This window comes from Paenibacillus pinihumi DSM 23905 = JCM 16419, assembly GCF_000422505.1.
In the GTDB taxonomy this organism is placed as follows: Bacteria; Bacillota; Bacilli; order Paenibacillales; family Paenibacillaceae; genus Paenibacillus_D; species Paenibacillus_D pinihumi.
The window spans coordinates 57,672-115,342 of sequence record NZ_AULX01000012.1 but is presented as its reverse complement, the minus strand read 5'-3'; the positions used below and the strand labels follow the sequence as shown (position 1 = coordinate 115,342).

46 protein-coding genes (2 of these 46 cut by a window edge) are annotated in these 57,671 nt (G+C 49.1%); 13 read left to right on the top strand and 33 right to left on the bottom strand.

Going from position 1 to position 57,671, the window contains the following annotated elements; all coding sequences use genetic code 11:
- The 15 genes from H583_RS31720 to H583_RS0102945 form a co-directional block, all read right to left on the bottom strand.
- Positions 1-3,211, bottom strand: the 5' portion of a protein-coding gene (locus H583_RS31720; protein ID WP_051235910.1) for an MMPL family transporter. The gene continues 2 nt to the left of window position 1, outside the view; only the first 3,211 of its 3,213 coding nucleotides appear in the window; the start codon lies at positions 3,209-3,211; only part of the stop codon is in view: it crosses the left edge, with 1 base visible at position 1.
- Positions 3,208-3,672, bottom strand: a complete 465-nt coding sequence (locus H583_RS0103010) for a MarR family winged helix-turn-helix transcriptional regulator (RefSeq protein ID WP_028559169.1) — start codon at positions 3,670-3,672, stop codon at positions 3,208-3,210. The genes H583_RS31720 and H583_RS0103010 overlap by 4 nt, the downstream gene beginning before the upstream one ends.
- Positions 3,673-4,106: 434 nt before the next feature.
- Entirely contained in the window at positions 4,107-10,754 is a 6,648-nt protein-coding gene (locus H583_RS31715; protein WP_036708284.1) for a WIAG-tail domain, read from the bottom strand.
- Positions 10,755-10,822: 68 nt separating this feature from the next.
- Positions 10,823-11,101 carry a hypothetical protein gene (locus H583_RS0103000; RefSeq protein WP_028559168.1) on the bottom strand — a complete coding sequence of 93 codons (279 nt, stop codon included), beginning with the start codon at positions 11,099-11,101 and terminating at the stop codon, positions 10,823-10,825.
- 187 nt (positions 11,102-11,288) lie between these two features.
- Complete coding sequence (locus H583_RS0102995; protein WP_028559167.1) at positions 11,289-11,990, bottom strand: queuosine precursor transporter; 702 nt, start codon at positions 11,988-11,990, stop codon at positions 11,289-11,291.
- Between the two features lie 227 nt (positions 11,991-12,217).
- On the bottom strand, positions 12,218-12,940 hold the full coding sequence (locus H583_RS0102990) for an ABC transporter permease (RefSeq protein ID WP_028559166.1): 723 nt from the start codon (positions 12,938-12,940) through the stop codon (positions 12,218-12,220).
- A 2-nt stretch (positions 12,941-12,942) separates the two neighbouring features.
- A complete protein-coding gene (locus tag H583_RS0102985; protein ID WP_028559165.1) occupies positions 12,943-13,659 on the bottom strand; it encodes an ABC transporter permease in 717 nt (238 codons plus the stop codon).
- A complete protein-coding gene (locus tag H583_RS0102980; protein WP_028559164.1) occupies positions 13,659-14,576 on the bottom strand; it encodes an ABC transporter ATP-binding protein in 918 nt (305 codons plus the stop codon). Before H583_RS0102980 ends, H583_RS0102985 begins: the two co-directional genes overlap by 1 nt.
- Positions 14,577-14,647: 71 nt before the next feature.
- Positions 14,648-16,012: a HAMP domain-containing sensor histidine kinase gene (locus H583_RS0102975; protein ID WP_028559163.1), complete on the bottom strand. Its 1,365-nt coding sequence runs from the start codon at positions 16,010-16,012 to the stop codon at positions 14,648-14,650.
- Positions 16,009-16,674 (bottom strand): response regulator transcription factor, encoded by a 666-nt coding sequence (locus H583_RS0102970; RefSeq protein ID WP_028559162.1) that lies wholly within the window; start codon positions 16,672-16,674, stop codon positions 16,009-16,011. The genes H583_RS0102975 and H583_RS0102970 overlap by 4 nt, the downstream gene beginning before the upstream one ends.
- Positions 16,675-16,837: 163 nt before the next feature.
- Entirely contained in the window at positions 16,838-17,368 is a 531-nt protein-coding gene (locus tag H583_RS0102965) for a DJ-1/PfpI/YhbO family deglycase/protease (RefSeq protein ID WP_028559161.1), read from the bottom strand.
- Between the two features lie 74 nt (positions 17,369-17,442).
- Complete coding sequence (locus tag H583_RS0102960; RefSeq protein ID WP_028559160.1) at positions 17,443-17,811, bottom strand: hypothetical protein; 369 nt, start codon at positions 17,809-17,811, stop codon at positions 17,443-17,445.
- Positions 17,812-17,993: 182 nt separating this feature from the next.
- Positions 17,994-18,767 (bottom strand): delta-lactam-biosynthetic de-N-acetylase, encoded by a 774-nt coding sequence (gene pdaA, locus H583_RS0102955; RefSeq protein ID WP_036708354.1) that lies wholly within the window; start codon positions 18,765-18,767, stop codon positions 17,994-17,996.
- Between the two features lie 117 nt (positions 18,768-18,884).
- Positions 18,885-19,583, bottom strand: a complete 699-nt coding sequence (locus tag H583_RS0102950; protein ID WP_028559158.1) for a Na-translocating system protein MpsC family protein — start codon at positions 19,581-19,583, stop codon at positions 18,885-18,887.
- A gap of 83 nt (positions 19,584-19,666) precedes the next feature.
- A complete protein-coding gene (locus H583_RS0102945) occupies positions 19,667-20,590 on the bottom strand; it encodes an ATP-binding protein (protein ID WP_028559157.1) in 924 nt (307 codons plus the stop codon).
- A gap of 391 nt (positions 20,591-20,981) precedes the next feature.
- Here H583_RS0102945 and add point away from each other — a divergent pair, with 391 nt between their 5' ends.
- Positions 20,982-22,028, top strand: coding sequence for an adenosine deaminase (gene add, locus H583_RS0102940; protein ID WP_245585830.1), 1,047 nt, complete (start codon positions 20,982-20,984; stop codon positions 22,026-22,028).
- A gap of 172 nt (positions 22,029-22,200) precedes the next feature.
- On the opposite strand, the gene H583_RS0102935 is transcribed toward add, so the two are convergent.
- Positions 22,201-22,380 carry a hypothetical protein gene (locus H583_RS0102935; RefSeq protein WP_028559155.1) on the bottom strand — a complete coding sequence of 60 codons (180 nt, stop codon included), beginning with the start codon at positions 22,378-22,380 and terminating at the stop codon, positions 22,201-22,203.
- A 151-nt stretch (positions 22,381-22,531) separates the two neighbouring features.
- Between H583_RS0102935 and H583_RS35890 the strand changes: the two genes are divergently transcribed.
- A complete protein-coding gene (locus tag H583_RS35890) occupies positions 22,532-22,687 on the top strand; it encodes a DUF1540 domain-containing protein (protein WP_081666957.1) in 156 nt (51 codons plus the stop codon).
- Between the two features lie 226 nt (positions 22,688-22,913).
- Here H583_RS35890 and H583_RS0102925 read toward each other — a convergent pair whose 3' ends face one another.
- From H583_RS0102925 to H583_RS0102900, 6 genes are all read right to left on the bottom strand, one after another.
- Positions 22,914-23,996, bottom strand: a complete 1,083-nt coding sequence (locus H583_RS0102925) for a nitric oxide synthase oxygenase (protein WP_028559154.1) — start codon at positions 23,994-23,996, stop codon at positions 22,914-22,916.
- A 67-nt stretch (positions 23,997-24,063) separates the two neighbouring features.
- Positions 24,064-26,181, bottom strand: a complete 2,118-nt coding sequence (locus H583_RS31710; RefSeq protein WP_051235907.1) for a PAS domain-containing protein — start codon at positions 26,179-26,181, stop codon at positions 24,064-24,066.
- A 404-nt stretch (positions 26,182-26,585) separates the two neighbouring features.
- Entirely contained in the window at positions 26,586-27,785 is a 1,200-nt protein-coding gene (locus H583_RS0102915; RefSeq protein WP_028559153.1) for a M14 family metallopeptidase, read from the bottom strand.
- Between the two features lie 109 nt (positions 27,786-27,894).
- Positions 27,895-28,731 (bottom strand): MBL fold metallo-hydrolase, encoded by an 837-nt coding sequence (locus H583_RS0102910; RefSeq protein WP_028559152.1) that lies wholly within the window; start codon positions 28,729-28,731, stop codon positions 27,895-27,897.
- 41 nt (positions 28,732-28,772) lie between these two features.
- A complete protein-coding gene (locus H583_RS35080) occupies positions 28,773-30,944 on the bottom strand; it encodes a PAS domain-containing protein (RefSeq protein WP_051235904.1) in 2,172 nt (723 codons plus the stop codon).
- A 99-nt stretch (positions 30,945-31,043) separates the two neighbouring features.
- Complete coding sequence (locus H583_RS0102900; RefSeq protein WP_028559151.1) at positions 31,044-32,168, bottom strand: response regulator; 1,125 nt, start codon at positions 32,166-32,168, stop codon at positions 31,044-31,046.
- 595 nt (positions 32,169-32,763) lie between these two features.
- On the opposite strand from H583_RS0102900, the gene H583_RS0102895 reads away from it, so the two are divergent.
- From H583_RS0102895 to H583_RS31700, 4 genes are all read left to right on the top strand, one after another.
- Positions 32,764-34,530, top strand: coding sequence for a stalk domain-containing protein (locus H583_RS0102895; protein ID WP_028559150.1), 1,767 nt, complete (start codon positions 32,764-32,766; stop codon positions 34,528-34,530).
- Between the two features lie 29 nt (positions 34,531-34,559).
- Positions 34,560-35,252, top strand: coding sequence for a response regulator transcription factor (locus H583_RS0102890; protein ID WP_028559149.1), 693 nt, complete (start codon positions 34,560-34,562; stop codon positions 35,250-35,252).
- Positions 35,253-35,268: 16 nt separating this feature from the next.
- The gene (locus tag H583_RS0102885) at positions 35,269-36,750 is read left to right on the top strand and encodes a sensor histidine kinase (RefSeq protein WP_245585829.1); all 1,482 of its coding nucleotides are present in this window, start codon (positions 35,269-35,271) and stop codon (positions 36,748-36,750) included.
- Positions 36,751-36,859: 109 nt separating this feature from the next.
- Positions 36,860-38,014, top strand: coding sequence for a polysaccharide deacetylase family protein (locus H583_RS31700; protein ID WP_051235900.1), 1,155 nt, complete (start codon positions 36,860-36,862; stop codon positions 38,012-38,014).
- Between the two features lie 116 nt (positions 38,015-38,130).
- Here H583_RS31700 and H583_RS0102875 read toward each other — a convergent pair whose 3' ends face one another.
- Complete coding sequence (locus H583_RS0102875) at positions 38,131-39,717, bottom strand: hypothetical protein (RefSeq protein WP_028559147.1); 1,587 nt, start codon at positions 39,715-39,717, stop codon at positions 38,131-38,133.
- 486 nt (positions 39,718-40,203) lie between these two features.
- On the opposite strand from H583_RS0102875, the gene H583_RS0102870 reads away from it, so the two are divergent.
- From H583_RS0102870 to H583_RS0102850, 4 genes are all read left to right on the top strand, one after another.
- Entirely contained in the window at positions 40,204-40,638 is a 435-nt protein-coding gene (locus tag H583_RS0102870; protein ID WP_028559146.1) for a DUF1641 domain-containing protein, read from the top strand.
- A 34-nt stretch (positions 40,639-40,672) separates the two neighbouring features.
- On the top strand, positions 40,673-41,851 hold the full coding sequence (locus H583_RS0102865; RefSeq protein ID WP_028559145.1) for an NAD(P)/FAD-dependent oxidoreductase: 1,179 nt from the start codon (positions 40,673-40,675) through the stop codon (positions 41,849-41,851).
- Between the two features lie 150 nt (positions 41,852-42,001).
- Positions 42,002-43,564, top strand: a complete 1,563-nt coding sequence (locus H583_RS0102860) for a hypothetical protein (RefSeq protein ID WP_028559144.1) — start codon at positions 42,002-42,004, stop codon at positions 43,562-43,564.
- 270 nt (positions 43,565-43,834) lie between these two features.
- Entirely contained in the window at positions 43,835-44,824 is a 990-nt protein-coding gene (locus tag H583_RS0102850) for an alpha/beta hydrolase (RefSeq protein ID WP_028559143.1), read from the top strand.
- Positions 44,825-44,905: 81 nt separating this feature from the next.
- Here H583_RS0102850 and H583_RS31695 read toward each other — a convergent pair whose 3' ends face one another.
- Together H583_RS31695 and H583_RS0102840 are read right to left on the bottom strand one after the other, a co-directional pair.
- On the bottom strand, positions 44,906-45,550 hold the full coding sequence (locus H583_RS31695) for a YczE/YyaS/YitT family protein (RefSeq protein ID WP_051235898.1): 645 nt from the start codon (positions 45,548-45,550) through the stop codon (positions 44,906-44,908).
- A complete protein-coding gene (locus H583_RS0102840) occupies positions 45,541-45,972 on the bottom strand; it encodes a GNAT family N-acetyltransferase (RefSeq protein WP_028559142.1) in 432 nt (143 codons plus the stop codon). The genes H583_RS31695 and H583_RS0102840 overlap by 10 nt, the downstream gene beginning before the upstream one ends.
- 167 nt (positions 45,973-46,139) lie before the next feature.
- On the opposite strand from H583_RS0102840, the gene H583_RS31690 reads away from it, so the two are divergent.
- Positions 46,140-46,631 carry a MarR family winged helix-turn-helix transcriptional regulator gene (locus H583_RS31690; RefSeq protein WP_051235896.1) on the top strand — a complete coding sequence of 164 codons (492 nt, stop codon included), beginning with the start codon at positions 46,140-46,142 and terminating at the stop codon, positions 46,629-46,631.
- 456 nt (positions 46,632-47,087) lie between these two features.
- Complete coding sequence (locus tag H583_RS0102830) at positions 47,088-47,645, top strand: hypothetical protein (RefSeq protein WP_028559141.1); 558 nt, start codon at positions 47,088-47,090, stop codon at positions 47,643-47,645.
- Between the two features lie 118 nt (positions 47,646-47,763).
- On the opposite strand, the gene H583_RS0102825 is transcribed toward H583_RS0102830, so the two are convergent.
- The 6 genes from H583_RS0102825 to H583_RS0102800 all read right to left on the bottom strand — a co-directional run bounded on the left by H583_RS0102825 (position 47,764) and on the right by H583_RS0102800 (position 54,021).
- Positions 47,764-48,402 (bottom strand): hypothetical protein, encoded by a 639-nt coding sequence (locus H583_RS0102825; RefSeq protein ID WP_028559140.1) that lies wholly within the window; start codon positions 48,400-48,402, stop codon positions 47,764-47,766.
- 94 nt (positions 48,403-48,496) lie between these two features.
- A complete protein-coding gene (locus H583_RS0102820; RefSeq protein WP_028559139.1) occupies positions 48,497-49,231 on the bottom strand; it encodes a TraX family protein in 735 nt (244 codons plus the stop codon).
- Positions 49,232-49,262: 31 nt separating this feature from the next.
- The gene (locus H583_RS0102815) at positions 49,263-51,275 is read right to left on the bottom strand and encodes an FtsX-like permease family protein (protein ID WP_028559138.1); all 2,013 of its coding nucleotides are present in this window, start codon (positions 51,273-51,275) and stop codon (positions 49,263-49,265) included.
- Positions 51,265-52,032, bottom strand: coding sequence for an ABC transporter ATP-binding protein (locus tag H583_RS0102810; protein WP_028559137.1), 768 nt, complete (start codon positions 52,030-52,032; stop codon positions 51,265-51,267). The genes H583_RS0102815 and H583_RS0102810 overlap by 11 nt, the downstream gene beginning before the upstream one ends.
- Positions 52,033-52,339: 307 nt before the next feature.
- Complete coding sequence (locus tag H583_RS0102805; protein ID WP_028559136.1) at positions 52,340-53,353, bottom strand: sensor histidine kinase; 1,014 nt, start codon at positions 53,351-53,353, stop codon at positions 52,340-52,342.
- Positions 53,350-54,021: a response regulator transcription factor gene (locus H583_RS0102800; RefSeq protein WP_028559135.1), complete on the bottom strand. Its 672-nt coding sequence runs from the start codon at positions 54,019-54,021 to the stop codon at positions 53,350-53,352. Before H583_RS0102800 ends, H583_RS0102805 begins: the two co-directional genes overlap by 4 nt.
- 269 nt (positions 54,022-54,290) lie before the next feature.
- Between H583_RS0102800 and H583_RS0102795 the strand changes: the two genes are divergently transcribed.
- Positions 54,291-54,974, top strand: coding sequence for a class I SAM-dependent methyltransferase (locus H583_RS0102795; RefSeq protein WP_028559134.1), 684 nt, complete (start codon positions 54,291-54,293; stop codon positions 54,972-54,974).
- A gap of 122 nt (positions 54,975-55,096) precedes the next feature.
- On the opposite strand, the gene H583_RS0102790 is transcribed toward H583_RS0102795, so the two are convergent.
- Both H583_RS0102790 and H583_RS35075 read right to left on the bottom strand, forming a co-directional pair.
- The gene (locus H583_RS0102790; protein ID WP_028559133.1) at positions 55,097-56,245 is read right to left on the bottom strand and encodes a response regulator; all 1,149 of its coding nucleotides are present in this window, start codon (positions 56,243-56,245) and stop codon (positions 55,097-55,099) included.
- Positions 56,246-56,536: 291 nt separating this feature from the next.
- A protein-coding gene (locus tag H583_RS35075; RefSeq protein ID WP_051235894.1) for an S-layer homology domain-containing protein crosses the window boundary here: on the bottom strand, positions 56,537-57,671 show its 3' end. It continues 3,302 nt past the right edge of the window; only the last 1,135 of its 4,437 coding nucleotides appear in the window; its start codon lies off the right edge, out of view — the gene reads right to left on this strand; the stop codon is at positions 56,537-56,539.

The following is a 57,671-nucleotide window of genomic DNA, read 5'->3' as shown; positions in this document are numbered from 1 at the left end:
AGGAATGAGAGCTGTCCTTCGATGTTGAACTGATATGGGCAACTGCAGGAGAGCCGCTGCCAAAGCCGTATTCTTCTTCTTCCTTGCGCTTCATGAACGGCCACCAGTTGGCCTCGCCAAACATCCGCACCATTACCGGTACGAACAGCGGCAGCATGACGAGCGCGTACAGGAACAATCCGCACAATACAATTGTCGCGATTTGCAGCAGTGACAGGACGCCCGAAGGCAGCATGGCTGCAAACGTTCCGCCCAGTATCAATGCAGCGGACATAATGACAGTACCCATATTTTTCATCGACAGCAAAATTGCTTCCGTCGGCTTCAAATTGCGGTATTCCTTGAAGCGGTCCATCAGGAAGATGCTGTAGTCGATTCCGAGCGCCACGAGCAGGACGAAGCCGAAGAACGGAACCGCCCAGCTTACGCCGGAGTATCCGAGCATCCGGACGAATATCAGCTCGGTAATCGCCATGGATGTGTAGTACGTAAGCAGCAGTGAAGCAACCAGATAGATTGGCAGAATGAATGATCTGAACATCAGAATCAGAATGAGCATGATACCAATCATCATGAAGATCACCGTACGGGAATAATCCGATGCGGAGATCGTGCGCAAATCCTCATTCATACTCGTTACGCCGCCTACAGCAAGTTCTGCCTTGTCAAAGGCCGTACCTTTGAGCCCTCTGGCTGCTGCATCCTGCAACAATGGAATCTTATCCATTGTAGCCCTGTCATACGGGTTGCCTTCAAATACAACATCAAACTTGGCAATCTTCCGGTCTTTGGACATGTAGACATCCAGAGCTGTCTGGAATTCTTCCTTGTCAATGACGTCTCCCGGCAGGAACCAGCCTGTCATCTGGCGGTTCGGCGAGTCGGAGAGTTCCGTCAGGTAACCCCGGGCAGAGTTCAGTCCGCCGGATACCTTGCTCAGACCGTCGACGCTCTGATCCAGTCCGTCTGTCAACTTGACCAGTTGGCCGTTCAGATCGGCAAAGCCGCTCTGCAGCTGTTTTTGACCGTCTGTAAGCTGGTCAAAGCCGCCGCTGATAGCCGGAAGTCCTTTAACAATTTGACCTTGGCCGTTCGCCGCCTGATCAATACCTGCTTGCAGACTGCCGATGCCTGCGGCCAACTGCTCCAGCCCTTTGGCAAGCGCGGCCTGCCCTTCGATAGCCTGGCCCAGCCCGTTATTGGCCTGATTCAATCCGCCGCCGAGTCCGGCAAGCTGTGTATTGAGCTGCTCCAGTCCTTGCGTAATGCCGCCGGCAGTTGCTTGCAGCACGCCGACAGATTTTTGCAACTCGCCATAGGCCGCGTCATCTTTCAGCTCCGGGTGCTTCTCAGCCAGAGCACCCAGGCCTTCGCCCAGTCCCCCGATTTGCGAAGCAAGCTGCTTCTGCATGGCTGTTACATCCGTATAGCCTTTGGAGATTTGGCCGATGCCGCCGCCCATCTCCTTGTAGCCCTTGAGCAGATCGCGCGACGCTTGTGTTAACTGGTCTGCGCTTGTCTTCGCCTGCTCGAGCCCTGCCTTCAGCTCGCCTGCGCCAGCCGAGCCGTCACGCAGTCCTTTTTCAATCCGCTTCAGGCCGTCGCCCAGTTGGGTTACCCCATCCTTGAGTTTGTTGGTGCCTGTAATGAGCTGTGCTGCCCCATCAACGGCTTCATTCAGCTTCGGCGCATTGTCGCCTAGCGCTTTGCTCGCCTCGGCGAGGCCGTCGCCAATTTTGCCCAGACCGTCCTTGCCTTCATTCAGGCCGTCACCCAATGTCTGAACCTGCTTGCCGACCTCAAAATCATCCAGCGCATCACCGGCAGGACGAGTGGCACTGCGTACCAGCTTCACACCGTCAATCTTCGCCAGCTCGCGGCTGACCTGTTCAACTGCGGACAGACCTTCGGTTGAATCCAGCGGCTTATCGGTCTTCACCACTACTGTAGATGCGAGGGAATCACCAGGGCCGAAGCTGTCGGAGATGACCTGGAACGCCTTGACCGAATCATATTTGTCCCCGATCTCATCGAGGGAGTTGAAGGATACAGAACCTTTGTAAGCAGCCAGGAACGGCACGACCAGCACCGCCAGAATGACCAGTGCCCACATCGGGCGCTTCAGCGAGAAATTACCGACAGCGCCCCATAGCGCGCTTGGCTTGTGCTCAAGCGACCCTTTGACCGGCCAGAAGATTGCTTTGCCCATAACCGCCATGAAGAATGGCACAATCGTCACCAGTGCGATCAGCAATACTGCGACTCCCACGGCTACAGCTACAGCCGAGCGGTACAAAATAAAATCCGAGAAGCCGATTGAAGCAAATCCGACCAAAACCGCAAGCCCGGAGTAAAACACCGTTTTGCCCGCTGTCTTGTAAGTCGCCAGCACCGCCTCTGTCTTGCTGCCGCTATGCGTCAGCTCTTCCTTGAAGCGGCTGATCAGCAGAATACAGTAGTCCGTTCCGATTCCGAACAGTACGGCCACCATAAAAATCTGCGTAAAGTTGGATAACGGGAAATTGGCGTAGTGCACCAGATAGGCGACTACAGATTGTGATACGACATAACTCAAGCCGACCGTAATAAGCGGAATGATTGGCGCTACGGCCGAGCGGAATACGATGAACAGGATAGCCAGAATGAATACGAGTGTGATCAGCTCGGTCTTCTTCAGTCCGGCCTGCGAGCTCTCGACAACATCCTCGTTAATGAGCCAGTCACCCGTATAATAATGCGTCACATCAACGCCTTGGACCGCTGCATACAGCGCATCTCTCATTTCTGCCGGCGTTCTGTTATTTGCCGCCACGTCCACGAGCGCCATTACGGTTGCGCCGTCTTCGGATACAAGCTGCTTTTTCAGCTCAGGAGTGTCAAAATGCGTAATAACGGAGGTGATGCCGTACGTATCCTCCGATTTTTTCAGCCCTTCGACTCCTTGCTTGATTTTCCCCAGTTCGCTGTCATCCAGTCCCTTTTCGTTATGGAAGACCAGCACCGCGGAATTCGTCTTCGGCGCATTCGGGTCATGTCCTTGCAGCTCCTTGATCAGGTTGTTGGCTACCGATGATGAATAGCCCTCCGGCACGCTGATCTGTCCCTTGTCTCTGACCAGCTCCTCCATATTGGGAGCCCCAAGGAACAGTCCGGCCCCTGCAATTAGCCATAAGACCATGATCACCCATTTAAGCTTCAAAATAATCTTCATTCCTGATTTCCGCCCCCATCAGCCGGTTCTCCAAGTACCTTTGCCAGCTTCTCGAATGTATAAATAAATTGCATGGCTTCCTCGCTGTCAAAATGGACCAGATAGGTAGTAAACAATTGTTTTATTTTGGCTTCCATTTCATCCGTCAGCCTTACTCCCTCATCCGAGAGCTCCAAATAAGTGACTCTGCGGTCCTTCTCATCCGGACGCCGTACAATCAGATCTTTGGCCGTGAGCCGGGTAATAATTGCAGTAATCGAGCTTCTGCCTACACAAAAAATATCTGCCAGCTCCGACGAAGTTGCTCTGCCCTTAGAGCGGATATAACGAAGCGTGGAGAACTGATCAGCGGTCAGCTCCTCCGGCATAATGCTGCGAATCAAGGCATTTAATTTGCGGTTGACCGAAAACATTGCGGTTTCGTACCGGACAATAATTTCCGGAAGCATTTTTTCATCCATTGTTATGCTTCTCTCTCCTTCCCTCCCATTGATGCTCAGGATACGGCTTGTTTCAAATAGTTTGTCTGTCAAACAATTTGACTATAGAATAGTTTGATAGTAGAACTATATCAGCGAGGCAAGTTTTCCGTCAATCAATGAAAGCGCTATATATTTTGACCTTTTTGTGAATTATTACTTTTTTCCGGCTTCCGGATTCAGCCATTGATTATGTACGCTTTTTTCAAGCTAACCATTTTGCATCATGCTTGGCGAAAGATGCGTGTTGAATGCATCCGGTTCAGCCTCCATCATACAAATCCGGAAACAAAGAGCGCAGCCCCCATTGCCCTAAACTTGCTGCTTAGGGCAATGGGAAGCTGCTCTCATGCCGGATTTACCTGGTATCTATTCCTGTGCACATGGTCATCTGTGATTGCGGTCTGCCCGCTTGGCTAGCGCGGCCCCAGCGCAATCCAATTCAGCGTGCCTTGCGGCTCCGGGCTGAACCGGCTGCGCACTACAGCAATAATGGCCCCCTCCGCCGTCTTCGACTGAACATAGGCGTAGCAGGATGGATGATCTGTTGTTGCAGTCAGTGCATACTGGTCATTGCTGAAAGGCCGGTCAAACCAGATAACAATGTCCGTCTGCTCCTCCTGACCGCCGAAAGCAAATGGCGCAAGGCCAAAGCATTGCCCCAGAACTCCAGAGCTGGACATTCCGATGACAGGAGTGAACGCCAGCTTTGACACAGTTACCGACTGATTTTTGAGATGGGCGCCTGTTATCGTGTCCAGCCCCAGCTCTGTGGAGATTTTGTATCCGGTTAATATATCCGGTGCCAGCTTGCTGGCTGTAATTGTGCCGTCAGCCAACTCCTCCCCGGTAATCGTTCCCTTGGCCAGATGCTCCCGGTTAATCGCGCCTGAGGCAATATGCTGCTCAGCAACTGAGCCATCGGCCAGTTTGGCGCTGCTCACCGCGCCGTCCGCCAGGGCGGCTTCATCCACCGCTCCGGGCGCCAGATGGTTGCGCCCTATCGTGCCATTCTGAAGCTTGGCGCCGGTAATCGAGCCATCTTGTAACTCAGGGTCGAGCACAATATCCGAAGCCAAATGCTCACGGGTTACCGCTCCGGGCGCGATATGCCACTCTTGAACAGATTCACTGGCCAGCTTAGCGCTGTTCACAGCCCCGTCTGTTAAAGCCGCTTCATCTACCGATCCTGGTAACAGATGATGAGAGTGTACCGATTCGGGTGAAATATGCGCGGATACGATGGATTGTATGGCAATCTTATCTCTGGTTACAACCCCGGCCTGAATTTGCTCTGTACCCACAGACTCCGGTGCCAGTTGCTCCCGGCCCACCGCTCCCGGTACCAGATGATTGCGGCCTATCGTGCCATTCTGAAGCTTCTCTCCAGTGATCGAACCATCCTGCAATTCAGGGTCGAGCACAATATTCGAAGCCAAATGCTCACGGGTAACCGCTCCTGGCGCGATATGCCACTCTTGAACAGCTTCACTGGCCAGTTTGGCGCTATTTACAGCTCCGTCTGCCAAAGCCGCTTCATCTACCGATCCTGGTGTCAGATGATGGGAGTTCACGGACTCTGATGCCAGATGCACGGATACGATAGATTGCATAGCGATCTTGTCTCTGGTGACAGCCCCGGCCTGCAGTTGTCCTGCACCGACTGATTCTGATGCCAGCTGCTCACGGCCCACTGCTCCCGGCAACAGATGATTTCGCCCTATCGTGCCATCTTGAAGCTTTGCCCCGGTAATTGAGCCATCCTGCAACTCAGGGTCGATTACGATATCTGATGCCAGATGCTCACGGGTAACCGCCCCCGGCGCGATATGCCTCTCTTGGACAGCTCCACTGGCCAGTTTGGCGCTGTTCACCGATTCATCGGCCAAAGCAGCTTCGTCTACCGCCCCTGATGCCAGATGATAGGAATGGACCGAATCTGATGCCAGATGCTGCTGGCCCACCGCTCCCGGTACCAAATGGTGAGCACTTACGGACTCTTCTGCAATGTGTGAAGAGGTGACAGCCTGGATCGCGATTTTGTCTCCGGTTACGGCTCCTGTATGCAAATGCTCGGTTCCGACTGTCTCTGGCGCTAACTGATCCCGGCCTACTGAGCCCGGAGCCAATTGCTTGCGGCTTATCGAGCCATCCTGGAGCTTCGAGCCGGTAATCGAGCCATCCTGCAATTCAGGGTCAATCACAATATCTGGAGCAAAATGCTCACGGGTAACCGCTCCAGGCGCGATATGCCACTCTTGAACAGCTTCACCGGCCAGCTTGGCGCTGCTTACTGATCCGTCTGCCAGTGCGGCTTCATCTACCGCACCCGAAACCAGATGCTGGGGATGTACCGATTCTATAGCGATATGGGATGCTGCAATAGCCTGAAACGCTATTTTTTCTCCTGTTATAGCCCCGGTATACACATGCTCTGTGCCAATAGATTCCGGCACGATCTGTTCCCGTCCCACTGAGCCCGGGGCCAGATGGCTGCGGCTCACCGCTCCATCCTGAAGCATATCTCCGATGATTGAGCCGGCTTGAATTTCCTGTTCCGCAATGGCTCCCGGAGCCAAATGCTCCCGCGTGACAGAGCCGGGCGCAAGATGCCATTCCTGAACGGAGCATTCTGCCAGCTTGGCGCTGCTCACCGATCCGTCTGCCAGTGCGGCTTCATCTACCGCACTCGGAGCCAGATGCTGGGTGCTTACCGATTCCACTGCGATATGAGATGCCGTGATCGCTTGAAACGCTATTTTTCCTCCCGTTACAGCGCCCGTATTCAACTGCTCTGTACCAACGGATTCAGATGCCAACTGCTCCCTGCCTACTGCTCCAGGGGCCAGATGACTGCGGCTAACCGCCCCTTCCTGAAGCTTGTTGCCCGTGACCGAGCCATCCTGCAATTCCGGGTCGATGATGATATCTGGAGCGAAATGTTCCCGGGTCACCGCGCCTGGTGCAAGATGCCACTCCTGAATGGAGCCGGCCTCCAGCTTCTGACTGTTCACGGAGCCGTCCGCCAGATGATCAGCCGTAACTGCGGCTGCCTGAATGTGGCTGCCTTGTATGCTCTGATCTTCCAAATGCTGAGCGGTTATCGAGTCTTCAGCGATATGCACACCGAGAACCGCTTCGGCGGCCAGCTTGCCGGATGTAATAAGACCGTCTGCAAGATGGTCTTCCTCAATACATCCTGCCTGCAAATGCTCAGAACCGATCGTCTCCTTCCGGATCTTGACACCTGGAATTGCGCCATCCTGCCAATGATCAGCCGACAGGACGTCTGCCGCCAAATGGACGGGGCTGATAGCACCTGCTTGAATATGGCGGCTCTGAATCGACTCTGCCGACAGATGCTTGCTTGTTAAGGTGCCTCTGGCAATATGGTCGCTCTGCACCGCGCCGGGGAACAGCTTGCTGGCTGTCACTGAGCCATCTTGAATGGCATCTGACCCGACGGCAGAGGCGGCAACATGAACAAAGCTGATGGAGCCCGGACCGATATGACGGGCAGTTACGGAAAGTGGGGCAATATGCTCGGATTTAACCGCATCGGAGGCGATTTTGTCAGCGCTGACCGCCCCTCTCTGAATAGCATCTCCGAATACGGCATCTTCTGTTAATTGCTTCTCCCCTACCGCTTGGGCGGCTATATGCTCTGCCCGGATACTGTCCGGGGCAATATGCTGGCCATCGACGGCACCGTCTGTAAGCTTCGCAGCCGTCACGCTGCCATCCGCCAGCTTGGATTCCGTAACCGCCCCGTCCGTCAGCACTTCTTCCGTGACAGCCTCAGGCGTCAAATGTTCGGCAAATACCGATTCCGGTGTCAGATGTCTGCCCGTTACAGATGCATCTGCCAGCTTCCCTGCTGTAACTGCCCCCTCTGCCAGTGCTTCCCTGGTCACAGCTCCCTGCGTCAGATGCACCGCAGATACCGATTCCGGCGTCAGATGCCTGCCGGATACGGAGGCATCCGCCAGCTTCTCGGATGTGACCGCCCCCTCTGCCAGTGCCAATTCATCTACAGCACCTTCGGCAAGATGGTCTGTGCGTATCGATTCGGCTACAATATGCGAGGAAATGACCGATTGGAGCGCAATTTTGCTCATGGTCACCGAGCCGGTAGACAAATGGGCCGCATGGATGGATTCCTGAGCCAGCTGTTCTCCCCCAATAGAACCTGGCGCAAGCTGCTCACTGCCAATTGTCCCTGCTTGAAGCTTGGTACCCGGAATCGAGCCGTCCTGCCACCGGTCTACCGAGAATACATCCGGAGACAGATGGGAAGGCGTGATGCTTCCCAATGTGACATGGTAGCCCTGAATCGTATCCGGCTTCAGGTGCTTGCCGGACAGCGTCTCCGGCTCAATATGCTGTCCCTGCACAGACTCCCCGGCAAGCTTGCTTGCCGTGACTGCACCATCCTCCAGCTTCTCTGTGCCGACCGCATAGTCTGCCAGTTGCCCGCTGTCTACTGCGTCCGGGGCAAGGTGACGGGTGGTCACGGATTGCGAAGCGAGTTGCCCCGAAGTCACCGCTTCGGCGGCTAACTTGCCTGTACTGACAGAGCCTTCCATCAGATGCTCATTGCCTACTGAAAACAGGGCAATGTGACGCGATGTGACGGATTCCGAAGCGAGCTGTGCGGAGGTAACGGCATCATCCGCGAGCTTGCCGGTGCTCACCGCACCTTCCGTGAGATGCTCATTGCCGATGGCGGCGGCGGTAATATGATGGGCGCTTACCGACTGGGGAGCGAGCTGCCCGGAGGTAACCGCCTGATCCGCCAGCTTGTCGGTGCTGACGGCCCGCTTCTGGATAGCTGCTGTAGATACAGCATCTCCTGCAAGATGCAGTTCCCCAACTGCCTGAACTGCAAGCTGCTCCGGTCCGACGCTGCCCACCCCAATATGCCGTTCGGTTACCGAGCCGGGGGCCAGCTTGCTCGAAATGACGCTGCCCTCGGCCAGCTTGCCGGATGTAATGGCGAAATCCGTCAGTTTGTCAGTCGATACTGATTCCGGGGACAGCTTTACCGAGTTCACGACGTAGTCGGCCAGATGATGCGGAAATACACTGCCCGCAGCAAGCTGCCGCTCTGTAATGGAACTTGGAGCCAGCTTCTGTGTCGTAATGGCTTCCTGCTGGATCGCACTGCTGCCGATTGCTCCCTCGGCAATATGGCCGGCATCGATCGCCCCTTTTTGAATCTGGCGCCGGCCTACAGCATCCTCGGCGATAGCCTCCTGGCCGACGGCACCCTTCATCAAATGATGGGACCTGACCGCGGACGGGGCGATTTTATCGAAGGATACCGCATCATCCACAATATGGCGGGGCATGATTACTTTGTCGGCAAGCACTGGCGAGGTGACGCTGCCCGGGCTGAACTTGCCGCGGACGATAGACCCGTCAGCAAGCTGCAATTGGCCGACAGCCCCGATCCCGATATGCTCCTCTTTGACGGATAACGGTGCAATCGCTGCAGATTCAACTGCATTGGGCTGCAGATGCCTGCTGCCGACAGAGCCGGCTTTCAAATGCGTGTCCGCGACTGATTCCGACCGCAGATGCCCATCCGTCACACTGCCAGCCGCCAGCTTTTCCGCCGTCACACTGCCTCTCGTTAAACTGCGCTCTTGTACCGCATCATCAGACAGCTTGCTGGCGACGACACTGTAATCAGACAGCTTAGAAGAAGTCACGGCATGATCGGCCAGCTTGATAGTCGTCACCGATTGCTCAGCCATCTTGCTCGAAGTAACCGAAGCATCCACAATGTGGCCCGCTTCAATCTGGCCCGCGCCAATATGTGTTCCGTTCAGCGCACCCGGCTGTATATGCCCGGCACCCACTGAGCCGGGAGCCATAATTTTGGAAGTAACCGCACTCTCCTTCAGCTCGCGGCTGCCCACCAGGCCTGCAGACAGATGTCCGGGGCCAATACTCTCAGGGGCAAGATGATTCGCATGTATAGTAGCATCCGCAATATGCCCCGAATGGAGTGTTCCGCCTTGCAAATGGGCAGAAGTGATCGACCCCGGACTAATTTTATCCCCGGTAACCGACTCATTTGCCAGCTTTCCTGTCGTGACCGCTGCATCCGCCAGCTTAGAGCTGTCGATACTCTCATTTGCCAGATTCTCGGTCCGGATAGCGCCGCTGCCAATCTGCGCGTATCCGATTGTTCCCTCCTCCAGCAGTTCCCCCGAAATGCTGGATAGACTCAAGTGCCGGTTCTCTATGGAGCGTTCGGCAATTTTATCCCCGCTAATGCTGCGGTCTTCCAGCTTTTGAGGGCCAATGCTGTTGTCCTGGAGCTTTTCGCCCCCGACAGACAGATCCCGGATATGGCCGCCGGCTACTGCTTGCGGTGCAATATGCTCATCATTCACAGCTTGTGGAGCCAGCTTGGAGGCTGTTACCGATTGCTTCGCCAGATTGATGCTATCGATTGCAAAATCTGCAATCGCAGCCCCGTCGACACTGTTTCTTTGCAGGTGATCCGTGCCAACAGCTCCCCGTGACAGTTTTTCAGCTGTAACTGAACCTGGAGCCAAATCATCCGTATGGACAATCGGCATGACTTTTTTTCTCTCTTCTCCGGCTGCCTTTCGTTGATTCAGCAGCTGTGCCCGTTCGAATTCATTTTGCTCCGCGCTATCTGCTTCTGCGGTTTGAATCGCTTCGGCGGCTTCAGCAGCTGCTAAGGCCTCCTGTTCCGCCGCGGGTGGAGAAATTTCGGATACATCCTCCAGGACGGAGGCCGTATCCGTTGCAGCTGCGTTCACCCTGGCCAAGGCCTCCCGCAGTATTTTTTCCCGGAGCTCAGACTGCAGCTGCTGTTCCTCTTCCTGCTCGCTGCCAACTTCCGTATCCGGCTCCACAACCATTGCAGCCGCTGAATGTATAAGAAGCTGATCATCGGGCTGCTCGATCTCCGGCTTTTTCTTTTTGACTTCGTCCAGCCATTGGAGCTCAGAGGTTCTTGGATTATCTACATAAAAAAGCGGCCTGCGCCCTTTTCTGCTCTTGCCTCGCTTATTGGTAGCCATCGCCTTCTCCTTTTCCGCCTAAGTTTACTGTTAACATATGCATGCGATGCTGGGCAGGTCACTATAAATTACCAGTCGCTATGGCTCCTGAAGCGGACTTTACATCGTGATGAGAAGGGGCGCTGCCGTGCTTTTTTAAGGTACAATGAAAAAAGACAACAAAAAATCCCGCGGGTGATGACCAGCCCCATTCCGATCGGCTCGGACACATCCATCATGGCGATAAAGACGTTCATGTCTACGACCTTCACCTTGCCTGCCTGCGGAATTTCCATGCCGTCGGTGATTGCTTTTGCCCTGCGCAAGGGATAGCAACAACTGTCAATGTTCTGCCATGCATTGACCACTTTGCCTCCCTTCAACAGGCATCAGCTTCGTTGCGCATAGAAATAGAGGCCCTCACCCCACTGTCGGCAGTGGTGATGAAGACCTCTCGACTATAACAAATTTATGAATAACTCTAAGCGCTGAACTGCGCCCCCGTCATACAGGTTCCAGGCTGACAGCCCGGCGAGACCTCCTGCAGCTGAAGGCTTAAGCAGCGCTCTTGTCTTCCTCATCCTCCGGATGATGGAAGCGTCGGGCAATATACAGCACCGGAGTAGCTGCAACGGAAATAACGAATTTGAATAAATACGTCGTAATAAATATTTGAAGCCACACATCCCAGGTGTAAACCGTAGCGAACGCGATCGTACAGAAGACCAGTGAATCGATTAGCTGGCTGAGTGTTGCACTCCCGTTCATGCGGATCCACAGCTGGTTGCGTGCAGGATATTTCTTTTTCAAATAGCTGAACAATCTCACATCAAGCAGCTGACTGACGAAGTAAGCGGCCAGACTTGCTAACGCAAGCTGCGGCAGCATGCCAAAAATCGTCTGCAGCGACTCCTGCGTCTGATCCCCCGGCTGCGGCTGAAAGACCAGTGCCATCTGCATCATAATGGTGGATGTGATCAGCGTAAAAAAACCGAACCATACCGCTTTCCGCGCTTCCTTGGCCCCGTGCTTCTCATTAAGCAGGTCCGTTGCCATATAAATGGAGGCGTATATGGTATTGCCAAGCGTTGTGATGATTCCAACGACCTCAATCGTTTTGACCACCTGGATATTGGCGATGACCGTAGCGAAAGCTACCCATGCATACAGCCCTTTCTTCCCGAACAGCTTGTAGCTCAAGATAAACAAGCTGAAATTGACAAGCACAAACAGCATGCCCCATAGCAAATTAAACATCTCTTTCTCCCCTTAGTTTTGATAACGCGGGATGGTCCCGAACCGCGAACACAACAGAGACGTCCCCGCTTCTGACTGCGCAGAAGGGGGACGTCCGTTATGATAATGAAATTACTTTACTATACTTTATTCTTGCACGCAAGAGCTGAAAAGCAATAACCAAGGCTTGAAATCGGCAGAACGACCGTGAACCTAAAGCCCGATCTACAAACTCCCTGGCCGGAAGATTAAATGGCTCTGCGTGTAAAATAAGCCAACCCTCCCGCCAGAAAAATAGCGAAGCTGACCAGCACCACTGTAAAGAGGGTCTGCGGCGGAACCATAAAGGCGCCAATCTCCAAATGCCCGGGCATCATGGCCAGCAGCGGCTGGACCCATGGATAAAAGGGTCCATAATCCCGGGAGTGGGCAACCAGTAGATTCGGCAGGGTGAAAATGACATTCACCGCAAGCGGTGCTGCGAAGCTGGACCAGGCCGTGGATACGGCGAGCTGCAATGCCGCCAGCGGCAGGCACGCTGCCCACCCCGCAGCAATATTGATCAAAACACTACTCCAAGGAAAGGATTCTTCCACACCCTGAATGAGTCCGGCAGCGTATAGGCTGGCAGCAGTCAATAGCTGCACGGCAGCAAGCAGCCACATCACCACGATCAGCTTGACGAGGTAGACACTTGACCGGGATACAGGAAGGGCAAGGAGCTGCTTCCAGCCCCCGTGAATATGCTCATAACGGCAGATGAAGGCTGAGAATACTCCGGTCAGCAACGGCAGAAGCAGCAGCGCATGGGTGTAAAACACCGTGGTTTGCAAATAGAGCCATGGAGGCAGATCAGCCGGCATGCTTATCATGGAGCCTGACAGTCCTGCAATGAGCGGGCTGACGAACAGCAGCAGCCACATCTTGCTGCGGCGCAGCTTTAACCATTCCGAGCGAAGAATGGATGTCATGCTTATCCCACATCCTTTCTTGCAAAATGGAGCGATCCCAGCAGGTAAAGTACGGCACTCGCTGCCAGGCCCGCTGCTACCGGAAACACCGGCTCCAACAGTGCCAGATACGGCCATTTCCACGGCAGCCAGTTCTTGCTCGAAGAGCCGTTGATCATAAGCATAGACAATACGAGCCCCGAGATGCCAACGGTTAGCGGGATGGCCTGATTGTTGAGCGTAACCGCCAGCCAAATCTGCACGGCTAAATAGGGCAATGCTCCGATGAAGGCACCATAAAGTGCGATGAGCAAGGTGTCCCAAGGCAATGCTTGGAGCTCAAAGCCGAATATGAGGCCCAGGGCAACCGTTCCGGCCAGCACCAGGACAGTAGAAACGAGCAACAACATTGTTGTCACTGCGAATTTGCCCAAATACAGTTTGGTCCGGCTCACCGGAAGCGCAATGGTCTGCTTCCAGGCATTCGTATGATGCTCCAGCGTGGCGATCATTGATGAAATGATGGTCATCCCCATCAGCAATGCCGGAATGAGCAGCATACTCACATTTTTGATAAGGTATCCCCATGGATCCCCGGCATAATTTTTCATCAGATAATCAAATCGCAGGCCATAATTAACAGCCTGTAAAGCAATAACTCCGGCAGGCCCGAGCACAATCAGGAACCAGATCATTTTACGGCGCAGCTTTAAAAACTCCGAGGCCAACAAACGACGCATTACAAGCCCCCCTCGCCGCCCGTCATATGAAGGAAGACACTCTCCAAAGTATCGCCTTCTTCCTCTACCCGGGATATCTCGATTCCCTGTTGGACCAGCATTCGGACAACCGACGCAATCCGCTGGTCATCCGCTTTCGGCACATACAAGCGTCCATCTGTCAGCTCCGCCTTGAAGCCATGAGCATGCAAAAGATTAAAGGCCCGCTGCTGATCATTTAAGCGGATGTGAATCTGCTGCCTGGAGCGGCCTTTCAGAACCTCCAGCCGATCCTGGAAAACCAGCTTCCCCTTGGAAACAATCCCGACCTCCGTTGCCATCTGGCCGACCTCGGTGAGCAGATGGCTGGAGACCAGCACCGTCATCCCGTATTGACCAGGCATGCTGCGAATCAGCTCCCGGATTTCGATAATGCCCGACGGGTCCAGACCATTGGTCGGCTCATCCAGAATCAGCAGCTCCGGCTCACCGAGAAGCGCTGCGGCAATACCCAAGCGCTGCTTCATCCCGAGTGAGTACCCTTTGACCTGCCGCTGTGCATCCTTGGTCAAGCGGACAATCGATAATACTTCGTCAATTCTGGACCTCCTCACACCCGGCAGCAGCAGGCGAATGGTCTCCAAGTTCTCTTTGGCATTCAGATGGCCGTAGTAGGAAGGGTACTCGACCAGGGAGCCTACCTTGCGCAGCAGTGCAACCCGCTCCTTGCGAATGCTTCTGCCGAACAGCCGCACCTGGCCGCTGCTCGGCCGGGCCAGACCGAGCAGCATCTTGATGGTTGTTGTTTTCCCCGCTCCGTTCGGACCCAGAAAGCCGTAGATATCACCTCTTTTTATTCGCAGGTCGAGCTTGTCGACAACATTTCGTCCGCCGAGTGTTTTCGTCAGCCCTTTTGTTTCAATTACCAGATCCGTCATTTTTGATCACCTCGATTTACAGGTTACCTGACCGAGGTTAAAGCAACAGGCGGATAAAGTTTAAATTTCGTTTAATAACGCTCCGATATGATAATTTCCGTTCCCTCAGAAGTGCTGTTCATCTCCCATTCCAGCTTCATTTCCTTCAGCATGAGCGCCACAATGGATAGTCCGATTCCTGCTCCCTTGCCGGAAGACTCGCCATCCACCCCCGGTCCGCGGTCTGACAGGCTCAGTTCAAAGCTCTCTGCTGATGCTCTCAAGCTGACCCCGATATATTTGCCTGAAGAAGCATGGTTCAGCACATTCTGAAACAGATTGTCCAGCACACGCTCCATCCATTGCGGATCAATCTGCGCATATACCGCTTCCTCTGTCAGATCCAACTTGATCTCAAAGCCCTCCTGTTCGAATACCGGATACCAGTTGGCTACAGCGCTCCGGATAAGACGGGCAATATCATGCCTCCCCGGCCGAAACGGATACTTGCCTGAGGACAGCAGCGTATAGGAGAATAAATTCTCAATCAGCCTTCCTAAATAACCAACCTTGCTGTCAATCAGCTTCAGGGAGGCTTCCCCCTGCTTGCTAAGCTGCTCCTTGCTCAAACGATACGCATGGCCCTGAATCGTCGTCAGTGGCGTCCTGAGATCATGAGAAAGAGAAGCGATGAGCTGTCTTCTTAAGGCTTCCTCTTCCTGTTCCCGCTTGCGGGATGACTGAAGCTTGGCAATCATCTCGTTAAAAGCATTTTCCAGGCTGCCAATCTCATCTTCATTGGTCACTTCAATCGGGGCGGGAATACCGCTGTCACCATGGCGGTTCATGGCTTTCTGAAGGCGAAGCAGCCGCTTGCGGATACGGTAAAAGAAGATAAAGGACACGATGAGAAACCCGGCCACGAGTATCAGTGTGCTTATAAAACTTATATAGCTGTAGTTGTCCCAGTAAGGCGCCTTGACCTGATTCAGAATTCCCCGCGGCACCTGGAGCACCATAAAGCCCTGCTCCGGGTCCTGTCCGATAAAGGCCACAGTTGTGAAAGGGTCCGCGTCATACGTACTCTTCATAAATTGAATGGCCTCGGCAGCCGTCCACTTATCCGGGTAATTGCCGTTCATATTCATCTGCAACTGCTTCTGGCCGTGTGCATCCACCCACATGACGCCCGCACCTTTGTAGCCTTGCTGAAGCTCCTTCAGCCGGCTTTCGATTGCTGCAGGAGATGCCCCGCCAAGCTTGCGTGCCTCCCCATGCCATTGATTCTCCAGATCTATCCCGCTTGTATAACTCTTCTCCGGCTGCTGTGATTTATAAAATAAGTTCGGTATATTCAGAAAGAATAATGTCGAAATCGCAAATCCTACCGGCAGCCAGATAACACCCAGCAGAATAATGACGACATATTTTTTCAGCAGGGAATTTTTGATTTTCATTGCCGTACCCGGTAGCCGATCCCGCGGATCGTCTCAATAATGGCAGGGGCACTCGGGTCCAGCTCAATTTTTTCGCGCAAATATCGAATATGTACCATGAGTGTCTTGTCTCCGTCCAAGTAAGGGTCCCCCCATACCGCTTCAAAGATTTGCTCCTTCGTTAGAATCCGGTTCGGGTTTTTAAGAAAGTAGAGCATGATCTGGTACTGCTTGCCTGTCAGAATAATTTCTTCACCGCTCCGGTTGTCTGTAATCCGATAGTCCGACATGTGAATACTGAGGTGTCCCAGCGTGATTTGCTTGGCAAGTCCTTGACGGCGGAGCAGCACCTCAATCCGCGCTGCCAATTCATCCGGGTGAAACGGCTTGGTCAAATAATCATCCGCAAATTGCAAACCCTGCAGCTTGTCATCAACTGCCGTCCGTGCCGATAGCATCAGAATGGGCGTCTGCGGAGCTTCCTTCTTCAACCGCTGTCCAACAGTGAAGCCGTCCAGCCCTGGCAGCATCACATCCAGAATAACGAGATCGGCAGCACTCACCTGCTGCAGAGCGCCTTCTCCGGACTGCAGCCAGTTCACCTCGAAGCCTCTGCTCTCCAAATCCTCCTTCACCCAGCTGCCGTTGTCCAAATCATCCTCAATATATAAAATGCGTCTCACATATGCACCTTCCTCATTCTAAAATCCATGATATGGATGTATTATAATGGATTTTAGATTATGGTTTCCTCTTTTTTTCGAATATGACCAGGAATGCACACCAAAGACGCAGCCGCCTGCATAGTTTTCCCATGCAAACAACTGCGCCTCTGTAACGAATTCCCTAGTAAGCAGCTACGCCAAGTCTTTTCATCGTCTGTTCAATAAAAGCAGGCTCGTCCTCCGGTGTACGGGAGGTGATCAGATTATTATCAACGGCAACTTCCTGATCAACGAAGGAAGCCCCTGCTTGCCGCAGTTCTTCAGCAATGCCGGGATAACCGGTTATCGTACGTCCTTTCAGCAAGCCTGCCGCGGCAAGCACCTGTGGCCCGTGGCATATCGCCGAAATCGTAATGCCTTGTTCGTTGGCCTGCTGCACAAACGACAGGACAGCCTGATCCTTAATTAAATGTTCAGGAGACTTGCCGCCCGGAATAATGACTGCCTCATAATCCTCTGCACGGGCTTCTGCCGCAGATAAGTGCGCCGTATAGACGGTGCCCTGCTTCCCTTTTAATTCCACGCCGTCTTCGGTACTGATTATGACAGCCTCGTGCCCGTTCTTGGTCATCTCTTCAAAGGGGTTTACCATTTCGGAATCTTCGAAATCATTGGCAAGCAAAAATGCAACCTTCTTTTTCATCTGTTCCATTGGTCATCACACTCCTTTGTCCCTATATTACCCATTGGGCACTGCTTTGAATACACAGCTGCGGGACATACTTGCTAACGGCGGGCGTTTGCTTTGCCCGTATGCCTCCTGGCGAGCATATACGCACGAATATCCGGAGAGAACAGCAGGAGCATGCCTGCAGCCGCATAGACAACAATAATGCTGAGCGTTGCCGCGGGGTAAGGAAGATTCATGGACAGGACGCCGGTCAGGCCAAGCAGCCCAATGACAACCGTAAGCAGCATAAGCCCTGCAAGGATGAATTTGACCCAGCCATATCCCAAATAAAGCAGGAACAGCAGTGCACTATAGACGACAAATGATACAATCTGGCCTGACAGGAACAGCGCGGCGAATTGATATATCATCAGTATTGCAATTACACCTGTCAGCAACAGTTTCCCTTTGCGTATGGACGGCATGCTGTCCTTCCTCTCTTTCAAGATTTACCTTCGATTATACCTAACTTTGAAATCATTTCCAATTCAGAAACTGAAACACCAAGTGTAATCAAAAAAACAACAGGCCGCCAGTGTCTGCTTCGGAAAGCATAGAGACCGGCGGCTTGCTATTTTCGTTTGCAGCATCATGTTGCTGCTATTGTTTAAGGACTCCCTAATGGCTGTAGAGGCTTCAGGTCATCCAGGCTTCTAAAATCATAGCCCTGCTGTCTTGCAGCATCAATGATGGAGCCGAGCGCTTCTGTGTTATCCCGTGATACGGAATGAAGAAGCAGGACTGCGCCCGGATGAAGCTGCTTCATGACTTGATTATAAGCGTATTGCCTTCCTTTTTGCTGCTTGGTATCCCAGTCCTTATAAGCAATTGACCAGAATACATTTGTATAGCCCATCTCATGGCTCACTCTCAGCGTATGTTCGCTGAATATTCCTCTTGGCGGCCGCAAATAACTCATTCCGGGCTTGCCCGTTACCTTTTCTACTGCTTGCTTCACCTTATCCAGTTCCTGATGAATTCGCTCCGTGGATATCTGGGTCATATCCGGATGGCTCCAGGAATGATTGCCGATTATATGTCCCTCTGCCGCCATCCTTTTCAACAACTCAGGCTGGTCGTTAATGTAGTGTCCGGTAACGAAAAAAGCCGCCGGTACTTTCTTTTGCTTCAACACATCCAGAATTTGACCGGTAAAGCCATTCTCGTAGCCGTTGTCAAAGGTCATATACAATGATTTTTCCGTACTGTTCCCCAGAAAGATCCCGCCGTGGCGCTCAAGAATTTCCTTAAAGCCCTCCTCATTAATCGAGGCCGGGTTGCCGTTTACGCTCCTTTTGAAGCCAAAATGAAACGGCCTGGATGCCCCCTCTGCCTCCGCAGGCAGAAGATAAAGCGCCAGCAGTATGAACACCAGCAGCATTGCCCGGCTGCGTTGATTTACCAATGAAGTTACCCCCTTAGCTTTCGATAAGGGGTAGTATGCCGCAACCTAGGGTTTTCCATCCAAGAAATCGATTTTATCAAGCACTGTAAAGCGTTATTTATTTCCGGTTATGAGCAGCGTAACACTTTTATCCAGGGTGAAATTCCAGTCTACAAAGGAATCCTGAACACTCTTGTTCAGGATACTGTCAAGGCTGCTGTTATTATGCAGGAAGCTCTTCTCCAAATTCCGCTTGGCCCGCTTGAGCAGTTCCCCCTGTCCCAGCCGGATCAGTTCCTTTTCCAGGTGGACCAGAATGCCCTTGCGGATAATAATCAACATTCTCGGATTCATCTCGAAGGATACAATCTCATCCGGGGAACGCTGTGCCTGTTGGCTTAATGTATCGATTTCACGCTCCAACTGCTGCTTGCCCGTGTAATTGATTTCGACCGGGGAACCACCCTGCACCGATGCCTCACAGATGCCCAGCAGCATCATCGTCTTGTTCTGCAAGTTCCAGTCATAATAAAATTCCTGAAGCTTTATGTCTGTGAGTGCTTCCACATAGCTTGAGATCTCCGGAATAATCATCTGCATCAGCTTTTCACGTACCTGGTGAATGATCATTTCATGATTTTGCTCCAAAAGCACTCTTTCTGAAGGGGTTATAAAATTGCGCAAATATATCGATATCACATTACATCCAATGGATACAAACACAGATTCCGGACCCTTGCCAAAGTGGTCTCGAAGCATTTTCCCCGTATAACTGGCTATTAATTGCTGATGTTGGTTTAATTGTTGACTCATAGGATTTGACTCGTCCATAACTTTCTCCTGTCTATGTCTGAATGCTACTACCGGTTTGCGCTATGACAAGTCCTTTTATCCCCCTATCTAAGAAATATCGGCAATTGTACGATCACTGTAGTACCGCCTCTTCCGTTATTTTGAAAATGCAGCCTGCCTTTATGTTCAGAAACAATACGATGGCAAATCATAATGCCAAGGCCTGTTCCCTGCTCTTTGGTCGTGAAGAAGGGCTCACCCAGCCTGTCCAGCATTTCCGGTCCGATTCCTCCGCCCTGATCTGTGATCTGGACTTTTGCCCACTGATTGGACGAGGTAAGATTAATATCAATTTCACCTCCGTTGTCCATCGACTCTATTGCATTCTTAATCAAATTGATAAATACCTGTTTAAGCTTATTTTCCTCACCCTGCACCACAAATAAATCTTCTTCTGTTATCTGTTCGATCTTCAATTCAACATTATATAAGTTGGCCTGGGCATGCAGCAGCAGCACTACATTATGCAGCAGAGAATCCAGCCGGACCCTCTCTAATGCAGCCGGTTTGGGAACCGCCAGTTCAAGCAGCTCGCTAACAATGCCGTTAATGCGGTCAATCTCGGTCAGCATAAGATCCGTATACTGCGGATTTTTCCCTCTCCCAAGCTGAATAAAGCCCTTTAAGCTGGTAAGCGGATTCCTAATTTCATGTGCAATACCAGCCGCGAGCGTACCCGCCAGCGTCAGTTTCTCGGTCTCTTCCAACCTGCCCTGCAGCCTTTTATGACTTTCATGAATTGCATATTGCTCTTCCTTGGATAGCTCTGATTGCGTGAACAGCTTATTGCATTTGACATGGTATACAATCCCCATCGTAACAAGCCCCGTAGTTATGCAAAATCCCCAGAGTCCAATCTTCCATGTACTGTCCAGTATGTATAATATAATTTGATTGGCCAGCACAATCCCAACTCCCAGAGAGACGGCTAATGATATGGGGAGTTGAAAAATCTGCTTGAAAGACATTCCCTTTTGCCCCCAACTTTTCAAAAAAATGTAATAAATAAAAAAGCCTAACCGCTCTTGTAAGAGTAGTTAGGCCATGCAGTGACTTGGATTCCAGAAGAATCTTTCACTCATTTACCTGTAATACAATCGTAAAGGTTCAATCTAGCTAAATATTATGTATCCATGGTGTGTAATTAGATGAACCAGCAGCAAGACGGTATTGCACTACAATATATCAATTGGCATATATCCGCTCCCAGTCGACCCCATTATATCACATGGTCATTCACAAAAAAAGCTATATTGCTGCTCTGCTGCAAAAGATTAGTTTACTGGATTTGACATTTCTTCTGCGCGTCCGTTATGTTGAGTATAAACCCATCTCATCAGAAGAGGAGCGCGAACGCATTTGAGCAACTTTAACATAGCTAATAAACTGCTGAAAATGCCAAAGACGGAGCTTCATCTCCATCTGGACGGTTCTGTGAGACCATCTACCCTGCTTCAGCTCGCTTCAAGCAGCAGGCTGCCTCTCCCCGTCCAAACCATAGAGGAACTGGAGCCATATATGCAAGTGGAGGAGGATTGCCGAAGCTTGAAGGAATACCTGGACAAATTCGATTTTGTCCTTCCATTCCTGCAAACGGCCGAAGCTTTGGAGCAGGTTGCGTACGAGGCCGTGGCTCAAAGTGCAGAGCAGGGGTGTCTCTATGTCGAGGTCCGGTTTGCACCCCAGCTTCATACGCTCCAAGGGTTGTCCGTCCATGATGTCATTGCGCATGTGCTCAGGGGCTTGGAAGCTGCAGCCAAGCAGCTGTCTATTCAAGCCCAAGGCATTGCCATCTGCATGCGCCACCATAGTTCTTCACTGAATATGGAGACTGTAGAGGCTGCTGCTGCCTTTTTGGGTACAGGGCTGGCTGCAGTTGATTTAGCAGGTGATGAAGCCTCTTTCCCTCCAGGCGCGTTCCACGCTGTGTTTGCCCGTGCCCGGGAGCTCGGGCTTCCGGTTACCATTCACGCTGGAGAAGCCGCCGGAGCGGAGAACATCCGTGAAGCCGTCTATGGCCTTGGTGCCATCCGCATCGGGCATGGTATCCGGCTCCAGGAATCGGCGGAGCTTGCCCGTGCCATACGAGAGCTTGGCCTGCCGCTGGAGATGTGCCCTACAAGCAATATTCAGACCAAAGCAGTACCTGATTGGGAGTCTTACCCGATCCGGGACTACTTCTTGCAGGGGCTCAAGATTACGGTGAACACGGATAATCCGACCGTATCCAATACCACATTGACGCGCGAGTATGAGCTGCTTCACAGACATTTTGGCTTTACATGGGCGGAACTCAAGCAAATTGCCCTCAATGGGGCAGAGGCTGCCTTTTTACCGGATGACGGGAAGCAGATTCTAAGAGAAAAGATGCTTCAGCGGTTTCTTGAGCTCGATGCTGAACTGTAAGGCAGCTCGTAATCCGTTATTTTCGGGATATAAGATAATGGCGGCTCAGATTCTGGTCATATGGAGGAATTGAATTCCTACTACATCACAAAGAGGGCTGATAATGAACTCGTTCAGCCCTCTTTTGTGTTTGCCGGTTTAACGCGATTGCGATGGGCAGCACGGAACCTGCCTAGTTCTCCTTGTTGCTCACAAATTCATTCGGAATATCGCCCTCTTGCTCGGGATTATTATTTTTGAATTGGGCTTTACGGCCTTTTCTGAACTCGCCGCCATGCACATCTGATGTGCTCTGTCCGTTATTGTCGCTGCCATGATGACGATTGCGGTTGTAATTATCGTTATGAGACACAGCTATCCCTCCCTTCCGGTTTTTTTTATTGTCTGAAGGAAGCGGAGGAATTATTCGGCGTGCAAGGAAGTTTCATTATGGAAAATCTTTTTCCCCACGTATAATAAACCATTGTCCTTACCCATCCTATAAACATAGGGAGGTGAGTACGATGGCTCAAGATGTACTATGTGAAGTGAACTCTTGCAAGCACTGGGGTGCGGGCAACAAATGCAATGCTTCCTCAATTTACGTGGTCAGCAACCGCGGTCAGCAAGCCCGGAATTCCGAAGAAACAGATTGCAAAACATTCGAACCAAAACTGTAGCTTCATTCGCCATATGTCACCATGTGAGCGGTCCTGCAGGGCCGCTTTTTTTATTTCTGTGCAATACTGCTGCTTCCCTTTTCCTTGCCCCGCATCCCCTTGCAGTTCAGCTTACACCTATAGTATACGCAAGAATGATAATTATTATCATCCATTTCAAAATAAATAATCCGCATTCGAATGGAGCAGATTTACCCATCCGGTTCCTGGTTACCTTATATACCTGTCAGTAAGGCTTGTCCTGGCTAAAAAAGTTCGGGCTGGCTATGCGGTCCTGGTAAGAGGAGTGAAAAATATGGGTTGTCGCCGGAGATACCGGAGGAATCAGCCAGGACCAGCGTCCGGTCACCTCGCGCCCCCGCGCTGCTTCCTTCTCTTCAAACTTCAAAAATTGAGACGCAGCTGTATGATGGTCTACAATGGCTACACCGTGCTTCCGGTACGAGTCCAATACAGCCACATTCAGCTCAAGCAACGCCCGGTCCTTCCACAGCGAGGAATGATGGCTGGTATTCAGCCCCATAGCTTCCGCTACCTTAGGCAGCATATTGTAACGCCCGGTATCCGCCAAATTACGGGCTCCAATCTCGGTTCCCATATACCACCCGTTAAAAGGCGCTGCCGCGTACACAATACCGCCAATCTCAAGTTTCATATCAGAGACGATCGGCACCCCGTACCACCGCATTTCCAATTCGTCCAATGCGGGGAGCTCCGGGTGGCGGATCGGAACCTCCATAATCAACTCCTGCGGAAGTGAAAACCATTGCGGCCCTGCATCCCCGGCCTGGATGACCAGCGGCAGCAAATCATAGGCGGTTCCCGCTCCTTCCCAGCCGAGCCTTTGGCATACTTTCGTAAACGCAATAGAGGCCGGGTCACCGATAATGCCCTCTTCGGATTCATACCCGGCATACCGGATTAGCTGATGATTCCATATGCGGACGGCATGCTTCTCGGCAGATGGTTGAAATATCGTAATGGCCGGGCGGATACGACCGCCATTTGTGGCCCAGCCGATATGGCGGAATAGCGCCTGTGCTACAGCCTCAGCATGGTTCAATGCCCGCTCATCAAATATATGAAGTGACTCCCAAAACAACCGGCCTATGCATCGGTTGCTGTTGCGCCAGGCCATTCGCGCACCATGCTCCAGTTCCTCTGGAGTATGCTCATACAAGCCTGTCGCAGCAATTGCAGTCTCTATCTCCCGCAACCGGCTCCAGGCTTGTTGTTCAGATTTCCCCAGCTCCTGATAGCAAGCTCGTATAAATTCCTCTGCCTGATTATAAAGTGCCTGTCTGTCCATACTGCTCCCCTTGTTTGTTCATATGTAATTTCATTATATATGAGCCTTGAGGGGAAGCCAAATTCACTTACATAGAAGGCAGAATGATAGAAATTGTGGTCCCTTTATTTTCCTCGCTGGTAATAAACATCTTGCCCTTATGCCCTTCTATGATATTAAAGCTGACCATCATCCCAAGGCCTGTCCCCTTCTCCTTCGTCGTGAAGAATGGTTCCCCCAGACGCTGGAGCTTGTCCATCGGAATTCCGCAGCCCTCATCCCGGATTTGGATACTGATGGATTGGTCGTCAAGACGCTTCATCGTGACATAGATGCTGCCCCCTCCAGGCATGGACTCAATGGCGTTCTTCAGCAAATTAATGAACACTTGCTTGAGCTGGTTCTCTACGCAGTTGACGAGCGGCAGCGTTTCTTCCAGCTCTGTCACAATATGCACCTGGTTCATTATGGCTTGCGTATCAATCAGCAGCAGCACGTCATTCAGAATGAGCAGCAGATTCTGCGGCTGGAAATTAATAATTTTAGGCTTGGAGAGCAGCAGCAGTTCGTTAATGATATGCTCGATGCGCGTAAACTCCGAGAGCATGATCGAGATATATTTTTCATTGCCTCCCTGCGCCTTCATAAGCTGGACAAAGCCCTTGAGCGCCGTAAGCGGGTTGCGGATTTCGTGGGCAATGCCGGCGGCCAGCTCACCAACTGCCGAGAGCATTTCCGATTTTCGGAGCAGTTCCTCCGTTTTCTTATGGTCGGTAATATCCTCAGACATTTTCAGATAGTGAATGATCTCCCCATCCCTGTTCTTGATCGGCAAAATGGAGCAGCTCTCCCAATACCATTCTCCTTCGTGCTTGTGGCGGTTCTTCATATCGCCTGACCACTCTTTGCCGCTTTGAAGCGCGTTAAGAATTTCATTCACCTGGCTCAGTGATGCCGTATTCTCGGTCAAATAATCTTTCACATTCCGGAAGAGCACATCCTGGATTTCGTGACCTGTCTTCTTTGTGAAGGCCGGATTGACATACTCAATATTGCCGTGAATGTCCATGATCGTAATCATGCTCGGACTTTGTTCAATCGCATAAGAGAGCTTCTCCAACTCCTTGCCCGCCTGCTTCAGCTCGGTAATATCTACAAAGGTCAGAACGGCGCCCCGGATATAGTTCTCCATCGTGCGGTAAGGCAGAATGCGCATGCTGTACCAGCGGTTGCCTGTGCTTTGGATTTCCCGTTCAATCGTTCTGGAGGTTGACAGCACCTTCTTGATATCCTCATGCAAGGCCTGATATTTGAGCTGATTCGTAATGTGATGAATAGGCCGGCCAATATCTACATTCATCAAATGGAACAGCTTGGTCGCAGAAGGCGTAAAACGCCGGATACGCATATCGGTATCAAGAAACAACGTGCCAATCTTGGTACTGAACAGAAAATTGTCCATATCATTATTCAGCTCGGTCAGCTCCTGGTTTTTGCGCTGGAGCTCGATGTTGACATTGAGAAGTTCTTCATTCACCGTATGAAGCTGCTCGTAGCTGCTTTGCAGCTCTTTGTTCTCATGCAGAAGTTCCTCGTTGGCAGAAAGCAGCGAATGATTGGCAGTCTCTAATTCTTCAATCATCGCCTGTGACTTCGTCTGAAACAATTGCAGTTCCTTCTCCAAATCCCTGATCTGATAGCCGGCTCTATGGTTCACGCCCCTGTCCATGCCCCCTGGATCTGTTGTCACGCCCTCTTCCATAAAAATCGCCATCAGCCCCGACTCATTCGTCATCGAAAACGGCTGTATTGTAATATGCAGAAGCGGTCCCTTCCCGCCATCTTCCGGATTAAAATTGTGAAAGACAACTTTGGCATTCTCCTTCCTGGCCCGCTGCAATGCTGTATTCATGACCAGTGACAGCTGGGGAGGAAGCATTTTAAACAAATTAAAGCTGATTTTGCCCTTGGGCATACTCAAGTAATTATTAGCAGGACCGGAAGTGTGTATAATGTCATTTTGCATATTCACGAGAATACAAGGCGGCAAATACTCATCAATTAGCGAGCTGTACAATGAATCATCCTTTTTTAACATTTCCGACGGCTTTAAATGCATGCTGTCGAGCAACGGGGCAGAAGAACTGTTGTCCATGGCACTCCCCTGTGCGGAAGGGTCAGAAAATTTGATTGGATCTGCGGACATATGGTTGTACCTCCTTGTATATGCTCTACTCCATTTCCGGATTTACAGCTTATTCATCAGCGCATCAGCCCTTGCACACGGCCACGCAAACACGTGACTGGAGCCCCCTTTTTACGACAACTTCCATCCATTATGCTGCTTATACAATTTTACCCATCGGTGCTTCTTCTCCTTGTCAAAAGCAAATTCCTGCCCCGTGTCAAAGGTTCTACTTTTTCGACATTTTTCCACGTTTTTCATTCCCGTTTCAAGCATGAAAAAAGAAGTCGCATCTTGCACAGATGCAACACTGTTTCACATAGAAGGAGAAAGATGTTGTACTCATATCCGCTCAATTTCGAAAGAATGCTGCGTTCATTAGAAAAAGACGCAAGGACAGACAATCTGCCCTTGCGTCTTTTTTGCTATTCAGTCCAGCTGTACAAAGCTGCCAAAAAAATACCCAGACTGTCTTCTGTAATTTCATCCAATTGCGCAACCGGCAACGGATTAACGCCTTGCCCAAGCTCAATCGTAAAGCCGGGCCGGCGCCAGTCCTGAATGAACCAGTCCTTGTACCCCGCATAGCTGTCCACCGTCTCAACAGGCGTATAGCCGCTAACTCGGGCAAACTCATTCGCCAGCACCTCAGATTCCGGGGGCTGCAGGTCCTGAAATCCCCAATAGATGACCTTCCCTTGGGTATGGAAAGAAAGCACGCGGGCGAAATCCCGCTCCCTGGTCAGCCCGGCCAACGCCTGAGCCTCCGGCTCAGTCAACGGGGCTGTACCCGGATAATCCCGCGGGGCCGGCTGCTGCTGCTGGCGCTCAGCCTCCAGCTCCCATAGCGCCGGAAACTGGTCATTGAGATCGACGCCGCGAATATTGGCCTTCCAGCCGGAAAAATCGGTGCTTCCCTCGTTGATGCCAAGCACCTCGCTGCGGAGCGGCTCCTCTTCCGGGGGCCCGTTCAAAACAAGATTAACCCCGTCCGGATTGACCATGGGAACAACTGATAATGTGGTCATCTCATAGTAAGGCCCCATATGGAGCCCTCTAATGGATGTTCCGTTCGTCAATGCCAGCACATAAGCGTTCACATGCAGCATCAGGACAGGAGTCGTAATCCACTCATTGGCATGTACGGAACCATTCATATGTACACGCCGGTCGCCTTCCCCGATCCGAAGCTCGGGAATACCGGTTCCCTGCACAGACGAGCCAATCGTGCTATAACGAATAAAGGGATAGATGTCGACCAGCTTGCCAATATCCCCGGACATGGCCGCATAATCATAAGGCCTCAGGGTATTAACCACCATTCCAGTCACCCTCACAGGCAATTGGATAGACTGTCCGGCCTGCAAATTGGATGGCAACAGTCCCGGATTGATTGCATATATTGTCTCCAGCAAAATTCCCCTGGAGGCCGCAATCGCCCATAAGGTGTCGCCCGGCTGAAACAGGTAGTCCTCGGTCCTGTAGCCCGGTATCGCCACCTGCTGGCCGGTTTGCAAAGCATTTGCGTCGATTCCCGGATTTGAGCTGAAGATCAGCTCAACCGGAACCTGAAACCAGCGGCTGTAATTCCATAGCGTGTCTCCTTGACGCACGGTCACTTTCATTCTGCACTCCCCCAATCTGTACCGATACTCTACCTTATGGATGAAGAGATTCATTCATGACTTTGTGTAGAGAGGCGGCAAAGTGAGGGCTGGAGCCGGACCATTGTCATCAGGTGGCAGGGCGGGCAATATTCAACTCCCGCTCGATAAGGAGCCTGTTATTGTAATGAAATTTTCGCATATTACGGGGAAATGGACAGTCTTTAATCAGGCCGGCTATCGTTTCTTCGTCCCCGCTGGCCGCTGCCGAGCGCAGGTCCAGAATATATTGCAGGTCTTTGACCTGTCTGCCGAGGATTTCCTCCATATCTTCCGTACATTGCCCATGGCCCGGAACAAGAACAGAAATCGGATGTCGATCCAGAATGGAACGGACCTTATGAAGCGTCTCCTCATAGAGGGTACTGCTATGATAAATATAAGGAAACTCAATATCGGATAAGTAATCCCCCGCCAGCCAGACTCCAAGCGGCTCTATAATCGTGAAGATGCCATCATCATTATGGCCCTGTGCATGATAGAAGGTCAGTGTCGTGCCGCCAACTTGAAGCTGCTGGCCATCCTCGCGGACGATAATATCAACCTCAGGGTAGACGACGGGATAATCACGGGTAACGTAGTAATCGTCGTCAAAGGTCCGGATCTGCTCCAGAATTTGCTCGCGCTCCGCTTCCGCCTTGCCAGCCAGCGCATTGCTGGCGACGACATGTGCTTCCGGGAAGGCGCCACAGCCGATGATGTGATCAAAGTCCGAATGGGTGAATAACAGATAGATTGGCCTGCCACCCGCCTTATCCAGCACATAACGGCGGATATTCTCCACCTCATGCGGCAGCCAGCACGGATCAGAGATCAGGATCAGATCCTCTGTCTCTGCCACAGCTGATGCCGTCCTATATAGAACACTCTGAAAAATCGCAATCCCGCCATGCTCCCATTGCAGCATCTTGCCTCTCCCCTTGCCGTTCATTATATGGTTGCCAGACTTCATATCTTATGTTGGATGGGGATGGCAACATGTACGGTCGTGCCCGCTCCCAGCTCGCTGGTATATTGGATGGTCCCATGGTGGTCTTCAATAATATTAATGCTGACAAGCATGCCTAGTCCGGTTCCCTTGTCCTTGGTCGTATAGAACGGCTCGCCGATGCGAGGAAGCTGACTGAGATGCATCCCTACGCCCTCATCTTTAAAATCGGCACATATAAGACCAGACTCCTGATACAGGCGAATTTGAAGCAATCCGCCTTCCGGCATGGCTTCAATCGCGTTTTTGATCACATTGACGAACACCTGCTTCAGCTGATTGGCTTCGCAGTAAAGCAGGGGAATATCCTGTTCCAGTTCCATATGGATCGCAACATTAGAGAGATTCGCCTGTGTCGTAAGCAATTCCACCACTTCTTCAATAATATGGCCGGGATGATTCATCTTGTACTGGGCCGTCTGAGGTTTAGCTAACATCAGCAGCTCACCGACAATCAGCTCGATACGGGCAAACTCACTCTGCATAATCTCGTAATACCGTTCACGCGAATCCCCCTCCGCCCGCAGCAGGAGTTTGGCGAATCCTTTGAGCGCTGTCAGCGGGTTGCGAATTTCGTGTGCGATGCCGGCCGCAAGCTGGCCAGCTGCCGACAGTTTCTCTGACAGGCGCAACATCTCCTCGGCCTGTTTTTGCCCGCTCACATTCTGAACCGTTCCGAACATGCTTAGCGGCTCACCACGTTCATCATGCATAAGCATACCCAATGAATGGATTTGAATGATTCTTCCCGGAGAGATAATCATCCGAAATTTGGAATCGAATGACCCGCCGCCCAGGCAGGTATCAATCTCCTGTTTGACCCGCTCCATATCATCAGGGTGAACGAGCCTGAAAAAATCTCCTCCCGTATAGGCGAAACTCTCCCTGTTCGTCCCCATCATATCCATTAGCTCATCTGACCATAACAGCTTTCCGCTGCGGATGTTGTAATCATAATAACCAAGTCCGGCCATCCTCTGGGAAAGCTTTAAATTATGCTTGATCCGGCTGATCTCCTGTTCGCTGTCTTTGCTGTCCGTTACGTCATGGATGACGCCCATAGTCACCCGTTCCCCTCCAGCCTTCTCTACATGTTCACCCTGAATGCGGAGATGCCGGACTTCATTTCCGGCCGAGAGAATTCGAAACTCACAATCGTACAAATAACCCGGACCTTGCGAATTGGCGTTCTCCACTGTCATTCGGACCCGCTCGCGGTCATCCGGATAGATGTGCCCCATCAAAGTGTTGAAATCGGGGGGTGACTCGCTCTCGATGCCAAAAATCGAAAATATCTCCGGTGACCAGTAGGTGTACACATTATTCAAATTGCGTTCCCAGCAGCCGAACCGGCCCAGCCGACGGGTGATGGACAGCCGCTCCTCCAGCTCCTTGCGGCGGGTAATATTCCGCCAGATGCTCGTGAAGTTGTAACCGCGTTCATTCTCCGGCCCTATAATACGCCGGATAGAAGCCTCAAACCAGTAATACATCCCGTTCGTATGCCGGAGCCGGCATGTGAACATCAGTTCTTCGCTCCCCTTCAGGCTGCTGCCGGTCAGCGCCTCTCCCACATGCCTGCGGTCGTCGGGATGGACGAATTCGAGCACATCGTCCCCAAGCAGCATGAACGGGCGATATCCGAGCAGCTTGTGGGCTGCAGGCGAGACATATTTAAAGCGTCCCGCCTGATCTGTATAACAGATAATATCCAGAGCATGGTACGGCAGCATTCTGAATAGCTGCCTGCTGTCCTCCGGCATGACGGGACGCACCGCATTCAGATTACGCATTATAATAAACAGGCCGTTCCTGGAGGGATAGACCGTTGCTTCAAACCACAGATTTTGCGGGGAATAATAATCCGAGAACACCAAAGACTCCTGAAGCCCGTTCGGTTCAGGATAACTGCTGAATAATCTGTAATTAAGCGCCTCCGGAAACTGGTCTATGACATCCTTTCCAATGAGAGACTGTTTGTCGTCGATGGAGAGCCGCCTTGCAATCGCAGCATTGACAAAGACAATCCGCCACCTGTTGTCAAGCACCAGGCACCCTTCCGGCATACCATCGAACAGAGCTTCCAAAGCCTCAGCAGACTGAAAGCCGAATTCAATTTGCGATGCGTCCAAACCCCATCCCCCTCGTACCTTTAATACAATATGTATGCTCCTTGCTCCGACATCAGCAACAGGGCTTCTTTGATCTCTTATCTGGTTGTACTGCCTTCGCTACAAGGAAAAGGACTCCAGGCACTTGCGGTATAATTCTTCGGTCCGGGCCGACGGCTTGATCCCCAAATCGTTTCGTAGAACCGCTGCGAACGATTCGTAATACTGATGCACAGCCGGACCATTGTTCATTCTGGCATAGCCGCTCAAAATCAGACGGCAAATCTCTTCTGAATAAGGATCACGCGCGTGTAAAGACTCCAGCCGTTTCATCGCATGCTTCTCACGCCCTGTCTCCATATCATAACGGACCAGCGCAAGCGTGCATTGAGAATATCTGTGCAGCAATTCCCGTCTATACGGCTTCGCCCAGTCATAGTCATGTTCCTCCAGGTAGTCTCCTTTATAGAATGAGAGGGCTGCAACCGCCCTGATCCGATCCTGCTCGGATGCAATCCCCTCAACCAGACAGGCTGCCTCAAAGGCTTCAACATCCGTGGTCAGCTCCGATGAGATCAACCGGTAGCTGTCCTGAGCGTATTCTACCGCCGCTTTAATTCCTTCGTCCTTGAGCAGCTTGCGAATCTGATAGACAGAGGTATGCAAATGTGTGATTGAACGGTCCTGCCCATAGGCTCCCCACAGCTCCTCCAGAATCTGGTCCTTCGGCACCCACTTGTTTCGATGATGCAGAAGAAAGGCAAACAGTTCCTGAATCTTGTTCGTCCGCCAGCGCAGTTTCGCAATGCCCACCAGTTCCAGCCTCTGAAAACATTGTATATGGAACGTATCCGCTTCCTGCTTGTGCGCCTGCGGCCTCCCGGCAGGGATATATTGTTGGATCCGGTCAAGCGTCTTCACAAACCGGGCAGGATTGACCGGCTTGAGCAGGTAATCCAGTGCCTGCAATTCGAAAGCTTCCAGCGCATAGTTGGAGTAGGCGGTGATATAAACAATATGTACATGAAGATCCGCTTCGCGGATCTTCTCAGCAGCCTCCAGGCCGCTGATTCCCGGCATGCCGATATCCAGAAACACGACATCTGTATGTTCCCTGGACAGATGCTCCAGTCCGGCGCGGGCTGTCGTATATTTACCGGATACCTCGTAACGCCCGTCATCCTGAAGAAGCCGTTCAAGCTGCATGAGGGCCAATTCCTCGTCGTCAATCAATATGGCTTTCATTGTGTACCTCCTGGCAGGCTGGTCTCTCATACATCCTCCGGCGGCTGTCTATGGCTGTTCCGTCTTGAGCTGCAGACCACCAGAACCTGTTCACCTGTCATGTCTTCCTTGCCTTCGAACGGCTCTTTCATCTAAAGGAAATTATAGAATTTGAATTTATATGTGAAGTTAACAGAATTGTTAAATTAATCATATAGCAGCAGCTATAAGCCGTCAATTTGATTTATATGTCAACCACAGCCGAATAAAGGCGATTGAGAAGAAATTTCTCCGCTTTTCATGCGCTTTTATGTCATATTGTGATTTAAAATTATTTTTCCACCCTGAAAACAAGGAATTATTAGCGAAAATTATGAATTCCAATAAGAATTAGAATTTTGTCATTATGGAAAATTTTTTTTCGTTTTTCGCAACCTTCCCGATTTCTATGCGTCATAATTTCGGTATCTCTTTTTCGCTTGTGCGACATTTTATGCTATCCGCGAAAAAATGAGCTTCGCCGTTACTAGCGGTGAAGCTGTTTATGCTTGTACATTGCCAACTTTACCTTACTCATAAACCAATTATCAGAATAATTAAAGGAGAAACATGACACATGAAAAGAATTCAAAAACAACTGGTTAAAGTCACAATTGGTTCCATGCTGCTAGCTTCACCGTTTTCAGGAGTTACCGTATGGGCGGCTGGCGCTTCGGATCAAAATACGCTCCAGCTTCAACAAAACAGCGCTTCGATCCAGTTCAATGGACAAGTTTCAACGGCTGCGCAGCCTGTTACTTATGCGAAGGGCGCAAACTATATTCCGCTTAGCACCATCTCCAAGCTCTACGGCTTTAGTGTGTCCTACGACGCTGATACGAAGGAGTCAGTCGTAACCAAAGGCGATCTGGAAATACGTTTTGCAGCCAATACCACCCAATATAAAGTGAACGGCAAAGTTCAGACCGCTTCCGGAGAGCTGTTCACCCAACAGGGCAGCATGATGGTTCCGCTCCGCACCTGGTCTGAAATCACAGGCAGCCGCTTTGTCGTATCCGGAAATTCTTATGTACTCTCCTGGAACAAAGAGAATACCGAGCCGGAAGTCAAAACACCTCCTGTCGCACAGTTCACCACCGATAAAACCGAATATAAGATGGGCGAGCCTATCCAATATATCAATGAAAGCCATGATGAGCACGGTACCATTGTCAAAACCGAATGGACAGGCAAAGAGCGCGCCTTCTTCCGCCCCGGCTTTGTTAAAGTCACGTTGAACGTGACCAATAATCACGGTCTGACCAGTTCCTTTACGAAGGAAATCCGGATTACAGAAGAGAAACTGCATTCTGAAGAAGAGTTCAATTTGCTGTACACACCAGCCGGAGAAAAATATGTGATCGACGGTACCCGGGTGCTTCGCATGGAATCCGTGCCTTACCAGATTGAATCCCAGCCGATGAAGCTGATCCGCAGCAATAGCCCGGAATACTTCCTGGAAGAAGGAATTGCCTACCAGGATAACGTATCCGGCAAATTCCGCGTCAACATCCATAACGGCAACCGTTCCGGCAAAGCGCTGACGGTCTATCTCGTAGCCACCAACCATCAGGATCACCCGGTAACTTACAGCGTCGATGCATTCGGCAAAGGCGGCCCGACTACCTATGTATCCACAAGTGGTAAAAATGCGGTTGCACGCTTCCTGGACGATTTGGCGCACGGCTCACCGCGCCAGGAGGTTGTCGTTAATCCGGGCGAATCCATTATCGTTCTGCCTGAAGTAGCCTCAACACCGCTCAAACCGAATTTGATCATGACGTCTTACACCGAGATTACGACCAGCGATGAGCTGCAATTTACTGTCGCTGCTGTAGATGCCGATGAACATCCAAACAAAAACGTATTTGAAATTTTGCCTTCCCTCAAGAAGCTTGACCGGGATGGTCGCCATGTTCGCGGAACATTCGAAAACGCCAACCGTTCTCTTCTGGTAGACGGCACTCTGGGTTACAAAAATCAACGTATTATAATCGGCGATCTGAAGCAGGATGTCTTTCTGGACGGCACAGATACACTGACCGGGATTCCGGAGAACAACAAAGGCAACACCGGCGTGCTCTACAACCTGCAACTGAAGGTTGCTCCTCATACGCAAGTCGGCCTTAATGCACGCGGCGGCCACTATGCAGGCGCAGCACTGGTCAATGACAAAGTCGTACAAGTCTTTGAAAAGACGATTCTGAAAGACCCGAATGATGTAGGTGTACTGTACCAGACAGGCGATAATGAAGAAGTTGTCAACCTGACTTTGCTTATCGCATCAGGCAGCAACCTGCCGCTTAACATTTTGTTCCAGCCTATTAACGGCGAGAGCAAATAATTAACGGTTTCCGCAAGGGGGCGTCTCCAATCGAAACCATACTGCTGGTTGACGATGAAAAAGAGATCATAAAGCTCATGGAAATTTACTTCAATAATGAAGGATACAACCTGCTCAAGGCCTCCGATGGTATGGAGGCCCTTGAGCTGCTTAAACGGCATGATGTCGATCTGATTATTCTCGATGTCATGATGCCGCGGATGGATGGCATTGAAGCGTGCATGAAGATCCGCGAGGAGAAGAGCATGCCGATCATTATGCTGTCAGCCAAGAGCCAGGATATGGACAAAATTACAGGACTCAGCATCGGAGCGGATGATTACGTTACCAAACCATTCAACCCGCTCGTGCTGATGGCACGGGTGAAATCCCAGCTTCGCCGGTACAAGAAACTCAACTCAGCACCTGCCTCCAACCGGCATGAAATCGAAATTGACGACCTCGTCATCAATATTGCCAACTACACCGTCACAGTCGATCAAGAACCTGTCAAATTAACACCCCGCGAGTTTGCCATTCTCAAGCTTTTGGCTGTCAATCTGGGCCATGTGCTCAGCATGGACCGAATTTATGAAGAAGTATGGAACGAGCCCTTCATGGAATCCAAAAATACCGTGATGGTTCACGTTCGTAAAATTCGTGAGAAGATCGAGAAGAACCCGCAAACACCCAAGTATGTGAAAACGGTTTGGGGCATCGGCTACAAGATAGAAACTCCTTGAGACAGGAGGCCGCGCAATGGACCAGCAGCCCGTTAATTCGAGCCGCAATATGTTCCGGATTCTTACAACTGCAGCAATTAGCCTTGCCATGACAGCGGCTGTGCTGGCACTGGGCAGACTGGCCGTCTCCTATATGCTGGACCGGCCTTTATTACGTTCCGCCCCGGCCTGGGTAATCAATCAGCTCGGCTCCGCCGTTATGTTCACTGTAACGGGTCTGCTTGTATTTACAGTCCTTTTTATTCTGCTTGGCAACCGGCTCGTATTCAAGCCCCGGGAGAAGACGCTGTCGCTCCGCTGGAAGCTCCTGCTGATGCTCCTGGGCTCATTGACAATGACAGCCGCCGGACTGTTTATTATCTACTTGGTGGCAACAGCATTGTTCCCCGTTAAAATCATCAATTTGCCGCTGATATGGGCGATTAACACCGTGGGTTCCACTCCGGTCTTAATTGTGCTGGGCACAGCTCTGTTTCTCGCTTCATTCCTGCTGTTATCGGATGGCCTTATTCGCAATCTGGAGCGGGTCGAATCAGGGTTAAAAGAAGCGGCAGAGGGCCATCTGGACTACCGGGTAGCTGTAGATACTTCAGATGAAATCAGCCATCTCGCAACAGAACTGAACCGGATGTCGGAAAAGATCAGCTGGCAGCTGGGGGAAATTACCCGCGGACTCCAGGAGATGGAGCAAAGCAATTTCAGCTATGAGATTCCGGTATCCTCAGGGGACTTCGGCAGCATCGCAGCCAGCATCAACAAGATGGCCCGGCAGATTGACCGGCTGATTCAGGATGAGCGGCGCGCAGAGCAGACCAAGAATGATCTGATTACTGGTGTATCCCATGATCTGCGCACCCCTCTGACCTCAATACTGGGCTTTCTGGAGCTGATTGAGAATGACCGTTACAAGGACGAGCTGGAGCTGCGCTATTATGTCAATATCGCCTATGACAAGGCTACAGCTCTGCAAAAGCTGATCGATGACCTGTTTGAATTTACACGTATTAACAACGGACTTCCCCTTCACAAGAATGGGCTGGACATGGACGGATTGCTCCGCCAGCTGGCAGAGGAATTTGTCCCCAGTCTGGAGAAGAGCGGCATGGAGATTCGTATTGAATCACAGGAGCAGGCAATTATTCTGGAGGCGGACGGGGACTTGCTCGTACGAAGCTATGAGAATCTCATCTCCAATGCGATCCAGTACGGTGCAGGAGGACGCTATGTTGATATTCGTCTGCTGAGCCGGAATGCCGAGGCCGTCATCCAAATCATTAACTACGGCCCTCCTATCCCGGAAAAGGATATCCCGTATGTGTTCGACCGCTTTTACCGGGTAGATCAGTCACGCTCCAGGCAGACAGGGGGCACCGGTCTTGGCCTTGCCATCGCCAAAAGCATCGTAGAGGCGCACGGAGGGAAGATTCAGGTATACAGCAGCAGGGAGTTCACCATGTTTGAGACCTGTTACCCGCTGCAGAATGGTTCGCGAATCTAAAACCATAAAAGAAATTCTTAAGCGATTGTTAAGATTTTGACAGCCAAACTGTTAAGCACTATTGTTTATAATACGATATAGTAGTAATGAGTAAGGAGGAGAATAACATATGCAAACCAAACGCAAGTCATGGATGATTCTGCTTTCATTCATGCTTATCGCATCCATGATTTTAAGCGCCTGCAGCAAGCCTGCAGAGAATCTTGAGCCTGATCCTTCCATTAAGATTGTGGTGAATGGAAAGGTGTGGGACAATACCGGAGCTGCCATAAATTCGGAGGGCAGACTGATGGTTCCTTCTGACTTTTTGAAAAAAGCAGTGGAAGATGGCGAGGAACCGCCTGCTGAACACGTGGAAGGTACCGTTTACTTTAAAGATCAGGTTGCCGTTCTGATGTATCACGACATTACAGAAGGCAAGACAACCAAGGCCGCCTTGTCGGTTAAAGATTTTGAAGAGCAGATGGAGCTTTTGAAAACCAATGGATTCCATGTCATCAGCATGAAGGAATACTCCGATTTTATCCTGAATCAGAAGCAGGTGCCGGACAATGCGGTGCTGATTACCTTTGATGACGGCTATGAGAGCTTCTATAAGCTGGCTTACCCGGTGCTGAAAAAGTATGAATATCCTGCAACCAACTTTGTAATCGTCTCCTTCATCGACAAACGGATTGGCGTGCCGAAGATGACTTGGGATCAGATGCGTGAAATGCAAAAGGAAGGCATGACCTTCTACAACCATACGTATGACTCCCATCTCTATATCAATGTCGACACGAAAGGCCACACCAAGCCTGCGTTGACGAGCCGCATGTACCTGGAGAATGAACAGCGCAAAGAGACTGAGCAAGAATACAAGGAACGAATTACAGATGATTTGAAAAAAGCGGAAGAGCGGTTAAAGGAAGAACTGGGCAATACGGACAGTATCATCGCCTTCCCTTACGGCGCATTCAACAAAGATGTGCTGGAGGTATTGAAATCACTGAATATCAACATCTCCTTCACCGTCAAGAAAGGGATTAATTCCAGCAAGGATGCGAATGGATTCCGTGTGAACGGCGCCGATGTCAAGGAAAATCCCAAAATTGTAATTAACCATCTGAAGAACCTGACCTCGGCTTCCTTTGACGGATCAGGCAAAGATGGCAAAGCAGCCAAGCTGGTGTCGCTGCGCCAATATTGCGATAAGAACAATATCAGCCTTGCCTGGGACGCTCCCAGCAAGGAAGCGAGGCTGACTTTTAGTAAAAATGCATAACGGACTGGAAAGCCTTCGCTTCTTGTATTGAAGCGAAGGCTTTTTTATATCAAGCTATGCTGCTTTTTTGCCTCGGGAGCTCTTGAGTGAATCCCTCATATCTTCCTGCACTTGCCTCAATCCGTATCCATCCCGATATAGAAGGTCGTATGCTCATGATCAGAGGTCCAGACCACAGCCTCGCCCTCTTTCGTCCAACTGATCGGGATACCTGTGCCGTACCACGATAGCGCATGCTTGTTGAGGTCATAAATCCACACCCAACCGTTCCCGGTTTTAAACATTATATAGCGCCCGAATACGCCTTGAGCATCCTGCTGCGGCACAATATGACTAACCGTATGCTGCCCGGACAACGTCTCAGCAAGCAGTGCCGCTGCGCTATCCGGCAGCTTGCTGGACGGGTATGGTGTCTCCTCCTTGCTGCCGATATGGATACGAACCCGACTGCCTGCTTCCGAAGAACGGGGAACCACAACTGTCGAATTATCCGGCCAGGTCATCGGGGCCACGAACAGGAAGCCGTCGCTTTTGTTGATATACCCGGCATTTGCCCTGCTGAACAGCTTTCTCCCGTCCTTGGAGAACACGATCAGGTCGGCATCAGGGCCCAGGCTGTGCGATGAAATCAACAGTGCTACCCGTTCCCCGTCCGGAGAGGAAGCCATTCCGTAAACCGGCGCCGGGGATGTATACAGCTTCTTAATCTCTCCGGTATTAAGATGGACACGATATAAGGTGCGGTTGCCATAGACGGCATACGTCTCGCCATTCAGCATCCGGTCCGAATACAACACATCCGCTCCGTAATCATTGGGATAGCTTCCCTCTGCATCTGGCCATTTCGTGATGCCAAGCCGCCGCTGCTTTCCCCCGTCCCTTTCAATGATCGTCTGCGTCCCGTCAAAATGGTAAGCCATCAGCTTGTCCGCCTGATAGGAGCCTTCATGTATGGGTTGAAGCAGCGCCGTATCTTTGAACATCTGCACCGTTTCGCTTTGCTTTGCCGGGTTAATCCAGCGTATACGCTGCCCGCCCCGGTCTCCCAGCACTGCCTCTGCTGAATCCGCACGATCCGGGTCAACAAATGACTCGCCGGATACCGACAAGAGCTTGTCGAACCGCAGCAGGAGCGGTGCACTGGGCTTTTCTGAGAATCGGACGACAAAACGTCCCGGGTCACTCCAGTAGATGTCATATGCAGGCGCACGGGCATTCTCAGGGAGAACGAGGCGGAGAGAATCCGCTACGGATTGCTCCGCTGTATCCCGCTTCAGCTCCCGGTTTGCAAGGACGGTCACACTGGCGCTCTCATTGTTCGTGAATAGCCATAGCGAAGGTACGACAGGCTCGTCCAGTATCAGACTGAGCCAGGCAGACGGAACGACCCATGCATCCATCGTGCCATTTTCATTTTCCTTGCTGATTTTAACAGACCAGACCGTCGCGTCCGAACTCCGGAGATCATCAATCACATATGTGCTGGACACCTGTTCTTCATGAATCGTCAGGTTATACTGCTGTCCGGACGGCTCCAGGTCTTCAATCCCATCCGGCTTGGCGTTGGCCTGACGCATGCCTTCCAGCAGTTTGCCCAGCTTCTCTGCATCCTCAATCCGGTATTCTCCCGCGTTGATGCTGCTCCCGGCAGTGCTTATCTCCATAAACCGGACTAATGAAGACTCAGGCACCTGCAGTCTCAACTTTCCGTCCCTGCTGACCCCGGAGTCGCATCCCGTTATAATAACAAGACATAGGAGAACTATAAATGTTAAAACACAATGTGTTCTGCAAAGCACGTTCGTTGTACCCTTTGTTTTTTCTATAGGCATTGTATGAAGTCCCTCCTTGCAATCAATCTGTGTCAGATGTCAGACATGTGACAACACTATTAGTCCAATAGTATGAAAAATAACATTTTTAAAGAAATATTTCCAGACTTATCCGGTATAAAAAATTAAATTTTGTCTAATTTTAAAATTATAATTGCAGTTCAGACGAAATAGGACTAAAATGGACGTAAATGTGATCAAGCCATTCTTTTTCCAGCCTTTATCCGGCCTTATTCTGGCCCTATTGTGAAATTTATCACAATTTGTGTTGTGATAAGCAATCATAGATCAGTCTAAAGCATCCAAGCGAGCGCAGGATAAAAGAGTGGTTCATTCAAGCATGGGAGGCTGTTTTAAATGTCGGATACTTTAACGCAACAACCGGTAGGAGAAGCTTCAGGTTCCGCACGCGGAGAGCTGGATATTCTGGATCAGCTTATGAAGCCGGAGGTACAGAAATCCCTGACTGAGCTGGTGGAGCATCTGCCGAAGCTCGCAGAGATGGTTACGATTATGACCAAGGCATATGATGTTGCCCAGACTGTAGCTACAGACAAAGTATTGATCAACGATTTCGCGGGTGGTATTTCAGAGTTTGTGAAGCCGATTACGGATAAGGCCAAGGGCATTGCTTCCGCTGCTGTAGAAGCGGGCGACCGTGCTCAAACTGAACAGTCCTCGATTGGTTTGTTTGGTTTGCTTAGAATGCTGAAAGACCCTCAAGTTCAAAAGACGTTGCGCTTTGCGCAAGCCTTCCTGGATGTGCAGGCCGAGCGTCAAAAGCAACGTTAATCTGATCGGAACATAATTAGAACGGAGGATAAGTATGTCGAAGCATATTCTAATCTTGGGTGGAGGCTACGGCGGACTTCTGACCGCACTGACTGCCCGCAAACATTTTTCTGAACAAGAAGCAACGATTACAGTTATCAACAAAATTCCTTCTCACCAAATCGTGACCGAACTGCACCGTCTTGCTGTTGGCGGCCTGGACGAGCGTAACGTTGCTCTGCCTTTGAGCAAGCTGCTGAAAGGCAAGTCCGTAAACCTGGTGATCGATTCTGTACAAAGCATCGATTTGAAGCAGAAGCAAGTGAAGCTTGCCGGCGGCAGCACCACTTCCTACGATAACCTCGTTATCGCACTGGGAAGCGAAACAGCGTTCTTCGGTATCCCTGGTCTGCAAGAGTACAGCATGACGCTCAAATCCGTTGAGGATGCCAACCGTATCCGTGCCCACGTAGAAGCACGTCTGGATGCATATGCAAAATCCAAAAACCCTGCTGACGCCAACATCGTTATCGGCGGCGGCGGCCTGTCCGGTATTGAGCTGATTGGTGAACTGGTGGATAAATTGCCTAAAGTTTGCGCAGAAAAAGGCGTAGATTTCAACGATATCTCCCTGTACTGCGTTGAGGCAGCACCTTCCATCCTGGCTGGATTTGCGCCTGACCTGGTTGAGCGTGCGAAGATTTCCCTGGAGAACCGCGGTGTAAAATTCCTTATCGGCGTAGCCGTTACCGAAGTTCAAGGCAGCAAAGTTCTGCTTAAAGACGGTTCTTCCATCGAAACCAATACACTGGTTTGGACTGGCGGCGTAACCGGCAATCCGCTTGTTGCAGAGTCCGGCGTGGAAGTAAACCGCGGCCGTGCAACTGTTAACGAGTTCCTGCAATCCACTTCCCATCCGGAAGTATACCTGGCTGGTGACAGCGCAGTTGTATTCGGACCGGAAGGCCGTCCTTATCCGCCAAGCGCACAAGTCGCATGGCAAATGGGTGAGGCTGTTGGTTACAACCTGTTCGCAGTTTCCAAAGGCCTGCCGCAAAAAGCTTTCGATCCGGTATTCTCCGGAACTCTGGCGAGCCTGGGCAGAAAAGACGCAATCGGTACAATCGGCGGCAATCAGCTGAAGCTGAAAGGTACGCCTGCTACCCTGATGAAGGAAGCAAGTAACGTCCGTTACCTGTCGCACATCAACGGTCTTTTCTCTCTGGTTTACTAATTCATCCATCAAAGGGAGCTCTTACTCGTAAGAGCTCCTGTTTTTTTTCACCGGTACTTGTCAAAGATACTAGAGGGTATGATTATAGATAAGAAAGCTTCAAATCAGGATTGTTGCAAGAATAACTAGAAAAGAACAGGATACGATGTAATGACTGATAAAAAACAACAGCGTTACCGCTTCAGCGATGCACCTATATGGGATTTGCAGCGGGCATATTATGAACAAGAAGGACCGAGAGCCTGGAACAATGACCAGGTTCCTCAATACATCACGAGCAATCCGATGATTGCGACCTCGTATGCAGAAATAATCTTCGGGCTTCTTCAGGATCTTATGGGCAAGGGCTATGATTCTGAGCCAGTTTGCATTGTGGAGCTTGGAGCAGGAGCAGGCCGGTTTGCTTACCATGTGCTGGTTGAATTGTGCAAGCTGAGAGATTATGCCGGACTAGCTTTGCCACCCTTCCGTTATGTGATGACGGATTTGGCGATGACGAATGTATTAGCCTGGAAGGAGCATCCCGCTCTGCAAACTTTTATTGCCGAGGGATTACTTGATTTTGCGCGATTTGACGCTGTTCATGATACTGCCCTGGAATTGGTAGTCGCAAAAACTGCGATCCGTGCAGGAGATTTGAAACAGCCTTTAATTATTGTTGCGAATTACTTTTTTGATGGCATACCCCAAGAGTTGATTTATATTGGGGAACAGGGACAAGTCTATGAGGCTGATGTTATTGTTGAGTTGCCTGAACACACTGATTCGCTCAAACCGTCCGAAGTCATCAAGCAAATGTCTTTGCATTATGAGTATCGGCATGCACCGGAGTATGAACAGGAAACCTACCCTTACCGTGAGGTCATTTCCATATATCAGGAGCAGCTGCAAGATTCGCATATCTTATTCCCTGCCGCCGGCTTCACTTGTCTGGAGCGGTTGAATCAATTGTCCCAAGCCGGATTTCTCTTAGTAACCGCAGATAAGGGAGATCATCTGATTGACAATTTTAAATTCGCTGAACCGCCGGAGCTGATTTTGCATGGAAGTTTTTCTTTCAACGCCAATTATCACCCGTTTCAGCATTTTTTCGAACAACAGGGTGCTGTGACCCTATTCCCCCCTCATCATTACAAAAATATAAATGTGGGCTGCATTCTTAATTTGAATGATCCGGCTGGCTACACGAATACCCGGCTGGCTTACCGCCGGTTTGTTGAACGGTTTGGTCCGGATGATTTCTTCAATCTGAAGGAATGGGTAGATCTTCATTTGGACAGCATGGGCCTGCAGCAAATATTAAGCTTCTGGCGTTTGGGCGGCTATGACGCCGAGTTTTTCATACAGTGCACGAAACAGATGTCCCGTCTGCTGCCAGATGCGAACGAAGATGAACTTCAAGATATTGCGAGAGGTATACATCTGATGTGGTCCGCCTACTATGTCATGGAACAACGATACGATTTGGCCCTCGATGCCGGATTAATATTGTTTGAGATGGATATGTACGCAGAGTCTAAGCGTTATTTGGAAATATCGATAAATTGGTATGACGATGACAACGTATCCACAGTGTTTTACTGCCTCGCCATTTGCTGTTTCGAGCTGGAGCTTGAAGCGGATGCTTTGCATTATCTGGAAAAATTATTAGAGCTTGAGCCTGAGCATGAAGAAGCAGCAGCGTTGTTACACCATTTCCAAAACAACGCCTAGCTTAATAAGACTAAGACTACTGGTGAGGCGGCGTTGGTTCAGCTTGCTGTTACAAGAAATCGCGGAGATATTTAATGACCGCGATTTTTTTGTGTTCAATTCCACGCTTTGGAAAAGAATAAGCCAGAGAGCGGTTATTTCTGCCTGGCTGACAGAGCAAATCTATAATTAAGCTGAAATTAAGATACGGTTTTCTCCGTGTTAAGCTTGGACAATTACAATGGGGATATGCAACAAGAGCAGTTGTTACATCAAAGGAGAGTGCCAGAAATGAAAAAATGGCGTAAAAGACTATGGATGACAGCTATTTCCGCTTTGGCTATGCTTGTCCTTCTTGTCGGGTCAGGCGTGGTGTATGAGCAAGTAAATGCCCGGAAGGATCTGAAATCGTACACCCCGAGCGGAAAGCTCTACAATGTGAATGGCCATAATATGCATCTATATAGCGGAGGCCAAGGGGATGTAACGGTTGTACTCGCTTCCGGATGGGGAACGGCCAATCCGTATGCAGATTTTTCCCCGCTGTATGATAAGCTCGCGCCACATGTTAAATTCGCCGTATACGACCGGTTCGGCTACGGGTACAGCGACACAACCGACACGAAGCGTGACATCGATACCATAGCCAGTGAAATACATGGGGTGCTTGAGGCATCCGGCCAGAAGCCTCCTTACCTGCTTGTGGCCCATTCGCTAGGGTCGCTTGAAACCATCCGGTTTGCACAGAAATACCCGGATGAGGTAGCGGGAATGGTGATGCTGGATAGTGGAAGTCCGGAATATTACTACGCGGATAAATCGGAAACTGCAAGCGGCGGTTTTCTCACGCAACTGCTCGCCAAAACAGGCGTGCTCAGGCTCATTTTTCAATCGGACAGTTTTATCGAAAGCTCCCGGGCAGCCCGCAATGGCTTGAAATTCGTACCGGATGAGCTGAAGCAGATTGACCTGGCTGCCTCACTGATTAAGCTTAACACAGCCAACATGGAAGACGAACTCCGTCAAATGCATACGAATGCGAAGACCGTATTGGATGACAAAAAGCCCTTCACGTTTCCGCTTACGATTCTGACTGCCGACTACTTGGGGGTTGCCGATGATGTATGGAACAAATACGAGGAGGAATTCACCTCCTGGTCCACGCAGTCAAAGCAAATGGTAATCAAGGATACCGACCACTATATTCATCAATACCGCCCTGATCTTATTGCAGATGAAATATTGGCCTTGGCAAAGCGCCAGGCTTTAAGAAAGTCCTAAATTAGATATATAAGCAACCGGCAAAAAGTCCACCTAACAAACTGGTTAGGCGGACTTTTTGATTGCAGCAAAAGCCATATCTTACATCTCTACACTCTGCGTGCCCTGCTCGGCCACTACAGCTGGACGGTCATGCTTCAATACTTTCATGAAGTAACCGATAATGAGACCGCTGAGACAAGCGGCAAGCACGGTTCCAAGCCCGATTGCTCCCCCCAGGAAGAAGGCCAGTATAATACAGACGATCTGAATTACTGCCCTTGCTCTGGCAACGCTCCAGCCGGATTTCTGGCGGATAATCAGCATTAACCGGTCAAAAGGCATGGGTGCAAAATGGGCGCATAAGTAAATTGCCGTACCCAGCCCGGACAACAGCAATCCTGCTGAAAATACCCCCAGTTGGGAAATAAACCATTGAGGCTGAAGCCAATCGGCGACTATAAATAGCCACATATCAATCCCGAGCCCTGTAACCAAAGCGGTCAGTACACCCAGGTACTCCGGACGTTTCCCGGACATCAGCGCATTGGAGACAACCATAATCAGTCCCAGAATAATCTCCCAGCTGCCGATTGTCAGCCCAAACGTTCTGGTCAGACCGACGAGCACCGCGTCGAAGGGACCTGTACCCATATGGGATTGGACGGTTAGCGCAACCCCGAGAGTCAGGATAAGCAGTCCTGCAATATAAAGCAGGAGCTGGCGCATATCCGGCCTCATGCCCATTCTTTGGTCATCGTAACATGAGGAATGTTCTCCTCCATAAACACTTCGGAGGCAACAGCATAGCCCAGACGCTTATAAAAATTTTCTGCTTGAACCTGAGCGTTGAGCTTGCCTTTTTTCAGGCCCTTCTCTTTGGCCAGACTCTCCAGCTTCTCTACGACAGCTTTGCCCAGTCCGTATTTGCGGTGCGAAGCGAGGACACAAATCCGCTCCAGCTTGCCTGCATCGCCGACAACACGCAAACGGCCGACAGCAGCAGGCTGTCCCTCATAATAAACCAAAATATGGTCTGTCGACGGATCGACATCATATTCATCAAATTCATTTTCTTCCGGTACTCCTTGCTCCTCACAAAAAACAACCTTCCGGATGCGGGAGGCAGCTGCAAATTCCTGCTCTGTTGTAATGCGTATCGCGTTCATTTTGTATTTCCCTTTCCTTCCCTAAACGTTATGATAGAGTCATTAATAAATTTTTGATAATTTCGCTTGTTAACTTGAGTATAGTTCATATTATTATTGTTGTAAATACAACATTTTTCAGAGAGCAATTGAACCACTTCCATTCAAACAGGAAAGGAGAAACATGTGTGCAAGGAATTCTTCGAGAAATCGGCATGATCGCCCGCTGCCTGGACACGATCAGCAATGTGGAGTTCAAGGAATACAGCCTCTCCAAGGGACAATACCTCTATCTGGTCCGCATTTGTGAGAACCCCGGCATCATTCAGGAAAAGCTGGCGGAGATGATCAAGGTTGACCGGACCACCGCAGCCAGAGCGATTCAAAAGCTGGAGCAGCAAGGCATGATTTATAAATCCGACCACCCCGAAAACAAAAAAATTCTCAACCTCTATCCAAGCGAACGGGGTGAGAAGCTGTATGCCTTTCTCCAGATGGAGGAACGGCACTCCATGAATGTCGCGCTCGAAGGATTCTCTCCGGCTGAGATCGAGACGGCTCTCCTGCTTTTGCGGAGAATGAGAGAAAATATTGAGGAGGATTGGAAGCTCATTAAAAAAGGCGAGAAGCGGGCCTATATGGATCATGCGCGGGCAGAGATTGCCCGAAAAGAGCAGTAAACTCGCTCTGCTTGTTATAGGAAACCGCTGCGCACCAATCCGCAGCGGTTCTTTTTTGTCTGGTTTGCTTAATTTCGGGAGCAGAAAAAGCGGCAGATAAACAAGCCGAATAATTATTTTTAAAATTTTTCCATTTCAAGCGTCAAGTTTTGGAGGGATAGATCGTTAAGGGAATAGATGAACTTACTTTCTTACAGTCATCTGAACAGACTGACTTATCTTACTAGGCAAGACCGCAACTAGAAGCTGTAAACCTGCAAAATACTTGCTATAGAAAGTTGGCCGGTTCCCTATCATGATTGGGGAGGTGCGTTTTCCAGCAGGAGCATGAAGTAAAACTCAGTATTCTTATAGGTTTGTTATGAATGGCATACCGCAGTACAAATCTCAAGATGCCGGATTTTTTCATCGACGTTCCAAAGAGATTAGAAATCAAATTACGAGGAGGAATTTTTAATGAAATTCAAAAAAATCTTTTCTGTAATGCTCGTATTGGCTATGATGTTGACGACTTCCGCTTATGCCGCGGGTAACGAGGCTGTACAAAGTGAGCCAGCAGGCAAACTTGTCGAGGTTCTTACAATTGCTACCGGGGAATTAGTATCTTACGACGAAAATGGCGTGGAGTCCGTAACCTTTTTAACACAGGAACAAGTGGCAGAAAGACTTGCTAACGCTACTTCAGGTGATCAAATAACGGCAAGATCTGTAAATACAACTTTATATAATGTGTATGTTCCTAAAAATATAAATGGCAACCAGGGGGCCACTGTAGGTTCTTATTTCCCTGTTCCGCACAACAAGATCAACATTTATGTTAATGATTTAAGAGCTATCTCATCCATTAATCTTAGTGTGACGACTCCTGAGGGGAACACTATTTATAACAACTTCACTCTAAAAGGCAGATTAATTTCGTTCCCGACGGGTAATACAAATCTGGGGCATACAGTAAAGGTAAGTTCAAACGACGGGCCTGGACAGGCTGATTTAACCATATATTCAAGCTTCTAAACACTATTAATTGAATCTATATTAATAAGCACTTATAATCATCCCGAATATTAACTGATTCCCTTGTACCGGACGGCATAAAGGACAGTCATGGCTGCCCGGCACAAGGGAAGTTCTTCTATGGCCCCTTATTCCCCTGTTCATCCAACCGCTCCCACACATGCTGAAAATAGGCGGCTTCTCCCTCCAATAGCAGCATGGCTGTCTCCAGCTCACCTTCTGATAACGGGTAGAAGTTTGACTTTTTCAGATTCAGTATGCCCAGCACCGTTCCATCAAGAGAAGCAGATTGATGGGATGCTGCCAATAAAGCCAGTGCTGCCGCGGCACTTCTTTTTTGCAGCTTTTGCGCAGCTTCCTTGAAGTACAGCTTGATCAGATGGGGCTGTCCATTCAACCGGAGACCAAGGTCCGGAGATGCCTGAACGACCAGTCTTCCGAACCGCCAGCTGGCCTTGCCGGGCTCAAACCACTCCGGCTCCTTCCCTCTGCAAAACCGTTTGTACTGCTGAACAGCCTCCTTGTAATGAAGCCGCTTTTTATCTTCCACCTGCTCCGCCACAGCATCCAGCGTCTCCATCCCAAGGCCTGACCGATGCATCCGGCAGATCGCTTCCCTCAATTCCCGCCAAAAATCATAAGTACCGTCATATTCATCCTGCCTTTTGATTTCCTTGACCTTTGTAATCTTGGACAGCCCCCGCTTGAGGGTGAAATCAATAAATGGAGTAAAGCTAATCTCAATATCCGGCATCATCGTAAACCTCCCTGTGTCCGCCACTTGTAAAGTATATGGAGCCAGGGAGGCTTAATATGATGCGGCTATGTGAATAGGTCCTGTTATATCTAAGTCATCCCTGCTTGACTATGAATTCCACTGTTTTTAAAATCCATAGATGCAAAGGATAGAATACGTAGAATACATACTTGGAAAAATTGTTGCTTAAGCCTCTTTCTCCATTGTACAAAAGGATGAATGGAACGACTGTGATGAACAAGAAATCCGAGTTAACCATTAGCATCTGCATAGCCTCTGATACGGTTTCGAAAGACATAACGGACATCATAAATAATCCGGCGGATAGCAATGCATAGCCGATCATTTTCTTTTTCATGCTTTTTCTGAAAAAGTAGGTGATTAATATAAAGGGGATGACTACTATCCCGCCTTCTGTTAAAAGCATCCCCAGAGGAACAAGCAACAAAGCGCCCGCTATTAATCCGATCTTGCTCCTGCCCGCCCTTTTCTTGCTCAGTTCAAATAGGTTAACGATTAAAAGCCCTACTGCCAATGTCATAAATATATTATTAAATATTTGAACCTGCGCTGAGGCAAATGCACCGTTGATAACCAAATTTCCGACCTGCATAAAGACCGCAAAACCAAATAATCTAAGATTGTATTTGAGCCTGCTTCTGGTATGGAATAATCCTTCAACCATCAAATACGCAAACAGCGGTGCCACAAAGCGTGATAACGGATGAAACCATACAGGAAATATCTCCGGAAAAGAAAAATACAGATGATCCATCAGCATCACGATAAGCGCAATGATTTTGATTTGAAATGCGTTGAATTTTATCATTTTAGTGTCCCCTAGCGGCGATTCTCCTCGCTTATTTACTCTTTATCATGCTTTTAGCTCCAATATACGTGGCCAGAAAATAACCACCGTAGATGATGCATATAAATATCGCGGCAAAAAAGATATTGCTTGCCATGCTAACGGTTCCGAACCGGTCAACAACATCCTTTGCCAGCTTCAATCCCACTATTGAATGCAGGACAGCCAAACTTAACGGCGTAAAAAAGTAGATCCCGATTTGGATAAAGATCGATTTGTTGATCATCTTCTCCTCTGTCCCTATTTTTCTCAAAACCTTATACCTTTCTACACTATCCGCACTTTCTGATAATTGCTGAAGCGCCAAAATCGCAGCACTGGCGATCAGGAATACAAGGCCCAAGTATATTCCCAAAAAGGAGAACGTAATTGCCTGTCCCTGCCCGGAGGCATACACATCCGATTTGCTAATTTGGTGGAATAAAGCATACCCGGTTTGATCTTTGGGCCCCTTCTCTAATAAACCATTTACTTTAGCAGCAGCCTCTTCTTTATCGTTATGCTTGTACTGAATAGACAAGTAGCTGGAACTTGGTATTGGTTCCAAGCTTTCGACAACTTCATCCTGAAGAACAATCGTTCCGTAATCCCTGAGCTCATAATTTATTTCTGTGTTTACATGGATGCCATTATTGTATTTGGGTGTGAACTCCTTGCTCCCCAGCTTTATGATACGTTTGTTTTTTATAAAGTTGTTGTATGCGGTGGCCATATCATCATTATTAAAAGTCAGCACATATTCATTGGCTCCCAAAACAATTGCATCTTTTCCCTGGAGCGCCATGAGCTTGTTGTAATCCGTCAGCCTGATTGCCTTAAGGTTTCTTAATCCGAATTTCATATTGTACGTTGTCTTTTGTTTTAAATTTGAAATATCCTTGGGGTCCAGCAGCTGGTCATAAGGAACACCCGTATTGTATTGTTTATGCTCGACATATCCGGCTGCAAAATCTTTTACTTTGATACCACTATTCTCAAGTTGCTCGATCATATTACCCGATTCACCCAAATACCGTATCGTGGCATCGTAAGGTGTCTTAAATTCCAGCCCCTTGGATATCCCCTTGTTTATAGCTAGTCCTGATGATAATATCCCGATAGTTAAAAATAACATCAGACTTATTAAAGCCATGGTCAAAAAGTTTGTATTTACCTTGCTGTTTATTTGCCTTGCTATAAACAGATTAAGATTTTTAAAATAGACTTTACCGCTCGACTGCACGACCTGCATTGCAAACCCGGATAAGGATTTAAAGAACAGAAACGTTCCGGCAACCCCAAGCAGCATGGAAATATAGAAATAGCCACTGATTTCATGCAAGCCATTTTTCAAAATCATGATATATGCTGTTATCAACACAAGAATGGATAAGAAAAAAAGTATGGTAGAGAGTACTTTATTCGTCATTTTTATACTTTCATTTTTCCGTGAAGCATAGAGCAAATCGATTAATTTATATTTAGATATGGAAACATAGTTGAATAACATGACAAATAAAAAAATGATACCAAAGCAGCCAACCGTCTTTAACAATGCACTTTCTGAAAAGATAAATTGATATTCCATCCTGTCGATTGCAAACATTTTGGCTGTTAATATGGACAGTCCCTGCGAAAAAAACAATCCCAGCAACAGGCCCGCACCCAGAGAAATCGTACCTATGATAAAGGTCTCTATAAATAAAATTCTGGAGATTCCTTTTTTGCCCATTCCCAGAGTCCTGTAAATGCCCAACTCTTTTTTTCTTCTCTTAATTAAAAAATGGTTGGCATAGATGATTAAAAACCCCAGAATCATGGCTACAAAAATAGAAATGAAACCAATAAATTGTGTTACTAAATCAACAATTTCTTTTTTGGACTGGCTTATATCCATCATGACCTTTTGTGCTTCCAATGAGTTAAAGGAATAAAAAATACACACTGCAAAAGTCAGTGTCAGAAAATAGATGGCATAATCCCTGAAGCTCCTCTTAACGTTTCTTAGAGACAAACTATAATACATGGTTCACGTCGCCTCCAAGCAAGGTTACGACTTCCATAATCCTATTGAAAAAATCTTTTCTTGAGTTTTCTCCTCTTAACAACTCATTAAAAATCTTTCCATCCTTAATAAATAGGATTCTTTCGGCATAACTCGCAGTAAAGGCATCATGTGTCACCATTAAAATAGTCGCTCTCATTTCTTTATTTAACTTTTCAAAGGATTCCAAGAGCATCCTTGCCGATTTTGAATCCAAAGCACCAGTGGGTTCATCCGCCAAGATTAACGATGGTTCAGTGATGATCGCTCTAGCCGCGGCTACTCTCTGCTTTTGTCCTCCGGACATCTCATAAGGAAATTTATTCAAAACTCCCGTGATCTCCAGCTTTTTCGCTACGGTTTCTACTAATGTCTTTATCTCTGCAAGCTTTCTTTTTTGAATCGTTAAAGCCACGGCTATATTTTCGTAAGCAGTAAGGGTATCCAGCAGATTAAAATCCTGAAATATAAAGCCAAGCTCCTCCCTTCTAAAGGCGTCCAATGCGTCAGCTTTCATTCTGGTTATATCCTTGCCATTTATGACAATACTTCCGGTTGAAACATGATCTATAGTGGAAATACAATTAAGCAACGTTGTTTTCCCGCTTCCTGAAGGACCCATTACTCCTATAAAGTCACCTTTTTCAACCTCAAAACTGATATTGTCAACAGCTTTAGATATCGTTCCCTTCTTTCCGTAATACTTTTCTACATTCTCAACCTTTAAAATAGGTTCCATTTTTTCCTCCTGCGATATTAGTAATATGTGAGTATTTTATTTATGATTGTTTTCATGTACTTCACAGGCTTATTGTAAGCTCGCAGGGTAATACGTCATATTGAAGTGCATGACTTTAATCTTTCAATTTTGAAAGATATATAAGTTGATGGACAGAATAAACGTCGATAGCCAGCGATCGAATCACACGTCGGCCCTGCAGGACATTCATTCGTTCAACTTATATAGAAAAAAGGTTCAAATAAAAAAAGAGTCCAGGGAAAGCATGTGGCATACTCTCCAGACTCTAACCTAACATTTATCCATCCTAATCCATAGTTGAAAAATTCCCCACAGGAAAAATGATACTTATTTTAGTTCCTGCTCCCTTATCGGACACGGCGTTCATTCCCAGGCCTAATTTTTCAGCAAGTTTATGGCAGATATACAGCCCCATCCCTGTAGACTTTCCAAATATCCTGCCATTTTCTCCGGTAAAACCTTTGTTAAAGATTTTATTCAGGTCCGTTTTTGAAATCCCTACCCCATTATCTTCGATGATCAAGGTAATATTCTCTTGATTTCTTTCAGCATAAAGACTGACTTGCGCCTCTTCTTCCTTAGCATATTTAATCGCATTGGCTACGACTTGATTGATGATAAATTCAACCCATTTTGCATCATTATAAATATGATAATGTAAATCACCCAAGTTTAACTTGATTTTTCTGTAGATAAAGGATTTTGAGTTTTTCCTTACCACATTTTTAACAGAATCCATTAAACAAAATTTCTTTATAATGTAATCTTCCGAGGTATTCGAGCTTCGTGCATAATATAAAACCTGTTCCACATGCTCTTCAACTTTATTGAATTCCTCTTCAATCTTTTTCGTTACTTCATTTTTATTATTTTCAATAATAAGCTTGCCTGACGCAATCGGAGTCTTAATTTCATGTACCCAGGCCTCAATATATTCTCTATATTCCCTTTCCTTCTTACTGTATTCTTTTATATGTTCATGCATGTCCCTGTTTGTAGCCGTTATAATTTCGTGAAGCACCTTGCCGTCAACAAAATCCGGCTTATTTATGATTTCACTTAATAAATATTTCTTGTCTAAATCATATAAACTGCCGAGCAAGTGGTTATAATATTGACTTCTTCTTATATAGTCATAAATCAATAAGTATAAAACAGGAAAAAACCATACACACAAGGTATATAAAATAAAATAGCTCTGTACGCCCATAAAATAAAGGAATGACGACAGAGCAAAGGCTGCTATACTATTTATAATGAGAAACAACAATTTTTCTTTTAAATACCCCATTTTGCTCATTCGAGTATATACCCCAATCCCCGCCTTGTTTCAATCATTTCTCCAATTCCTATTTCATTCAGCTTTTTCCTGAGTCTTGTGATATTGACGGATAAGCTGTTATCATCTGCAAAATAATCCGCGGACCATAGATATTCCATCAGCTCTTCGCGTGTCACAATATTCCCTTTATTTTTTATCAAATAAGCCAATACTTTCAGCTCATTTTTTGTAAGCTCCAATGTCTTTTCCTCAAACATGATGCTTCCGTTAGCCAGATTTAGCTGTAAACCTCTACAGGTTATCACATCTGCATCTTTTACATGATCGTATGTCCTCCGTAACACAGAAAATATTCTTGCCAATAGAATCTGTGTATTATACGGCTTTGTAATAAAATCATCAGCCCCCAGATTCATGCTCATCAGCTCGTCAGCTTCACTATCCCTGCTTGTCACAATGATAATGGGCACTTGTGATTTTTTTCGGATTTCTCTGCAAATGTAGTACCCGTCAAAAAAAGGCAGGTTGATATCCAGAAGAATCAAATCCGGATTTCCCGAATTCACGTATTCAATAATATTGTTAAAAGAGCATGGGGCCTCTACCGTATAGCCATACCTGGATAAAAGTTCTCCCAATTCCAGTCGAATGGTTTCAGAATCTTCAATAACTAAAATTTTATACATGCCAGGTCTTCATCCTTTGATTCTTTAATTTAAACGATCCTGAGTTGTCTTGAATCCTGCGGTATATCGCTTCCTTCTTTCCATGGCTTTAGTATAACTATTTAGCAGAAGCATGGCAAAAAAGCGAAGCAGAACAACCCGAACCGGAAGAAGCGGTTTGTCACATTTCACTTATAGGTATTATCTATAAAGTAAATGGTTTTTATATATTTCACTCTCATACTTATCTTCTTTACAATGAAAGCAACCTGATTGAGGAGGATGACGCGATGAATTTATATATCAAACAGTTATTTGATTCCAATGCCAGTCACTATGATCCTGAACGGAGACAGTTGATCCCTTGCTTTGATGATTTTTATGGTATGGCCTTGTCGCTCGTCGAGAGTGATAACCCGGCCCCCCGTATTCTCGATTTGGGTGCAGGAACCGGCTTGTTCTCTGCCATGGTGCTGCAAAAGTACCCGGATGCCCATCTGACACTGGTTGATCTGAGCGATAAAATGATGGAGGCTGCACAAGCCCGTTTCCATCAGAACCCCAATATTGAATATATTGTAGCGGATTATACCGCATATGATTTCCAGGGTCCCTATGATTTTGTCATCTCGTCCTTGTCCATCCATCACCTGACACATCCATTGAAACAACAGCTGTTCTTCAGAATTCATCACCTGTTGCAGGACGGAGGCTCATTTATTAATGCCGACCAGGCCGCGGGCCACACGCCACAGGCAGATGCCTATTACCGCAAACGCTGGCTGAAATCCGTATACGGCAGCGGATTGGCTGAAGCCTCTATACAAGCTTCAATAAAGCGGAGAGAGCTTGATATTAATGCGAAGCCGGAGGCCCAGTTGAACTGGTTGAAGCAGGCTGGCTTTACGGATGTGGATTGTGTATATAAAAATTTCGAATTTGCTGTCTTCTATGCCCGCAAGCATAATGAATAGCACGATGAAATAATCAAAGACCGCATCATGCCAGGCTCGGTTCACGCATGGTACGGTCTTGGGCTATTCTTATTAAGATTCAAACATGCTACATACGGTCGCAAAAATAAGCATGGCGGTCCCTAACGTTGGGCAATACCCGGTCCCCGCTGCCATTTCTCATACCACTGGACAATCGGATCACTGATTGAGAGCTCCATTTCGAGTTCGAGGCGTGAGCTGAGCAGCCAATACTGTTCTTCTACCGCCGGCCGGTTACCTGCTTCCGCATACAATTTCATCAGATTAAAATAACTCTCTTCTTCCAGCGGGTAAAGCTGCTGCACCATAAGGTTCATCCTTACTGCCGAAGTAAAGAGCCGATGGCCGGTATAAAATTCAGTCAGACGATGGATGTGATGCAGCCACAGACGACGCAGCCGCTCCCGCTCATGCTCAGCCCACAAGTAGCCGTACTCACCGAAATAATCGCCCTTATACAGGCCCAGTACCCGCTCATATTGCTCTGCTGTATCCCTGCCAAGCGGTGGCAGAAGCTTTAGCTGCTGCTCCCATTCCTCCGTATCAATCCGTACATCGCCTATATCCAGCTTATAGCCTGCATCCAGCCGGCCTTTGGTAATTGAAATATTTAGATCCATCGTCTTGAGCATACGACGAATCAAATAAATCGTTGTATACAGCTGTGTTGCTCCGCGCTCCGTATCACAATCCGGCCATAGCAGCTCAATCAGCAAATCACGGTTGACCATCTTATCCCGGTTGTAAAGCAGATAGGCAAACAACTCCTGCGCTTTTGTTGTGCGCCATTTGATTGTCGCAGGCTCCTGCCCGGGGAGCTGGAGCTGCATACTCTGAAAGCAGGTTAGAATTGGCTGTACATTGTGAACCTGCTCTGTCTTCGGCGTATTCAGGCGCGTTCTCAGACGCTCCATCGTCTTGTGAAGCCGTTCCGGATGAACCGGCTTCAAAACATAGTCCAGCGCGCATAGCTCGAATGCCTGTACTGCATATTGGTCATAGCCTGTTACAAAGACGATTTCAACAGACGGCAATTGGGCCTGAATCTGCTCGCCCATCTCCAGGCCATTAATTTCCGGCATATTAATATCCAGAAAGACGACGTCCGGCTTCAGCTTTTTGACCATGTCAATGACCTGAAGCGGGTTGGTATACATGCCGGCAACCTCGACATTTTCCACAACCTTCTCCAGCGTTCTTTTTAATTGCATTAACGCCAATTTCTCGTCATCGACCAGTATCGCTCTCATTCGATTATCCCTACCTTGCTATCTAATCTTCCTGATTTAGCATGAATTAATCGATTCTGGAATTGCTATATGTAGTCTATCATTAAATAAAAACGATGCCTAGTTTTCCCATCTATAATCTATAAATTGTTCGCTTGCGTCTATAATAACGGGTTAGACTCATCTGCCCAAAAAAAGGCAGCTGCTATATATTTTAATCGATTCCATTCAAAAGAAAAACCTTCTTGCCTATATTCCGCAGAAATGAAATTAAAAAAATCCCCGCCAGATGGCGGGGTAAATTAAGGTTACTTATTTATGGGCAGTCCACAGCTCTCCGCCTTCTTCACGGGACATATAGCCGTGATCCGTAGAAGCTTCTTCAATATCAAAGTATGCCGGGTGACTGGCATTAGCATCCGGCCAGCTTGGCGTTGGCATCCCATACAGCGGTCCGCGGTTGAATAGACGGTTCAGAATCGTCACCGCTTCAGCACGAGTCAGCTCCTGGCCTGGCTTGAATGTTCCGTCTGCAAGAGCCGGCATCAGGCCTGTCCCCTTAATTGCCGCAATCATGCCGCTAGCCCAATGTGCATCAGACACATCTGCAAAGCCGACTGTTTCGTCCGATTTGGCAAGCTTCAGCTGATTGTAAATTACAGCTGCCATCTCAGCGCGGGTAATGCTGCCGTCCGGCTTAAAGCTGCCATCCGTATAGCCCTTCATCAGGTCTGCATCGCTGGCCTGGACGATCAGCTTGCTGGCCCAGTGTGCGGAAGATACATCCGCGAACGCTTTGCCTTTCAGCTCATTGTCCTCAAACCCGCTCAGTCTGACCAGCATAGCGGCCATTTCAGCACGGGTCACGCTTTGGTCCGGACGGAACTTCCCATCCGGGTAAGCATGAATATAAGCCTTATGTGTGCCCGCATCATCAGCTTCGCGGTGCACAATGGAGAGCGTGCCGAACTTGTCGGTAGCAAATCTCAGCGCCTGCTCACCATTCTCCAGCGTTACAATCTCAGGCTCAACCAGGGATTTCCCGCCATTTTCATGCTCGATATATACAGCCAGTTCCTTGAGGAACGCTGCACGCTCTGCAGAACCGCTTGGCAATTTGACACCTGTAAGCGGCAAAGTTACGGTAACCGGACGATCTGTGAGGTTCGACTCCATCTTCACAGGACGGGATACGACCTTCACTTTATCTGTTCCTGCGAGCTGCTGAACCTCCTCAGAAGTCGCCACGCGCTGCTCAAGATCGCCACGCTGCTTCTCATCTTTGACCGGGGTCAGGCGGAAATAGATTGCATCGCCTACACCTTCCAAAGAACTGCTTGGCAGCTTGACTGTACCGTTGCTCGAATCAATCTCCAAATCGAGCTGGCTGTTTTTCAAAATGCTGATTACAGACGAAGGCACATCGACCTTAACCTCGCTTACCTCA

What these genes read in the sequence shown, in the direction of transcription:
- H583_RS0102960 (WP_028559160.1), bottom strand. Translation starts at nt 17,811, where the DNA reads ATGCCGTCCATACGCAAAGGGAAACTGTTGCTGACAGGTGTAATTGCA.
- H583_RS0102825 (WP_028559140.1), bottom strand. Translation starts at nt 48,402, where the DNA reads ATGATGCCGGATATTGAGATTAGCTTTACTCCATTTATTGATTTCACC.
- H583_RS0102975 (WP_028559163.1), bottom strand. Translation starts at nt 16,012, where the DNA reads ATGAAAATCAAAAATTCCCTGCTGAAAAAATATGTCGTCATTATTCTG.
- H583_RS0102830 (WP_028559141.1), top strand. Translation starts at nt 47,088, where the DNA reads ATGAAATTCAAAAAAATCTTTTCTGTAATGCTCGTATTGGCTATGATG.
- H583_RS0102950 (WP_028559158.1), bottom strand. Translation starts at nt 19,583, where the DNA reads ATGAGTCAACAATTAAACCAACATCAGCAATTAATAGCCAGTTATACG.
- H583_RS0102795 (WP_028559134.1), top strand. Translation starts at nt 54,291, where the DNA reads ATGAATTTATATATCAAACAGTTATTTGATTCCAATGCCAGTCACTAT.
- H583_RS0102820 (WP_028559139.1), bottom strand. Translation starts at nt 49,231, where the DNA reads ATGATAAAATTCAACGCATTTCAAATCAAAATCATTGCGCTTATCGTG.
- H583_RS0102980 (WP_028559164.1), bottom strand. Translation starts at nt 14,576, where the DNA reads ATGACGGATCTGGTAATTGAAACAAAAGGGCTGACGAAAACACTCGGC.
- H583_RS0102790 (WP_028559133.1), bottom strand. Translation starts at nt 56,245, where the DNA reads ATGAGAGCGATACTGGTCGATGACGAGAAATTGGCGTTAATGCAATTA.
- H583_RS0102985 (WP_028559165.1), bottom strand. Translation starts at nt 13,659, where the DNA reads ATGCGTCGTTTGTTGGCCTCGGAGTTTTTAAAGCTGCGCCGTAAAATG.
- H583_RS31695 (WP_051235898.1), bottom strand. Translation starts at nt 45,550, where the DNA reads ATGGGCATGAGGCCGGATATGCGCCAGCTCCTGCTTTATATTGCAGGA.
- H583_RS0102805 (WP_028559136.1), bottom strand. Translation starts at nt 53,353, where the DNA reads ATGAGCAAAATGGGGTATTTAAAAGAAAAATTGTTGTTTCTCATTATA.
- H583_RS0102990 (WP_028559166.1), bottom strand. Translation starts at nt 12,940, where the DNA reads ATGACATCCATTCTTCGCTCGGAATGGTTAAAGCTGCGCCGCAGCAAG.
- H583_RS31710 (WP_051235907.1), bottom strand. Translation starts at nt 26,181, where the DNA reads ATGTCCGCAGATCCAATCAAATTTTCTGACCCTTCCGCACAGGGGAGT.
- H583_RS0102850 (WP_028559143.1), top strand. Translation starts at nt 43,835, where the DNA reads ATGAAAAAATGGCGTAAAAGACTATGGATGACAGCTATTTCCGCTTTG.
- H583_RS0102860 (WP_028559144.1), top strand. Translation starts at nt 42,002, where the DNA reads ATGACTGATAAAAAACAACAGCGTTACCGCTTCAGCGATGCACCTATA.
- H583_RS0102910 (WP_028559152.1), bottom strand. Translation starts at nt 28,731, where the DNA reads ATGCTGCAATGGGAGCATGGCGGGATTGCGATTTTTCAGAGTGTTCTA.
- H583_RS0102865 (WP_028559145.1), top strand. Translation starts at nt 40,673, where the DNA reads ATGTCGAAGCATATTCTAATCTTGGGTGGAGGCTACGGCGGACTTCTG.
- H583_RS0102895 (WP_028559150.1), top strand. Translation starts at nt 32,764, where the DNA reads ATGAAAAGAATTCAAAAACAACTGGTTAAAGTCACAATTGGTTCCATG.
- H583_RS31715 (WP_036708284.1), bottom strand. Translation starts at nt 10,754, where the DNA reads ATGGCTACCAATAAGCGAGGCAAGAGCAGAAAAGGGCGCAGGCCGCTT.
- H583_RS0102965 (WP_028559161.1), bottom strand. Translation starts at nt 17,368, where the DNA reads ATGGAACAGATGAAAAAGAAGGTTGCATTTTTGCTTGCCAATGATTTC.
- H583_RS0102800 (WP_028559135.1), bottom strand. Translation starts at nt 54,021, where the DNA reads ATGTATAAAATTTTAGTTATTGAAGATTCTGAAACCATTCGACTGGAA.
- H583_RS0102900 (WP_028559151.1), bottom strand. Translation starts at nt 32,168, where the DNA reads ATGAAAGCCATATTGATTGACGACGAGGAATTGGCCCTCATGCAGCTT.
- pdaA (WP_036708354.1), bottom strand. Translation starts at nt 18,767, where the DNA reads ATGCTGCTGGTGTTCATACTGCTGGCGCTTTATCTTCTGCCTGCGGAG.
- H583_RS35890 (WP_081666957.1), top strand. Translation starts at nt 22,532, where the DNA reads ATGGCTCAAGATGTACTATGTGAAGTGAACTCTTGCAAGCACTGGGGT.
- H583_RS0102870 (WP_028559146.1), top strand. Translation starts at nt 40,204, where the DNA reads ATGTCGGATACTTTAACGCAACAACCGGTAGGAGAAGCTTCAGGTTCC.
- H583_RS0102925 (WP_028559154.1), bottom strand. Translation starts at nt 23,996, where the DNA reads ATGGACAGACAGGCACTTTATAATCAGGCAGAGGAATTTATACGAGCT.
- H583_RS0102885 (WP_245585829.1), top strand. Translation starts at nt 35,269, where the DNA reads ATGGACCAGCAGCCCGTTAATTCGAGCCGCAATATGTTCCGGATTCTT.
- H583_RS0102945 (WP_028559157.1), bottom strand. Translation starts at nt 20,590, where the DNA reads ATGTCTTTCAAGCAGATTTTTCAACTCCCCATATCATTAGCCGTCTCT.
- H583_RS0103010 (WP_028559169.1), bottom strand. Translation starts at nt 3,672, where the DNA reads ATGGATGAAAAAATGCTTCCGGAAATTATTGTCCGGTACGAAACCGCA.
- H583_RS0102995 (WP_028559167.1), bottom strand. Translation starts at nt 11,990, where the DNA reads ATGTTTAATTTGCTATGGGGCATGCTGTTTGTGCTTGTCAATTTCAGC.
- H583_RS0102915 (WP_028559153.1), bottom strand. Translation starts at nt 27,785, where the DNA reads ATGAAAGTGACCGTGCGTCAAGGAGACACGCTATGGAATTACAGCCGC.
- H583_RS0102815 (WP_028559138.1), bottom strand. Translation starts at nt 51,275, where the DNA reads ATGTATTATAGTTTGTCTCTAAGAAACGTTAAGAGGAGCTTCAGGGAT.
- H583_RS31700 (WP_051235900.1), top strand. Translation starts at nt 36,860, where the DNA reads ATGCAAACCAAACGCAAGTCATGGATGATTCTGCTTTCATTCATGCTT.
- H583_RS0102810 (WP_028559137.1), bottom strand. Translation starts at nt 52,032, where the DNA reads ATGGAACCTATTTTAAAGGTTGAGAATGTAGAAAAGTATTACGGAAAG.
- H583_RS0102840 (WP_028559142.1), bottom strand. Translation starts at nt 45,972, where the DNA reads ATGAACGCGATACGCATTACAACAGAGCAGGAATTTGCAGCTGCCTCC.